45 protein-coding genes (2 of these 45 cut by a window edge) are annotated in these 57,671 nt (G+C 60.9%); 24 read left to right on the top strand and 21 right to left on the bottom strand.

Going from position 1 to position 57,671, the window contains the following annotated elements:
• The 6 genes from mdtD to betI form a co-directional block, all read right to left on the bottom strand.
• Positions 1-688 carry the start of a multidrug transporter subunit MdtD gene (gene mdtD, locus AC3WMV_RS19025; protein WP_409077700.1) on the bottom strand. It extends 782 nt beyond the left edge of the window, so only the first 688 of its 1,470 coding nucleotides appear in the window; its start codon is at positions 686-688; its stop codon lies off the left edge, out of view.
• Positions 689-817: 129 nt separating this feature from the next.
• Entirely contained in the window at positions 818-2,155 is a 1,338-nt protein-coding gene (locus AC3WMV_RS19020) for a TldD/PmbA family protein (RefSeq protein ID WP_103369175.1), read from the bottom strand.
• Positions 2,155-3,597: a TldD/PmbA family protein gene (locus AC3WMV_RS19015; RefSeq protein WP_103369174.1), complete on the bottom strand. Its 1,443-nt coding sequence runs from the start codon at positions 3,595-3,597 to the stop codon at positions 2,155-2,157. The genes AC3WMV_RS19020 and AC3WMV_RS19015 overlap by 1 nt, the downstream gene beginning before the upstream one ends.
• A gap of 285 nt (positions 3,598-3,882) precedes the next feature.
• Positions 3,883-5,586, bottom strand: a complete 1,704-nt coding sequence (gene betA, locus AC3WMV_RS19010; RefSeq protein ID WP_103369173.1) for a choline dehydrogenase — start codon at positions 5,584-5,586, stop codon at positions 3,883-3,885.
• Between the two features lie 180 nt (positions 5,587-5,766).
• Positions 5,767-7,239: a betaine-aldehyde dehydrogenase gene (betB, locus tag AC3WMV_RS19005; RefSeq protein WP_103370578.1), complete on the bottom strand. Its 1,473-nt coding sequence runs from the start codon at positions 7,237-7,239 to the stop codon at positions 5,767-5,769.
• 89 nt (positions 7,240-7,328) lie between these two features.
• Positions 7,329-7,922 (bottom strand): transcriptional regulator BetI, encoded by a 594-nt coding sequence (betI, locus tag AC3WMV_RS19000; RefSeq protein ID WP_025108530.1) that lies wholly within the window; start codon positions 7,920-7,922, stop codon positions 7,329-7,331.
• A 428-nt stretch (positions 7,923-8,350) separates the two neighbouring features.
• Between betI and betT the strand changes: the two genes are divergently transcribed.
• Positions 8,351-10,348: a choline BCCT transporter BetT gene (gene betT / locus AC3WMV_RS18995; RefSeq protein WP_103368832.1), complete on the top strand. Its 1,998-nt coding sequence runs from the start codon at positions 8,351-8,353 to the stop codon at positions 10,346-10,348.
• A gap of 249 nt (positions 10,349-10,597) precedes the next feature.
• On the opposite strand, the gene choV is transcribed toward betT, so the two are convergent.
• From choV to AC3WMV_RS18980, 3 genes are all read right to left on the bottom strand, one after another.
• Positions 10,598-11,776, bottom strand: coding sequence for a choline ABC transporter ATP-binding protein (gene choV, locus AC3WMV_RS18990; protein WP_007962646.1), 1,179 nt, complete (start codon positions 11,774-11,776; stop codon positions 10,598-10,600).
• Positions 11,773-12,618, bottom strand: coding sequence for a choline ABC transporter permease subunit (choW, locus tag AC3WMV_RS18985; protein ID WP_007962645.1), 846 nt, complete (start codon positions 12,616-12,618; stop codon positions 11,773-11,775). The genes choV and choW overlap by 4 nt, the downstream gene beginning before the upstream one ends.
• Before the next feature lie 66 nt (positions 12,619-12,684).
• On the bottom strand, positions 12,685-13,632 hold the full coding sequence (locus AC3WMV_RS18980) for a choline ABC transporter substrate-binding protein (RefSeq protein ID WP_027610641.1): 948 nt from the start codon (positions 13,630-13,632) through the stop codon (positions 12,685-12,687).
• 436 nt (positions 13,633-14,068) lie between these two features.
• Between AC3WMV_RS18980 and AC3WMV_RS18975 the strand changes: the two genes are divergently transcribed.
• Together AC3WMV_RS18975 and gbdR are read left to right on the top strand one after the other, a co-directional pair.
• Complete coding sequence (locus tag AC3WMV_RS18975) at positions 14,069-15,445, top strand: L-serine ammonia-lyase (protein ID WP_103368833.1); 1,377 nt, start codon at positions 14,069-14,071, stop codon at positions 15,443-15,445.
• A 523-nt stretch (positions 15,446-15,968) separates the two neighbouring features.
• Entirely contained in the window at positions 15,969-17,072 is a 1,104-nt protein-coding gene (gene gbdR / locus AC3WMV_RS18970) for a choline metabolism transcriptional regulator GbdR (RefSeq protein ID WP_007949927.1), read from the top strand.
• 87 nt (positions 17,073-17,159) lie between these two features.
• Here the strand turns inward: gbdR and AC3WMV_RS18965 are convergent, their stop codons facing one another.
• The 6 genes from AC3WMV_RS18965 to AC3WMV_RS18940 form a co-directional block, all read right to left on the bottom strand.
• On the bottom strand, positions 17,160-17,423 hold the full coding sequence (locus tag AC3WMV_RS18965; protein WP_007962640.1) for a hypothetical protein: 264 nt from the start codon (positions 17,421-17,423) through the stop codon (positions 17,160-17,162).
• Positions 17,424-17,747: 324 nt separating this feature from the next.
• Positions 17,748-18,908, bottom strand: coding sequence for a gamma-butyrobetaine dioxygenase (locus AC3WMV_RS18960; RefSeq protein ID WP_103368834.1), 1,161 nt, complete (start codon positions 18,906-18,908; stop codon positions 17,748-17,750).
• 23 nt (positions 18,909-18,931) lie between these two features.
• Positions 18,932-19,408, bottom strand: coding sequence for a thioesterase family protein (locus AC3WMV_RS18955; RefSeq protein ID WP_103368835.1), 477 nt, complete (start codon positions 19,406-19,408; stop codon positions 18,932-18,934).
• 224 nt (positions 19,409-19,632) lie between these two features.
• Complete coding sequence (locus tag AC3WMV_RS18950; RefSeq protein ID WP_096795714.1) at positions 19,633-20,598, bottom strand: L-carnitine dehydrogenase; 966 nt, start codon at positions 20,596-20,598, stop codon at positions 19,633-19,635.
• Between the two features lie 140 nt (positions 20,599-20,738).
• Positions 20,739-21,626 (bottom strand): 3-dehydrocarnitine:acetyl-CoA trimethylamine transferase CdhC, encoded by an 888-nt coding sequence (gene cdhC, locus AC3WMV_RS18945; RefSeq protein ID WP_027610645.1) that lies wholly within the window; start codon positions 21,624-21,626, stop codon positions 20,739-20,741.
• Between the two features lie 118 nt (positions 21,627-21,744).
• On the bottom strand, positions 21,745-22,689 hold the full coding sequence (locus tag AC3WMV_RS18940) for a choline ABC transporter substrate-binding protein (RefSeq protein WP_096795713.1): 945 nt from the start codon (positions 22,687-22,689) through the stop codon (positions 21,745-21,747).
• 191 nt (positions 22,690-22,880) lie between these two features.
• On the opposite strand from AC3WMV_RS18940, the gene AC3WMV_RS18935 reads away from it, so the two are divergent.
• Positions 22,881-23,825: a GlxA family transcriptional regulator gene (locus AC3WMV_RS18935; protein WP_095121415.1), complete on the top strand. Its 945-nt coding sequence runs from the start codon at positions 22,881-22,883 to the stop codon at positions 23,823-23,825.
• Positions 23,826-23,964: 139 nt separating this feature from the next.
• Here AC3WMV_RS18935 and AC3WMV_RS18930 read toward each other — a convergent pair whose 3' ends face one another.
• The 3 genes from AC3WMV_RS18930 to AC3WMV_RS18920 form a co-directional block, all read right to left on the bottom strand.
• Complete coding sequence (locus tag AC3WMV_RS18930; RefSeq protein WP_027610648.1) at positions 23,965-24,381, bottom strand: DUF3010 family protein; 417 nt, start codon at positions 24,379-24,381, stop codon at positions 23,965-23,967.
• Positions 24,382-24,409: 28 nt separating this feature from the next.
• On the bottom strand, positions 24,410-24,733 hold the full coding sequence (locus AC3WMV_RS18925) for a helix-turn-helix domain-containing protein (protein ID WP_103368836.1): 324 nt from the start codon (positions 24,731-24,733) through the stop codon (positions 24,410-24,412).
• Between the two features lie 103 nt (positions 24,734-24,836).
• Positions 24,837-25,238: a lysozyme inhibitor LprI family protein gene (locus tag AC3WMV_RS18920; protein ID WP_086793643.1), complete on the bottom strand. Its 402-nt coding sequence runs from the start codon at positions 25,236-25,238 to the stop codon at positions 24,837-24,839.
• A gap of 234 nt (positions 25,239-25,472) precedes the next feature.
• Here AC3WMV_RS18920 and AC3WMV_RS18915 point away from each other — a divergent pair, with 234 nt between their 5' ends.
• From AC3WMV_RS18915 to AC3WMV_RS18865, 11 genes are all read left to right on the top strand, one after another.
• Positions 25,473-26,450, top strand: coding sequence for a dipeptidase (locus tag AC3WMV_RS18915; RefSeq protein WP_103368837.1), 978 nt, complete (start codon positions 25,473-25,475; stop codon positions 26,448-26,450).
• Positions 26,451-26,528: 78 nt separating this feature from the next.
• Positions 26,529-27,059 (top strand): DUF5943 domain-containing protein, encoded by a 531-nt coding sequence (locus tag AC3WMV_RS18910; protein WP_007926354.1) that lies wholly within the window; start codon positions 26,529-26,531, stop codon positions 27,057-27,059.
• Between the two features lie 15 nt (positions 27,060-27,074).
• Positions 27,075-29,135, top strand: coding sequence for a dimethylglycine demethylation protein DgcA (dgcA, locus tag AC3WMV_RS18905; RefSeq protein ID WP_047596497.1), 2,061 nt, complete (start codon positions 27,075-27,077; stop codon positions 29,133-29,135).
• Positions 29,136-29,288: 153 nt separating this feature from the next.
• On the top strand, positions 29,289-31,238 hold the full coding sequence (dgcB, locus tag AC3WMV_RS18900; RefSeq protein ID WP_103368838.1) for a dimethylglycine demethylation protein DgcB: 1,950 nt from the start codon (positions 29,289-29,291) through the stop codon (positions 31,236-31,238).
• A complete protein-coding gene (gene etfA, locus AC3WMV_RS18895; RefSeq protein WP_103368839.1) occupies positions 31,238-32,458 on the top strand; it encodes an electron transfer flavoprotein subunit alpha in 1,221 nt (406 codons plus the stop codon). The genes dgcB and etfA overlap by 1 nt, the downstream gene beginning before the upstream one ends.
• 10 nt (positions 32,459-32,468) lie before the next feature.
• Positions 32,469-33,239: an electron transfer flavoprotein subunit beta gene (etfB, locus tag AC3WMV_RS18890; protein WP_103368840.1), complete on the top strand. Its 771-nt coding sequence runs from the start codon at positions 32,469-32,471 to the stop codon at positions 33,237-33,239.
• Positions 33,240-34,310: 1,071 nt separating this feature from the next.
• On the top strand, positions 34,311-37,763 hold the full coding sequence (locus AC3WMV_RS18885; protein WP_103368842.1) for a GMC family oxidoreductase N-terminal domain-containing protein: 3,453 nt from the start codon (positions 34,311-34,313) through the stop codon (positions 37,761-37,763).
• Positions 37,764-37,971: 208 nt separating this feature from the next.
• A complete protein-coding gene (locus tag AC3WMV_RS18880) occupies positions 37,972-39,840 on the top strand; it encodes a c-type cytochrome (protein ID WP_103368843.1) in 1,869 nt (622 codons plus the stop codon).
• 25 nt (positions 39,841-39,865) lie between these two features.
• Entirely contained in the window at positions 39,866-41,110 is a 1,245-nt protein-coding gene (locus tag AC3WMV_RS18875; protein WP_103368844.1) for a metallophosphoesterase family protein, read from the top strand.
• Between the two features lie 530 nt (positions 41,111-41,640).
• On the top strand, positions 41,641-42,267 hold the full coding sequence (locus tag AC3WMV_RS18870; protein WP_064589562.1) for a hypothetical protein: 627 nt from the start codon (positions 41,641-41,643) through the stop codon (positions 42,265-42,267).
• 28 nt (positions 42,268-42,295) lie between these two features.
• Positions 42,296-42,583 (top strand): hypothetical protein, encoded by a 288-nt coding sequence (locus tag AC3WMV_RS18865; RefSeq protein ID WP_064589561.1) that lies wholly within the window; start codon positions 42,296-42,298, stop codon positions 42,581-42,583.
• A gap of 69 nt (positions 42,584-42,652) precedes the next feature.
• Here the strand turns inward: AC3WMV_RS18865 and gbca are convergent, their stop codons facing one another.
• Complete coding sequence (gene gbca / locus AC3WMV_RS18860; RefSeq protein WP_027610658.1) at positions 42,653-43,948, bottom strand: glycine betaine monooxygenase oxygenase subunit; 1,296 nt, start codon at positions 43,946-43,948, stop codon at positions 42,653-42,655.
• Between the two features lie 281 nt (positions 43,949-44,229).
• Between gbca and gbcB the strand changes: the two genes are divergently transcribed.
• A complete protein-coding gene (gene gbcB / locus AC3WMV_RS18855; protein WP_027610659.1) occupies positions 44,230-45,330 on the top strand; it encodes a glycine betaine monooxygenase reductase subunit in 1,101 nt (366 codons plus the stop codon).
• A 122-nt stretch (positions 45,331-45,452) separates the two neighbouring features.
• Here the strand turns inward: gbcB and AC3WMV_RS18850 are convergent, their stop codons facing one another.
• Positions 45,453-46,277 carry an SDR family oxidoreductase gene (locus AC3WMV_RS18850; RefSeq protein ID WP_103368845.1) on the bottom strand — a complete coding sequence of 275 codons (825 nt, stop codon included), beginning with the start codon at positions 46,275-46,277 and terminating at the stop codon, positions 45,453-45,455.
• Between the two features lie 244 nt (positions 46,278-46,521).
• Positions 46,522-47,562, bottom strand: a complete 1,041-nt coding sequence (locus tag AC3WMV_RS18845) for a threonine aldolase family protein (protein ID WP_016772826.1) — start codon at positions 47,560-47,562, stop codon at positions 46,522-46,524.
• 126 nt (positions 47,563-47,688) lie between these two features.
• Between AC3WMV_RS18845 and AC3WMV_RS18840 the strand changes: the two genes are divergently transcribed.
• The 8 genes from AC3WMV_RS18840 to fdhA all read left to right on the top strand — a co-directional run.
• Complete coding sequence (locus AC3WMV_RS18840; RefSeq protein WP_097089064.1) at positions 47,689-48,399, top strand: TraX family protein; 711 nt, start codon at positions 47,689-47,691, stop codon at positions 48,397-48,399.
• A 272-nt stretch (positions 48,400-48,671) separates the two neighbouring features.
• Positions 48,672-49,925, top strand: a complete 1,254-nt coding sequence (glyA, locus tag AC3WMV_RS18835) for a serine hydroxymethyltransferase (protein WP_007962601.1) — start codon at positions 48,672-48,674, stop codon at positions 49,923-49,925.
• A gap of 20 nt (positions 49,926-49,945) precedes the next feature.
• The gene (locus AC3WMV_RS18830) at positions 49,946-51,196 is read left to right on the top strand and encodes a sarcosine oxidase subunit beta (RefSeq protein ID WP_003206307.1); all 1,251 of its coding nucleotides are present in this window, start codon (positions 49,946-49,948) and stop codon (positions 51,194-51,196) included.
• Positions 51,197-51,210: 14 nt separating this feature from the next.
• Entirely contained in the window at positions 51,211-51,540 is a 330-nt protein-coding gene (locus tag AC3WMV_RS18825) for a sarcosine oxidase subunit delta (protein ID WP_047596487.1), read from the top strand.
• Positions 51,537-54,554, top strand: a complete 3,018-nt coding sequence (locus tag AC3WMV_RS18820; RefSeq protein WP_027610663.1) for a sarcosine oxidase subunit alpha — start codon at positions 51,537-51,539, stop codon at positions 54,552-54,554. Before AC3WMV_RS18825 ends, AC3WMV_RS18820 begins: the two co-directional genes overlap by 4 nt.
• Positions 54,555-54,713: 159 nt before the next feature.
• Positions 54,714-55,346, top strand: coding sequence for a sarcosine oxidase subunit gamma (locus AC3WMV_RS18815; protein WP_008086919.1), 633 nt, complete (start codon positions 54,714-54,716; stop codon positions 55,344-55,346).
• A 215-nt stretch (positions 55,347-55,561) separates the two neighbouring features.
• The gene (purU, locus tag AC3WMV_RS18810) at positions 55,562-56,419 is read left to right on the top strand and encodes a formyltetrahydrofolate deformylase (protein WP_003228959.1); all 858 of its coding nucleotides are present in this window, start codon (positions 55,562-55,564) and stop codon (positions 56,417-56,419) included.
• Positions 56,420-56,624: 205 nt separating this feature from the next.
• Positions 56,625-57,671, top strand: partial view of a formaldehyde dehydrogenase, glutathione-independent gene (gene fdhA / locus AC3WMV_RS18805; protein ID WP_027610665.1) — the 5' portion only. Its footprint extends 153 nt past the window's final position; only the first 1,047 of its 1,200 coding nucleotides appear in the window; its start codon is at positions 56,625-56,627; the stop codon falls past the right edge of the window.

Raw genomic sequence — 57,671 nt, 5'->3', positions numbered from 1 at the left:
CCATGGCGATGGTGATCAGGATCATCGCCGCGCCAAACAGCAGGAAACCGAGGCTATCGAAGCGCGTGCGTTCAGTACCGCGCAGGTCGGGGATGAATTTCCACACCGCGTAGCAGCCGAGAACACCGACCGGCAGGTTGATCAGGAAGATCCAGTGCCACGTCAGGTATTGCACCATCCAGCCGCCCATGGTCGGGCCGATCAACGGGCCGAGCAGGCCGGGAATGGTGATGAAACCCATGATCCGCACCAGTTCCGAACGCGGATAGGCACGCAGCACCACCAAGCGTCCGACCGGCAACATCAAGGCGCCGCCCAGACCCTGGATCACCCGCGCACCCACCAGCATGGTCAAGGTGCTGGATAACGCACAAAGCAGCGAGCCGAAACTGAACAGCAGGATCGCGCCGAAGAAAATCTTCTTGGTGCCGAAGCGGTCGGCGATCCAGCCCGAGGCCGGAATCAGCAAGGCCACGGTGAGCATGTAGGCGATGACCACACCTTGCATGCGCAACGGGTCTTCGGCCAGATCCCGGGCCATGGCCGGCAGGGCGGTGTTGAGGATGGTCCCGTCGAGGGACTGCATGAAGAACGCAATGGCGACGACCCACGGCAACCAGCGGGCGGTGATGGCGTCGAGAGGCGGGCGTGTGGGCATGGAACCTCTTGTGGTTGGGCGTTGATGCACAGGCTTTTGGTGGGAGCGGGCTTGCTCGCGAATGCGGTGTGTCAGCCACCATAAGTGTTAAATGACACACCGCTTTCGCGAGCAAGCCCGCTCCCACTGTAGATCTCCAGTGTTCTGGAGATCCTGGTGTTACAGGGTCAAGGTCAGTCGGCTCACCAGCGCCCCCGGCAGCAACGCCGACGAGGTATTGCGCTGGCTATACGTGCTCGCCGACAGCAGCAACTCACGCTCGGCGGTCAACGCTTCCAGCTGCGAACCCAGCAGGCTGTAGGCGCTGTCGTCGAAGCGCATGGTGCTGACCGGCGCCTGAATCTCGCCGTTCTCGACCCAGAAAGTTGCGAAGCGGGTCATGCCGGTCAGGCGCGCCGCCGGTTGATCCGAGTAGTTCAGGTACCACAGATTGCTGATGTACAGCCCGGTGCCCAACTGCTTGAGGATCTCTGCCTGTGACAGATTGCCGGCCGCCATGTTCAGTGCACTTGGCATTTCACCGCCGCCGGCGCCGTTGGCGGTCAGGCCGTATTCGGCGGCACTGCGCGAACCGACCAGTTGATCACCGGCTTTGCCTTCGACAATCAGCTGCAGATCGCTGCGCGGATAACCCTCGCCGGAGAATGCCGGGCTCAACGAACCGCTGACTTGCTCATCCAGCGAGACCAGCGGACTGAACGCCTGATCGCCGACATACAGCTTCTGCAGCGGGCTGCTCTTGCTGGCAATCGACTGCGCCGAGAAACCGCCCCAGCTGAGCATGCCCATGATTTCTTCCAGCGCGGCCGGCGCCAGGTACGCGCGGTATTGCCCCGGTGCCAGAGTCCGCAACGGTCGACCGAGGAATGCCAGTTGCTCGCGGGCCTGCTGGAAGCGGTGGGCGAAGCCTTCGCTACTCCACTCGTGCCCGGCGTAGCTGGCTTTCACCGCTTCGCCATTGTCGTGGAACAGGCTGAAGTCGAAGTTGAAGCTGTTGGCCTGATGCCAGCCGAACGCCCCGGAGGAGCTGGCAAAACCGCGGCTGATCGGGCCGGCAGCATAGAAGCCGACCAGATCCAGACCTTCAGCAGCGGTGCAGATTTCCTCGACCACCTGCTCGGTGTCCGGCAGCGGATGGGCCTGCACGTTGTTGCTCTGCCAGCCGTTGTGGTTGAGCAGCAGGTACGGATCCTGTGGCAGCAACGGCAAGGTTTCGCGCAGTTGTTGCAGGCCTTCGGCGAGGCGTTGCAGGTCGGCTTCCTGATCACCGGACAGGGTGATATGCAGATCGGCGTGACGGCCGTCGTTAATCAGCTTCAGCCCGACGTCGGCTTGCTGCACCTGGCCGGCCTGACGCACCTTGGCGTGATTGAAACGCACGAACGCCGAGGACTCGGCGGCGTAGCTGAGGGTGAATTGTTCCGGCTCGCGCACACTGTCGCGCAGCCAATTGACCATGACCTTGAAGGCGTCGGACTGACTCTTCGAAATGCTCATCAGGCGTCTCCCCCAAATACATCAACGTTGCTGAATACGCAGGCCGGTGAAGCGTGGCCGACGCGGATCACCTGGTTCGGCTCGCCCTTGCCGCAGTTTGGCGTGCCCAGCACCATTCGGGTGCCGGCATTGCCGACCGCGCGCAGACTCTTCCAGAAGTGCGCGGAAATGCCCCGGTAGTTCGGATTTTTCACCACACCCTTGAGTTCACCGTTCTCGATCAACTGACCCCACTCGCAACCAAACTGGAATTTGTTGCGCGCATCGTCAATCGACCACGAACGGTTGGTGCTCATCAGAATGCCGTGCTCGATGCCGCTGATCAGTTGCGTCAGCGACTGATCGCCCGGCTCGATGTTGAGGTTGGCCATGCGGTCGATCGGCGGCCGGTTCCAGCCGCAGGCGCGGCTGTTGGCAACCCCGTCGAGACCAGCGCGGAACTGCGACAGCGCGCCGCCCAATGGCCGCAACAGCAAGCCTTCGCGAATCAGGAATTGTTTGCTGGCTTTGCTGCCGTCGTCATCGTGGCCGTAGCTGGCCAGCTCTTCGGGAATGTCCGGATCGAAGGTCACGTTGAGCAGCTTCGAGCCGTATTGCAGGCTGCCGAAGTCGCTGGTTTTGACGAAGCTGGTGCCGGCGTAATTGCGCTCGTCACCGAGGATGCGGTCGAGCTCCAGCGGGTGACCGATCGACTCGTGAATCTGCAGCATCATCTGGTCCGGCATCAACAATAGATCGCGCGGGCCTTGCGGGGTGTTCGGCGCGAGCAGCAGTTGCAGGGCCTGATCGGCCACCTTCGGGCCGGCGCCGACCAGGCCGCAACGGCTGATCACGTCGGCGCCACCCTGCTGGCCGAAGTTCTCGCGGCCGAGGGAGCGGGTCTGGCTGTCGTTACCGTCGTAGGCGGTGACGTCGAGGCCTGGATAGACGAAGCGCTGGGCCTGGCGCAATTCGGCGCCGGCGCTGCTCAGGTAGATCTGCTCGACGTGGGTGATGCCGATGCTCGCTTCCCAGTTCACCAGGCGCTCATCCTTTGGCACCGAGGCGGATTCCGCGCCGAGCAGCTCGAAGCATTCGCTCAGGGACGGGAAGGGTTGCTCAAGATTGGGCGAAAAGTAATCAGCGCGATCGCTCGACACCGGCTGGTTGCGCAGGTCGAGCAAGGCGTGCGGCTTCAGTCGCCGGGCCTGCTGTTCGGCGCGCTCAAGGGCGGCTTGCAGGCCTTGCTGCGACAGGTCGTTGGTCGCCGCGTAAGCCTCGACGCCGTTGACGCGCACAGTGAGCATCGCGCCTTCGTCGCGGCTCAGGCTTGGCGGCTCGGCGACGTTCTTGCGCACTGACAGGTACTGGCCGGACTCGCGTACATACCGCAGGGAAAAAAACTCGGCGCCCGTGCGCAAGGCAGCGAAGCGCTGCTTGAGCTGGGGGTGAAAATCGAACATTCGGGAACCTCCTTGTTATGGAGTTGCGGGGTGAAGCGATTCGGCGGGGAGGGGTGAAACGATTGCGCGAGGTCTAGAGTAGGCCTGCGTGGGGGTAGGATCAAGTGAAGAGGGGGTGTAGGAGGATTTACTGTGCAGCAGGGGAATTTGTGCTGGAGGTGAGGGCCCCTTCGCGAGCAGGCTCGCTCCTACAAGTTAATCTCCAGTGTTCACATAATGCGTGTTCACTGGAGATCCTTGTAGGAGTGAGCCTGCTCGCGATTAGCCGTGACGCGGTATTACGTCTTACTGAGCAGCCGGGGTGATATCACGCATCGGCTTGCCCTTCACCGGCGCACCGCCAGCAACGTAGTAGGCGGCATTGCTGCGCGGCAGCGGCTTGCGGCCACGGATCTTGTCGGCGATTTTCTCGGCGATCATGATCGTCGGCGCGTTCAAGTTACCGGTGGTGATGATCGGCATGATCGAAGCATCGACCACACGCAGGCTCTGCATGCCGTGCACGCGACCTTCGCCATCCACAACCGCCATCTCGTCGGTGCCCATCTTGCACGAGCAGGACGGGTGGAACGCGGTTTCGGCGTGCTCGCGGATGAACTTGTCCAGCTGCTCATCGGTTTGCACGTCGATGCCCGGGCTGATTTCGCGGCCACGGAAGGCGTCCAGCGCAGGCTGTTGCATGATTTCGCGGGTCAGGCGGATGCCGTCACGGAATTCCTGCCAGTCCTGCTCGGTGGCCATGTAGTTGAACAGGATGCTCGGGTGCTGGCGCGGATCCTTGGACTTCAACTGGATGCGGCCACGGCTCGGCGAACGCATGGAACCCATGTGCGCCTGGAAGCCGTGCTCTTTCACACCGTTGCTGCCGTTGTAGTTAATCGCTACCGGCAGGAAGTGGTACTGGATGTTCGGCCACTCGAATTCCGGACGCGAACGGATGAAACCGCCGGCTTCGAACTGGTTGCTGGCGCCGATGCCGGTGCCGTTGAGCAGCCACTCGGCACCGATGGCCGGCTGGTTGTACCAGAGCAGCGACGGGTACAGCGAGACCGGTTGGGTGCAGGCGTATTGCAGGTACAGCTCAAGGTGGTCCTGCAGGTTTTCACCGACGCCCGGCAGGTCATGAACCACCGGGATGTCGAGGCTTTCCAGCAGTTTTGCCGGGCCGACACCGGAGCGCTGCAGAATCTGCGGCGAAGCGATGGCGCCGGAGCACAGCAGGACTTCCTTGCGTGCCTTGGCTTCAACACGTTCTTCCGCCGAACCGACCAGGTACCGCACGCCGACCGCACGCTTGCCTTCGAACAGAATCTTGTCGGTCAGGGCGTGGGTGACGATGGTCAGGGTCGAGCGCTTTTTCGCGACGTCGAGGTAGCCACGGGCGGTGGAAGCACGACGGCCGTTTGGCGTCACGGTGCGATCCATCGGGCCGAAGCCTTCCTGCTGGTAGCCGTTCAAGTCTTCGGTGCGCGGGTAACCGGCCTGCACGCCGGCTTCAACCATGGCGTGGAACAGCGGGTTGTTGCCCGCCTTCGGCGTGGTCACGCTGACCGGACCGTCGCCACCGTGGTAGTCGTTCGGGCCGATGTCGCGGGTTTCCGCTTTACGGAAGTACGGCAGGCAGTCGAGGTACGACCAGTCTTCCAGACCTGGCAGCTTCGCCCAGCCGTCGTAGTCCATCGCGTTGCCACGGATGTAGCACATGCCGTTGATCAGCGAAGAACCGCCGAGACCCTTGCCGCGACCGCATTCCATCCGGCGACCGTCCATGTGTGGCTCCGGATCGGTTTCGTAGGCCCAGTTGTAGCGACGCCCCTGCAGCGGGAACGCCAGTGCAGCCGGCATTTGCGTGCGGAAGTCGAAACGGTAGTCCGGGCCGCCTGCTTCGAGCAGCAGCACGGTGACGCCTTCGTCTTCAGTCAGACGGGTCGCCAGGGTGTTACCGGCCGAGCCGGCACCGATGATGATGTAATCGAATTCTTGGGACATTGAATGCACCCTCTTTAGATGTGGTCAGGCAGGACCTCAGCGAGTGCTGCGCACTCGAATCGCTGGCAAGCCAGCTCCCACAAGGATTGGGAGCTGCCACAGATTTGATGGACGACTCCAAACCTGTGGGAGCGGGCTTGCCCGCGAAGAGGCCTTCGCAGGCAATACAAGACTCGGGTCTTAGAACACCGAGACGTAATCGCCCAGCTCGACCTGTACCGATTTGATGCGTGTGTAGTTGGTCAGCGAGCTGATGCCGTTTTCACGGCCCACGCCCGACTGCTTGTAACCGCCAACCGGCATCTTCGCGTCGGACTCGCCCCAAGCGTTGATCCAGCAAATACCGGCTTCCAGTTGATGAATCACGCGGTGTGCGCGGTTCAGGTCTTTGGTGACGATACCGGCGGCCAGGCCGAAGTCGGTGTCGTTGGCGCGGCGGATCACTTCTTCTTCGGTCTCGTAGGAGAGGATCGCCATCACCGGGCCAAAGATTTCTTCACGGACGATGGTCATCTCGTCGGTGCAGTCGGTGAACACGGTCGGTGCAACGAAGGCGCCTTTGGCGAATTCGCCGTCGGTCAGACGTTCGCCGCCGCACAGCACGCGGGCACCTTCTTCTTTACCCTTGGCGATGTAGCCCAGCACGCTTTCCATGTGGGCGAAGCTGACCAGTGGGCCGAAGTTGGTGTTTTCGTCTTCCGGGTTGCCGATGCGGATGCGCGCTACGCGCTCGACGATCTTGGCTTCGAAAGCGGCTTTCAGGTGGCTCGGTACGAATACGCGAGTGCCGTTGGTGCAGACCTGACCGGAGCTGTAGAAGTTGGCCATCATCGCGGTGTCGGCGGCACGATCGAGGTCGGCGTCGTCGCAGATGATCAGCGGCGACTTGCCGCCCAGTTCCATGGTCACGTCTTTCAGCGACGAAGCCGAAGCGCTGGCCATGACTTTCTTGCCGGTGTCGGTGCCGCCGGTGAAGGAGACTTTCTCGATGCGCGGGTGCTCGGTCAGCCAGGTGCCGACTTCACGGCCGCTGCCGGTCAGTACGTTGAACACGCCGTTCGGCAGACCGGCTTCGGTGTAGATCTCGGCCAGTTTCAGGGTGGTCAGCGAGGTGACTTCGCTTGGCTTGAAGATCATCGCGTTACCGGCGGCCAGGGCTGGTGCGGATTTCCACAAAGCGATCTGGATCGGGTAGTTCCACGCGCCGATACCGGCGACCACGCCCAGTGGCTCGCGACGGGTGTAGACGAAGGAAGTGTCGCGCAACGGAATCTGCTCGCCTTCGATCGCCGGCACCAGGCCTGCGTAGTATTCCAGCACGTCGGCGCCGGTGACGATGTCGACGTACTTGGTTTCGGAGAAGGCTTTGCCGGTGTCCTGGGTTTCCAGAGCAGCCAGTTCATCGTTGCGCTCGCGCAGGATGTCGACGGCGCGACGCAGGATGCGCGAACGCTCCATGGCGGTCATCGCGGCCCAGATTTTCTGGCCCTTTTCAGCGCTGACCACAGCACGCTCGACGTCTTCCTTGGTCGCACGTTGCACTTGGGCGAGGACTTCACCGTTCGCCGGGTTGATGGCTTCGAAAGTGGCATCGCTGCCAGCGTCGGAGTACGCGCCATCGATGTAGAGTTTTTGCAGTTCGAAACGGGCCATAGTGTCCTCGCAAGTGCATTAGTGGTTGGCGTCGACCATCGCGGTGTTGCTGCGATGGCGGTTCAGGGGCCGAGCGTTTTCTGTGTGCTCTAGCTCACCTGCTTGGCCAATTGGAAATCCATGTATTCGTAAGCGATCTGTTGCGCCTGCGCCGTGTCGAAAGCGTCTCCCGACAGTGCGCCGCGCAACCACAAGCCGTCGATCAACGCTGCCAGTCCACGCGCGGCGCTGCGCGCATCTTCGAGCGGCAACACACGGCGGAACTCGCAGCACAGGTTGGAATACAGACGGTGATCGTTGATCCGCTGCAACCTGTGCAAAGACGGCTGGTGCATGCTGGTGGCCCAGAAGGCCAGCCAGGTTTTCATTGCCGGGCCATTGACCTGGCTGGCGTCGAAGTTGCCTTCGATGATCACCTGCAGATGCGCCCGTGGGCTGCTGTCTGCCAGCGCCTGTCGGCGCGCGGTGACGTTCTCGCTGAGGACATTCATCAGATACCGCATCGTGGCGGCAATCAGGCCGTTCTTGTCCTGAAAATAGTGACTGATGATGCCATTCGAGACACCGGCCAAACGGGCGATCAGCGCAATGCTGGCGTCCCCCATACCGACCTGATCGACCGCTTGCAACGTGGCTTCGATCAGTTGTTGGCGGCGGATGGGTTGCATACCGACCTTGGGCATCTTGCACATCTCCTTAGGCCTTCCAACGGGCGATAAACGCCTATCGGATTGAGGGCCAGTCTATTTTGTTTTGATTGAACGTTCAATCAACAAAGAATAAGATCTGCGACAAATCGTCGCTGCCTACAGATTTTTTCTGCTTGTAAATGGCGATAAAACGACATCCGAAAATGCTTGAAACCTGCGTGGGGCATGGCGCGGTTCGCTGTTCGATGGACGTGTTGAATGGGCAAGACGCTCGGGGCCAGGTTTCGGATGAACGTCCGCACAGCTTTGGCCACGAAAGCGATTCGCAACGCCATTTCGGCAGGTTCGGGCTTTTTTCGGGGTGTCTTTATATCACCCGCCGGTCGGCTGCCAACTAACCGATTGGTCGGGTTCCGTGTTGCCTTGTGTTCTTCTCTCGCACTGCCTGGAGCATTTGTGCCATGAGTTCTGCCTCGCTAATAAAGACCCCGCCCGAGAAGGTGACGGTCAACGGTTGGGTGTTTTACACCTCTACCGCGTTGATTCTGTTGTTGACCGCCATTCTGATCATCGCCCCGCAAGAGGCCGGCAGAATGTTGGGTATGGCTCAGGCCTGGTTGTCGCGCAGCTTCGGCTGGTACTACATGGTGGTGATCGCCGCTTACCTGGTGTTTGTGGTGGGCCTGGCGTTTTCCTCGTACGGCAAACTCAAACTGGGCAGCAAGGACGACACCCCGGATTTCAGCTACGGCGCCTGGGCGGGGATGCTGTTCTCGTCGGGTATCGGTATTTCGCTGCTGTACTTCGGCGCGTCCGAGCCGCTGGACCACTACTTCAATCCGCCGGAAGGCGCAGCGGCCACCAACCTGGCCGCGCGTCAGGCGGTGCAACTGACTTTCCTGCACTGGGGCCTGCACGGCTGGGCGATCTACGCACTGGTCGGTCTGGCCGTGGCGTACTTCGCGTACCGTCATAACCAGCCGCTGGCCCTGCGTTCGGCGCTGTATCCACTGGTCGGCGAGCGTTGGGTCAAAGGCGCGGCCGGTCACGCGGTGGACGGCTTCGGCATGTTCGTGACCCTGCTGGGCCTGGTGACCAACCTGGGGATCGGCTCGCTGCAGGTGTCCTCCGGCCTGGAAAACCTGTTCGGCATGGAGCACAGCAACACCAACCTGCTGATCGTGATCATCGTGATGAGCACCGTGGCGACCATCGCTGCCGTGTCCGGTGTGGAAAACGGCATCCGTCGTCTGTCCAACCTGAACATCGTGCTGTTCAGCGGCCTGCTGATTTTCGTCCTGTTGTTCGGCCCGACCTTGCACTTGCTCAACGGCTTCGTGCAGAACATCGGCGACTACCTTAACGGCGTGGTGCTGAAGACCTTCGACCTGTACGTCTACGAAGGCGACAACGCCAAGTCCGACCGCTGGCTGGGCCTGTGGACGCTGTTCTACTGGGCCTGGTGGATTTCCTGGGCGCCATTCGTCGGCATGTTCATCGCGCGTATTTCCCGTGGTCGTACCGTGCGTGAGCTGGTCGCTGGCGTACTGCTGATTCCGCTGGGTTTCACCCTGGCGTGGCTGTCGATCTTCGGTAACTCGGCACTGGATCTGGTGATGAACCAGGGGGCGGTGGAACTCGGCAAGACGGCGCTGGAACAGCCGTCGATGGCGATCTACCAGTTGCTGGAACACTACCCGGCGTCGAAAGTCGTTATCGGTGTGTCGATCTTCGTGGGTTTCGTGCTGTTCCTGACTCCGGCCGACTCCGGCGCGGTGATGATGGCGAATCTGTCCTGCAAGGGCGGCAACGTTGATGAAGATGCGCCGCACTGGCTGCGGATCTTCTGGTCGGTGGTGATCACGCTGGTGACCATCGGTCTGCTGTTCGCCGGTAACTTCGAAGCCATGCAAACCATGGTGGTGCTGGCCGGTCTGCCGTTCTCGGTGGTGCTGGTGTTCTTCATGTTCGGACTGCACAAGGCCATGCGCCAGGATGTGCAGATCGAACAGGAGCAGGCGCAACTGGCTGAGCGCGGTCGTCGTGGTTTCAGCGAGCGTCTGACGCAACTGGACCTGCAACCGAGCCAATCGGTGGTGCAGCGCTTCATGGACAAGCAGGTCAGCCCGGCGCTGGAAGACGCTGCTGCACAAATGCGGGCACAGGGCCTGGAAGTGCAGACGCTGCTGGGCAAATCCAAACGCTGCATGGGCGTGCGCGTCGAGATGGAAGAGGGCAACCCTTTCGTCTATGAAGTGAGCCTGGACGGCTACCTGGCGACCCCGACCGAATCGGCCCAGTCCGATGAAGCGCGCCAGCGTTACTACCGCGCCGAGGTGTATTTGCACAACGGCAGCCAGGACTACGACCTGATGGGCTTCACGCAGGATCAGATCACACGCGATGTGCTCGATCAGTTTGAAAGCCATCGGCAGCTCCTTGGCCGTGTCTATAGCTAGGATCAAAAGCTCCCCTCACCCTAACCCTCTCCCGGAGGGAGAGGGGACTGATTGGGAGATATTGCAGAAATCCGCCGACCTGAAAGAACGTTGTTGAATCCATAATCGACTCGATCTTTCAGGTCGATGTATAGCGAAAGACAACTTGGTAGGTTCCCTCTCCCTCTGGGAGAGGGCTAGGGTGAGGGGGCTTTCCCTGACTCAATAAAAAAGGGATCGCTCACCGCGATCCCTTTTTTTCATCCCGCCTTACCCCAGGTTCTTGCCCAGCAACGCGTGATACAGCTCGCTGTCGCCAAGAATCCCCACCACATGGTTGTTGTCGTGCAGCACCAGTTTGTTGCCGGTCTGGTAGCGAATCTGCAGCGCGTCGCGCATGCCGATGTTCGAGTCCACCAGGGTCGGCTTGCGCTCCAGGGCTTCCACTGCTTGCCCCGGTGCCCAGTTCTGCAGGTTCAGCACCGAACCGTTCTGCCGCGCACCCTTGATTGTGTTGCCTTCGGCCAGGTCCAGCCACGAATCGCCGCCCGGGTCGAGGCACACCGAACCGTTGATGCGTTTGCAGTTGTCCAGCGTGCGCATCAGGCTGCGCCCGCACAGAACGTTGAGCGGGTTGGTGTGGGCTACGAAGGTGCGCACATAGTCGTCCGCCGGGTTGAGCACGATCTCTTCCGGCACGCTGTACTGGATGATCCGGCCGTCCTTCATGATCGCGATGCGGCTACCCAGTTTCAGTGCTTCGTCGAGATCGTGACTCACAAACACGATGGTCTTGCTCAGCTTGCGTTGCAGTTCCAGCAGTTCGTCCTGCAGGCCCTGACGGATCAGCGGGTCGAGTGCCGAGAACGGTTCGTCCATCAGCAGAATGTCGGCGTCCATCGCCAGTGCCCGGGCCAGGCCGACCCGCTGCTGCATGCCGCCGGAGAGTTCATCGGGCTTCTTGTTGCGCCATTGGGTCAGGCCCACCAGTTCGAGCTTGTCGTCCACCAGCTTGCGCCGTTCCTTTTCCGGTCGGCCCTGCATTTCCAGACCGAAACTGATGTTCTCGCGCACCGTCAGCCACGGCATCAGGGCGAACTTCTGGAACACCATGGCGATGCGTTTGGTGCGCATCATTTTCAGTTCGGCCGGCGTGCAGGACGCGATATCGATCTGCTTGCCTTCGTGCTCGACGAACAGCTTGCCGCGACTCACGGTGTTGAGGCCGTTGATGCAGCGCAGCAGGCTCGACTTGCCAGAGCCGGACAGGCCCATCAGTACGCAGATCTCGCCTTTGTTGATGTCCAGACTGGCCTTTTCCACGCCGACGATCTGCCCGGTCTTTTTCAGGATCTCGCTGCGGGTCAAACCTTGATCGAGAAGTTTCAGTGCTTCGCGCGGATCCTTGGTGAAGATCACGTCAACGTTATCGAAGCGAATTATGCTCATGCGTCACCCCCTACTTTGGCGTCGGGTTGTTTGCAGATACGGTCGAGCATGATCGCCAGCAGTACGATCGCCAGGCCCGCTTCGAAGCCCAGGGCGATATCAGCAGTGTTCAGTGCGTTGACCACCGGTTTGCCGAGTCCGTCGGCGCCTACCAGTGCCGCGATCACCACCATCGACAGCGACAGCATGATGCACTGGGTGATGCCGGCAGCGATGCTCGGCATGGCGTGAGGCAGTTCGATCCGTGAGAGCAATTGGCGACGCGAGCAGCCGAAGGCCTTGCCGGCGTCCATCAGTTCTTGCGGGACATCGCGGATGCCCAGGTAGGTCAGGCGGATCGGTGCAGCGATGGCGAACACCACCGTGGAGATCAGGCCCGGCACCACACCCAGCCCGAAGAGGGTCAGGGTAGGAATGAGGTAAACGAAGGTCGGTACGGTCTGCATCAGATCGAGTACCGGACGCATTAAAGTGTAGAACATCGGCTTGTGCGCAGCGACGATGCCCAGCGGTACGCCGATGACCACGCAGACCAGGGTCGCGAACATGACCTGGGCGAGGGTTTCCATGGTTTCCTGCCAGTACCCCAGGTTGAGGATCAGCAGGAACGAGGCAATCACAAAAACAGTCAGCCCCCATTTGCGCTGGATGAAATGCGCGAGCAGGGCGATGAGGCCGATCAAGACGAAGGGATTGAACCAGGTCAGCGCAAACGTCACGCCGTGGATCATCGTTTCCAGTGTCACGGCGATTGCGTCGAAGGTGCTGGCGCCGTGTTGCGTCAACCATTCAACGAAGCCCGCGATGTACTGGCCTAAAGGGATTTTCTGATCAATCAGCATGGTAGTGAACGTCCGCATGCAAGGAATAAACAGCCCGGGCGAGCGAACTCGCCCGGCGTAAGGCAATTACTGTGCGAGCTTGGCTTTCACGGCCTCCAGGCCTGGTTTACCGTCAATGGTGGTCACGCCAGCGAGCCAGGTATCGAGCACCTGAGGGTTCTTTTTCAGCCAGGCCTTGGCGGCCGCTTCAGGCTTCATCTTGTCGTCGAGGATGTTGCCCATCAGGGTACTTTCCATGTCGACGGTGAACTCCAGGTTCTTCAGCAACTGACCGACGTTGCTGCATTCGGTGGTGTAGCCCTTGCGGGTGTTGGTCGCCACGGTGGCAGCACCGAAATCGGGGCCGAAGAAGTCATCGCCGCCGGTCAGGTATTGAATCTTGAAGCGCTTGTTCATCGGGTGCGGCGCCCAGCCGAGGAAGACCACGGCGGTGTCGCGTTTCTGCGCGCGGTCGACCTGCGAGAGCATGCCCGCTTCGGACGATTCGACGACCTTGAAGCCGGCGGTTTTCAAACCGAAAGCGTCCTTGTCGATCATGCTCTGGATCAAGCGGTTGCCGTCGTTGCCAGGCTCGATGCCGTAAATCTTGCCATCGAGCTCTTTCTTGAATTTGGCGATGTCGGCGAAGTCATGCAAGCCCTTGTCGTACAGGGCTTGCGGTACAGCGAGGGTGTACTTGGCACCCTTGAGGTTGGTGCGCACCACTTCGACGGTGCCGGCATCGCGGTAGGCCTTGATGTCGTTTTCCATGGTCGGCATCCAGTTACCGAGGAACACGTCCATGTTCTTGCCGTCGGCCAGCGACTTGTAGGTCACGGGCACTGAGATCATGGTGGTCTTGGTCTTGTAGCCGAGGGCGTCGAGCACCACCGACGTGGTGGCGGTGGTGGCGGTGATGTCGGTCCAGCCGACATCGGAGAAGTTAACGGTACTGCACTGCGCCGGTTCTGCGGCTTGAGCCAGTAACGGCAGACTCAGCATGGCGGCCAACAACAACGACGGGGAACCTTTCATGGATGGACTCCTTGGTGTTTTTTTTGGCAGTGTTCCGACTGTGGACCACCGCACTTATAGGTTGCGGTTGGATGGCGTTCTGGAGACAGCTCTACCACGGCGCCTTGCAATCGAGTCATAACGATCATGTACCAGTGAAAATCTGACGCCTACAGGGTGGGTCGTATCCAGTACAGGGATGGTCGCATCCAGTGTCAGTGACGTCGTTTACAGCTTTTTTCCGCCCCGTTTGGCCATCTGAACCGCATAAAAACGGCGAAAACACGGGAGGAAACCGGCACGGCGTTGGTGGGCATGAGTGCGTCGGTGTCAGACGCCGAGCGACCTGACAAAAGCCTGATGATGCGGGCATTCCGGCGGATCGCAGCTTGAGCGTAGCAGCTCCGCCAGCGGGCGCTTAACGCCCGGGAACGGCATCCTCAGGAGCTCTGCAGCAATGGCTATCAGCGTTTTCGACCTGTTCAAAATCGGCATCGGCCCGTCCAGTTCCCACACCGTCGGCCCGATGCGCGCCGCCGCCCTGTTTGTCGAAGCGCTGCGCGACCGGCATCTGCTCGAACAGGTACGGCGTATAGAAGTGCAACTGTTCGGCTCACTGTCGGCTACCGGTATCGGCCACGGCAGCGACAACGCAGTGATCATGGGCCTGATGGGCGAATGGCCGGACGCAATCGACCCGTCGCAGATCGGCCCGCGCATTCAGGCGCTGCGCGAAACTCACACGCTGTTATTGGATGGTCGTCTGTCGGTGCCGTTTGTCTGGGCCCGCGACATGCGCCTGATCGACGAAAACCTGCCGTTCCATCCCAACGCCATGACTCTGGTTGCCGAAGGCGATCACGGCGAGATTCATCGCGACACCTACTATTCGGTCGGTGGCGGTTTTGTCGTGGATCAGGCGCAGGCATCCAGCGGTGTGGTCGATCTGGATCGCACCGAATTGCCTTACGACTTTTCCAGCGCGGTGGAACTGCTGCAGCTGTGCCAAAAGAACAACCTGCGTGTCGCCGAACTGATGATGGCCAACGAAAAGGTCTGGCGCAGCGAAGAGGAAATCCGTGCCGGGCTGATGAAGCTGTGGCGGGCGATGCAGGATTGCGTCGAGCAGGGCCTCAAGCACGAAGGCATCCTTCCCGGCGGTCTCAATGTGCGCCGGCGCGCGGCCAAGTTGCATCGCAGCCTGCAGGAGTTGAACAAGCCCAACGTGATCGGCTCGACCCTCAGTGCCATGGAGTGGGTCAACCTGTATGCCCTCGCGGTCAATGAAGAAAACGCTGCCGGCGGGCGCATGGTCACGGCGCCGACCAATGGCGCGGCGGGGATCATCCCGGCGGTGTTGCACTACTTTATGAAGTTCAGCGAAGCGGTCACCGACGCCAATGTGGTCGATTACTTCCTGGGCGCGGCGGCGGTGGGGATTCTGTGCAAGAAGAACGCCTCGATCTCCGGTGCCGAAGTCGGCTGCCAGGGCGAGGTTGGTTCGGCCTGCGCGATGGCGGCGGCGGGACTGGCGGAGATCCTCGGTGCCACTCCGGAGCAATTGTGCAACGCGGCGGAAATCGGCCTGGAACATAACCTCGGCCTGACCTGCGATCCGGTCGGCGGCCTGGTGCAGGTGCCGTGTATCGAGCGCAACGCAATTGCCGCTGTGAAGGCGATCAACGCGGCGCAGATGGCCCTGCGTGGTGATGGTCAGCACTTCATCTCGCTGGACCGGGTGATCCGCACCATGCGTGATACCGGCGCCGATATGCATGACAAATATAAAGAGACCTCGCGGGGTGGTTTGGCCGTTAGCGCGGTTGAGTGCTGAGTCAGTGACACCAAGGTGAGTTCTTCGCGAGCAGGCTCGCTCCCACAGGAGCATGCATTCCAAATGTGGGAGCGAGCCTGCTCGCGAAGGGGCCAGACCAGTCAAAACTGCTCGCTAACGGAACACACATAACCGCAGGCGCCACCTTTTAGCGCGTCGTAATCAGATAAGAGCTTTTCCCACTCGCAGTGCGCCATTCGCACTCCCTGCCGTCCGTCACCCGTGCTTGCGGTGACACTCTGAAACAACTGCGCGCAAGCCCGTTCCCACAAGTGCTACCGATCTGCTCACGGGCAGCGGGGCAGGGCTCTCGGCGCCGCTGATGGCACTTCGAAACACCGTGTGTCCGACGTCTTGAATAGACACGTCGCGACGTCGTTTTCAGGAGTTATTGAACAGCCATTCAATTTTAGGCATGGCAATTGCTCTGTCATAACAAAGCCCGTCTCCCACGCGAGAACGCCGGCAATAACAAGAGCCTCCGCCTGAGGCCATCACCCGCTTTGTGTGAGGAGATACCGCGATGACGTCGTTCAACTCCGGGGCCCAACCCCAGAACCGTGCGCCTCAATCCATCGGCTTTCTGCTGCTGGACAATTTCACGCTGATTTCTCTGGCCTCCGCAGTCGAGCCCCTGCGCATGGCCAACCAATTGTCCGGTCGTGAGCTGTATCGCTGGAGCACACTGACCGTCGATGGCGGTCAGGTGTGGGCCAGTGACGGTCTGCAAATCACCCCCGATGCCTCCATGCACAAAGCTCCGCCCCTGGACACCGTGATCGTCTGCGGCGGGATCGGCATTCAACGCACCGTGACCCGTGAACACGTGTCATGGCTGCAGAGCCAGGCGCGTCAGTCCAAGCGTCTGGGCGCAGTGTGCACCGGCAGTTGGGCTTTGGCTTGCGCCGGTCTGCTCGACGGTTTCGATTGCAGTGTGCACTGGGAATGTCTGGCGGCGATGCAGGAAGCATTCCCGCGCGTGGCGATGAGCACCCGTCTGTTCACCCTCGACCGTAACCGTTTCACCAGTTCCGGCGGCACCGCGCCACTGGACATGATGTTGCACCTGATCAGCCGCGATCACGGTCGCGAACTGTCCGCCGCGATCTCGGAAATGTTCGTCTACGAACGCATCCGCAACGAGCAGGATCATCAGCGTGTGCCGCTCAAGCATATGCTCGGCACCAACCAGCCGAAGCTGCAGGAAATCGTCGCGCTGATGGAAGCCAATCTGGAAGAGCCGATCGACCTCGACGAACTGGCGGTGTACGTCGCCGTGTCGCGTCGACAGCTGGAGCGGCTGTTCCAGAAATACCTGCACTGCTCGCCGTCGCGCTACTACTTGAAGCTGCGCCTGATCCGCGCGCGGCAATTGCTCAAGCAAACGCCGATGTCGATCATCGAAGTCGCGTCGGTGTGTGGTTTCGTCTCGACGCCGCACTTCTCCAAGTGCTACCGCGAATACTTCGGCATTCCGCCGCGTGACGAACGCGTAGGCTCCAACACCACCCAGCAAGTGGCGATGCTGCCGCTGCCGCAGGCGATCGTGATGTCGCCGCTATCGGGACCGATGTCGGCGTTGAGTCAGGCGCGTAATGAGTCGACGTTTGCCAGCGTAAGGCTGTAGACCGAGTCATCGTTCTTCGCGAGCAGGCTCGCTCCCACCTGGAATGCATTTCAAATGTGGGAGCGAGCCTGCTCGCGAATGGATTTATCAGGCGCTATGGCTTTGCTGGTAATCCGCCAACGCCGGCAACAACTGTTTGTCGATCGCCTGGCGCACCGCAGGCTGGATACTGGCGCCGCTGGTGTACATGTCCTTGACCATCTTGCGCAATTCAAACGCGCGAACATTGTCCAGACCACGCACAGCACACTCACAGGCCTGCTCGGCGGTCGAACCGCTCGGCACTTGAAAACCCAATGCCTTGAGCTGGCCCAACAAGTCTTCCTGATCGATCAAATCGGCATACATCATGGCGCGCTTCCTTCTTCGGCAACGGAGGTCGTGACTCGATTCTGGTGGGCATGTGGAGGCACGGCAAGGGCGATTTGTCGCAGTGGCCGCGACGGCTATGAACAGGTCGTTTTCGGCTAACTCAGTGCCAAGGGGAGTCGGCACACTGACCTCAGCTCGCTACAGACGGTTTGGTCACCCTCGACTGGCAGCTCCTCAACAGTACCCTCTGCCCCGATCCTGTCACGGCTTGTATCGGGGCTTTTTTTGCCTGTGAATCCGGGAGAGGGGTGTGGTTGGCGCTGACGCCTTCGCGAGCAGGCTCGCGAAGAACGATGACGCGGTTTACCGTTGCAACACCAGAATCCGCGACAACAACTCATCCCGATCGATGTAGCAACCCTGGAAATGCCGCGCCCCGGTGGCCGGGTCAAACGCATTGCGCGCATGCAGCGTGCGGCGATTATCGAAGCACCACAGTTCACCCGGATTGAGTCGCTGCATCAGGCGAAAACGTGGCTCACGGGTCATGGCGATCAAGCGCCGATAGGCCCGGTACAGCAGCGGCATTTGCTCCACCGATGTATCGAACGCTCCGCGCAGAAAGTTCGCCATGCGAACCTCCGCGACCCGGCCCAACGCGTCCAGCGCAATGATCGGCGCCAGGCAGCGATAGTCGCTGTGGCGATCCTTGTTGCGGAATTCCACGGGGATCTCGCACAGCGCCTGAAACAGCTCCGGTGCTTCCTGACGCAACGCGTCGGCAATCGCAAAACCGTCGACAAAAATACTCTCGCCACCCTCGGCATCATTCACCAGGCAATGCAGAAATTGCAGACCCGGTTGCAGTTCGCGAGTCGGCAAGTCGGTGTGCAACGGCAGGTTGAAAGCGGTGTAGGCGTTGCTGTCGGCATCGGTCTTGGACTGCACGTTGAACAGCACGCCGAAGTTGCTCTCGCGGATGAACGAAATGCGCTGCGCGATCAGCTTCAGCGAACCGGGTTCGGTGGGCACGCCGCGTACTTGCGTCAGGCCGATGTCGCGCACCGCGATCAGCCATTGCAGCAGCGCGCCGTTGTCGTTCATCAGCGCTGAATAGTCGAATACCGGTAGCTGCAAATCGCTGCGCCACAGGTAAGCCTTGGGTTTGGCGGCCAGACGTTCGGCGCGGGACTCGTCGTCATAGGCGTGCGCGCGCAGCCAGCCCGGATCGAAGCGACTGCGATGGCCGTCCTGCCAGTCGATCTGCAGACAGCCGTCGCTGTCGATGTGCGCGTTGGCGGGGACGAGATCCGGCGCAGCATCGACGATCTCGAATACCTGTTCGCGGGTGACGTTGTAGACGCACTGCTCGCACGGGCAGTTATCTCGCAACCAGACGTGATGGAACGGGCTGACGCGGCCGTCGGCCCAGGCAAGCGAAACGCGATCCGCCAGGTTCTGCACGCCGCTCAGCGCGCTGATCAACGGATAAGTACGAAAATCGGCAACAGCAGCAGTGTGCATGGCGGCTCCTTGCGTGGGAGGGATTAACGGGCGGGTGGCAGGGCGATGACCCGACCGATGTAAGCCGGGGCGGGCAGATCGACTTGCTCGGCGGCGATGGCTTGCAGGCGGCTCAAGGTGTCCGGGGTGAACGGCGCGGAACGTGGGCCGGCGAGATCGACGTGCAACAGCATCTGCTCGTTACCGGCCAGTTCCTTGTCGTCGCCGGCCAGGTGCAGGCTGTGATAGAGGTGCAGGCGTTTGCTGTCGTGACCGATGATCTGCGTGCGCACCTCGACCTCGGCGTCGAGCTTCACTTCGTGCAGATAATTCAGGTGCAGTTCGAGGGTGAACAACGAGTGGCCGCTGGCTTCGCGGTTGTTGCTGTCCATGCCGAGACGGTCCATCAGCGCGTCGGTGGCGTAGCTGAAAATCAGCAGGTAGAAGGCGTCGCGCAGATGGCCGTTGTAGTCGACCCAGTCGGGGATTATGGTAGTTTGGTAGGTGGTGAGAGTGGGCATGGTGTTGGTTCCGGCAGTTGAAGGGTCATCAAGATCAAAAGCCACCCCTCACCCCAGCCCTCTCCCCATAGGGGAGAGGGGGAAAGGGAGCAGATCGGGGGCTTTTCAAAGCCTGTGTTCGGCTCGGTATTTCAAGTCGGTGTAACTCGCCCATTCACCTCGGTCAGTCCCCTCTCCCCCCGGGAGAGGGTTAGGGTGAGGGCAGCAGTTTCAAGCCAGACACATCACTCGCTGAAACTCATTCCATGCTTTTCTTTGGTGGTCTTCACCGCCTCCAGCACCGCCAGCAGGCAGTCATCACGATAGCGCTCCAGTGCTGAAATGCTGTGGCGGCCAAGCTGATCGCTGGTGCCATCGACCACATCGTCGATCAGCTTGTCGGTCAGTTCCGGTGCCGGCAGATAGGTCCACGGCAACTGCAACGCCGGGCCGAACTGCGACATGAAGTGGCGCATCCCCGCGTCACCGCCGGCCAGCGTATAGGTCAGGAACGTGCCCATGAACGACCAGCGCAGACCGGCGCCAAAACGGATCGCGTCGTCGATCTCGCCAGTGGTCGCCACGCCGTCGTTGACCAGGTGCAGCGCCTCGCGCCACAGCGCTTCGAGCAGACGGTCAGCGATGAATCCCGGCACTTCCTTGCGCACATGCAGCGGGCGCATGCCGAGGGATTCGTAGACTTTCATCGCCGCTTGCACGGCCTCGGGCGCGGTGTTCTTGCCGCCGACCACTTCCACCAGCGGCAGCAGGTAAACCGGGTTAAACGGGTGCCCGACCACGCAGCGTTCAGGGTGGGTCGAGCTCTCGTAGAATTCGCTCGGCAACAGGCCGGAAGTGCTCGATCCGATCAAGGCATCAGGCTTGGCCGCTGCGCTGATTTTGCTGTGCAGATCGAGTTTCAGCTCGAGGCGTTCCGGGGCACTTTCCTGAATGAAATCGGCATCGCGCACGCATTCTTCGATGGTCGCGACAAAGCGCAAACGATCCTGCGAGGCGCCGGGTGCCAGACCGTTTTTCTCCAGCGCACCCCAGGCATTCGCCACGCGTTTGCGCAGCGCAGCTTCAGCGCCGGGCGCCGGGTCCCAGGCCACCACGTCGAGGCCATGGGCGAGGGCACGCGCGACCCAGCCGCTGCCGATGACACCGCTGCCGAGGGCGGCGAAGGTTTTGATGTCGGTGATAAAGCTCATGGTGATTTCCTGAATTTGGCACAAAAAACTGTGGGAGCGGGCTTGCTCGCGAAGAGGCCGGTACATCCGACGCATCTTTATGGGCAGAGCCAACGCCTTCGCGAGCAATCCCGCTCCCACAGGGGGAAATGAGTGCTGGGTCAGCCGCGCTGGGTCAGCCCCATCTTTTTGCGACCCTCAGCCGGGGTCAGCACGCGGGCGCCGAGGCGGCTGAGGATCTCGTTGGCGCGTTCGACCAGTTGACCGTTGGTCGCCAGCACGCCCTTGTCCAGCCACAGGTTGTCTTCCAGACCAACCCGCACGTTGCCGCCGAGCAGCACCGCTTGCGCGGCCATCGGCATCTGCATGCGGCCGATGCCGAACCCTGCCCACACCGCATCGGCAGGCAGGTTGTCGACCATGGCTTTCATGGTGGTGGTGTCGGCCGGCGCGCCCCACGGGATGCCCAGGCACAGCTGGAACAGCGGGTTGTCGAGCAAACCTTCCTTGATCATCTGCTTGGCAAACCACAGGTGGCCGGTGTCGAAAATCTCCAGTTCGGCCTTCACCCCCAGCTCGGTGATGCGCTTGGCGCCGGCGCGCAGTTGCGCCGGGGTCGAGACATAAATGGTGTCGCCGTCGCCGAAGTTCAGCGTGCCGCAATCGAGGGTGCAGATTTCCGGCAGCAACTCTTCAACGTGGGCCAGACGGGTCAGCGGGCCGACCAGGTCGGTGTTCGGGCCGAACTCCATCGGGTGCTCGCCAGCGCCGATTTCGAGGTCGCCGCCCATGCCGGCGGTGAGGTTGACGATGATGTCGACGTCGGCCTCACGGATGCGCTCCATCACTTCGCGATACAGCGCCACGTCACGGCTGAACTTGCCGGTCTGCGGGTCGCGCACATGGCAATGGACGACGGTGGCGCCGGCCTTGGCCGCTTCCACCGCAGCCGCGGCGATCTGTTTCGGGGTGACCGGCACGTGGGGGCTCTTGGCGGTCGTGTCGCCAGCACCGGTAAGTGCGCAGGTGATGATGACGTCGTGGTTCATGGTGCGGTTTCCTTCAGGCGTGTTGAGTCTGTTCGCAGCCCTTTCTCGGGCTGCGAAGCGTCGGTCAGTCCCCTCTCCCTGGGGAGAGGGTTAGGGTGAGGGGCTTTTCAAACGGGGGTTATTTACTGGTCAGTTGCAGATTTTCAGCGGCCGGTTTGCCGTCGAAGGTGGTCACACCTTCCAGCCAGCGCTGCTTGTCTTCGGGGTGATCCTTGAGCCATTGCTTGGCCGACTCGAAGGCGTCCTTGTGATCGAGCAGTGGCTGCATCATCCGGCTCTCGTCTTCGGCGGTGAACGTCAGGTTGCTCAGCAGCCGACCGATGTTCGGGCACTGTTCAGCGTATTTCGGCGCGGTGACCGTCCATACCGTGGCCATGCCTTCGTTCGGGCCGAGGGCGTCCTCGCTGCCGGTGAGATAAGTCATCTGCACGTTGACGTTCATCGGGTGCGGCGCCCAGCCGAAGAACACCACGGCTTCCTTGCGGCGCACGGCGCGGTCGACGGCGGCGAGCATCCCGGCTTCGCTGGACTCGACCAGCTGGAATTTGCCGAGGCCGAACTGGTTCTTGGCGATCATCGCCTTGATCTGCGTGTTGGCGCCCGAACCCGGCTCGATGCCGTAGATCTTGCCGCCCAGCTCCTTCTCGAATTTGGCGATGTCGGCGAAGGTTTTCAGGCCCTTGTCCGCCAGATAGGTCGGCACCGCGAGGGTGGCGCGGGCGTCCTTCAGGCTTGGTGCCGGCAGGACTTTGACCTGGTTGGCATCGACGAACGGGGTGATGGTCTGGGTCATCAGCGGGTTCCAGTAACCGAGGAACAGGTCCAGCCGCTGATCGCGGATCCCGGCGAAGATGATTTGCTGGGACGCGCTGGTCTGTTTGGTGTTGTAGCCGAGGCCATCGAGCAGCACTTGGGTCATGGCACTGGTGGCGATCACGTCGGTCCAGTTGACGACGCCCATGCGCACGTTCTGGCACGACGCAGGTTCGGCTGCCATGACGCTGGCGCTCAAGAAAGCGGTACCGCTGAGTGCAAGAACACAGCTGCTGATCAGTCGTTTCATGTCGGGTTCCTCGGCAGGTCGTTATTGTGAGTTCCGGCATCTGGCGTGCCGGTGATGCAAAGTTACGCAGCTGTAGGCCTTTGAAAGCGCACTGCGGCGACTGGCTCTTGCACTGTAGCGACCTGTGCGCTTGAACGCTGACGACAATCGGCGTATCAACGATCCACGCTACCCGCTAACCGAGTGCGCCCATGTCCCAGGATTTCTACTTTCTGCTGATGCCGGGGTTTTCCGCCATCGGCTTTATCTCCGCGATCGAACCGCTGCGGGTAGCCAACCGTTTTCGTGGCGAGCTGTACCGCTGGCACGTGCTCAGCGCCGATGGCGGGGCGGTGCTGGCGAGCAATGGCATGTCGGTCAACGCCGACGCGGCGCTGGAGCCGCTGAAGAAAGGCGCGACGCTGTTAGTGGTGGCCGGATTCGAACCGTTGAAGTTCGCCACGCCGACCCTTGAGCACTGGCTGCGACGCCTGGACAACGAAGGCGTGACCCTTGGCGCTATCGACACCGGCAGCTTCGTCCTCGCGGAGGCCGGCCTGCTCGACGGTCATCGCCTGACCCTGCACTGGGAAGCCATCGATGCGTTCAAAGAGTCTTATCCACAGCTCAGCGTGACGCAGGAACTGTTCGAGATCGATCGGCGGCGCATTACCTCGGCGGGTGGCACCGCCTCCATCGATTTGATGCTCGACCTGATCGCCCAGGCCCATGGCCCGCAACTGGCCATCCAGGTCAGCGAGCAGTTCGTGCTGGGGCGGATTCGTCCGCGCAAGGACCACCAGCGCATGGAAGTCGCCACGCGTTACGGCATCAGCAACAAGAAGTTGGTGCAAGTGATTGGCGAGATGGAGCAACACAGCGAACCACCGCTGACCACGCTGCAACTGGCGGAATCGATCAAGGTGACACGGCGGCAACTGGAGCGCCTGTTTCGGCTGCATCTGAACGACACACCGAGCAATTTTTATCTGCGCCTGCGATTGGAGAAAGCCCGGCAGCTGTTGCGTCAGACCGATATGAGCGTGCTCGAAGTCAGCATCGCCTGCGGCTTTGAATCACCGTCGTATTTCACCCGCAGCTATCGAGCGAGGTTCGCTCGCTGCCCCCGCGAAGACCGGCGTACCGCCCAAGCCTGAATGAATGTACACAAAACCAATGTGGGAGCGGGCTTGCTCGCGAATGCGGTGGATCAGTCAACTCATGTGTCGACTGACACTCCGCATTCGCGAGCAAGCCCGCTCCCACATTTTTGATCTTCAGTGTCTGAAGAAAAGGTTACTTCTTCACCAACGCCGAACACGCCGCCTTGTAAGCCTCATGCTGATACTTGTTCAGCGTCCCCGGCAGCTCAAAGTTGTGCTTCTTGGCCTGCGCATTGATCGTCTGCGGCGACAATAGCGTTACCTCGCACCCCTCCAGCAACTGAAACACACCTTCGATCTTGAACGTGGTCGGCCCACCGGCAAACTCACCCTTCTTGCTGCGCTTCTTGATCGCAATCCGATCAATCGAATGCTCGCGCACAAACGAAGCGACCTGCGCCGCGAAGCGTTTGACGTTGGCTGCCTCGTCATCATCGTCGAGGGCGATTTTCTTGGTGTTGAGCGCCACATGGCTCAGCGTTGCCCCGTCAAGGGAGGCCACGGCGATGATCGCTTCGCTGCCTTTGATTTCGATGCCGCAGATGTTCATGGGAATTCCTTTGAATGAAGAGGGCAGCCTACAACTCAAGCTGATTGGCGGTGATGCCGAACGCTGCGGCAATTCTCTCGCGGGTTGCCTTGCGTGGCTTAGCTACCGTTTCCTGTTGAGCGAACGCCGGCTGGGAAATTCCCAGACGTTTTGCCACTTCTTCCTGAGTCAGGTTCAGGTGTTCGCGCCAGGCACGGATCGGTGTCGCCCCGTCGACCATGCGACTAACCACCTCATGCGGGATCAGATCGGGTTGCATTTTCTGCGCGACGTATTGAGCGTAGGGAATGACTACGAAGGCCGGGTTGCCTTCGGCATCGTTGATGATTTGGATGTCGACAGATTGAGTCATGGCACTGGAAATATAAGTCTTTTATAAGATTTTCGAATCTTTACTTATATTTTCCAGTCGGCCAATCAACAACGTTTGTCGGCATGTTGCCGAAATTCCAGGATCACTCCTGCCCAATCGACTCCAAAAACTCCGACCGTTCGTCACTCATCCGTGCCACGCAGTCATTCTGCGCAATCTTGAACGCCTTGCTGCCTTCGGTGGCGGGGAAGGCTTCCACGGCGCAATCGGCGTCGCGGGTTTTCAGCCATTGTTGCTGGGCGGTTTTCAGTTTGGCGGTGATGTCGGCCAGTTGCGCGGCGTTTTTGCCGTAGGTGGTCTGCATGCGCTCGTTGAGGCTGGCGTAGTTGTCCTTGAGCAGGTCTTCGGCGGTGGTGCGGCTGTAGGTCGAGCATTCCAGGGTCTGGACGTCGTTTTCCACCGCGTCGCACGGGTTGTTGTCGGTGTCTTCGGCGGCGTGTACGCCGGTCGCCATCAGTGCCAAAGCCAGGAAGATCGATTTCATGGTTGTCGCCGCTCTAATCCAGTGGTGTATCCAAGATGCACCAGATTCTGGCTCAAGCTGGCGGGCTTGAACAGGTAGCTGATCGGGGCGCCTGGCGACCCTTTGTCGCGGATTGACGCTTTCGGCAATTCCCCTGTCGTTTTTGCACCCGGTCGCCCCGGCACCGAGGCATATGCTGGCCCCAAAGCGCCGGCAGACGATTCGGCGCATGAATCGCCAATAAGGGGACGCCTGATGAGCCCAGCCGAATTACACGCCGACAGCATCGTTATCGACGGTCTGATCATTGCCAAATGGAACCGCGAGCTGTTCGAAGACATGCGCAAGGGCGGTCTGACGGCGGCCAACTGCACTGTGTCGGTGTGGGAAGGCTTTCAGGCGACCGTGAACAATATTGCCGCCAGCCAGAAGCTGATCCGCGAAAACAGTGACCTGGTGATGCCGGTGCGCACCACCGCCGACATCCGCCGCGCCAAGGAGCAGGGCAAGACCGGCATCCTTTTCGGCTTCCAGAACGCCCACGCGTTCGAAGACCAGATCGGCTATGTCGAGGTGTTCAAGCAGCTCGGCGTCGGCATCGTGCAGATGTGCTACAACACCCAGAACCTGGTCGGCACCGGTTGCTACGAGCGTGACGGCGGCCTGTCGGGCTTCGGTCGCGAAATCGTCGCCGAGATGAACCGCGTCGGCGTCATGTGCGACCTGTCCCACGTCGGCTCCAAGACTTCCGAAGAAGTCATCCTCGAATCGAAAAAACCGGTCTGCTATTCCCACTGCCTGCCGTCGGGTCTGAAAGAGCACCCACGCAACAAGTCCGATGCTGAACTGAAGTTCATTGCTGACCACGGCGGTTTTGTCGGCGTGACCATGTTTGCACCATTCCTCGCCAAGGGCATCGATTCGACCATCGACGATTACGCCGAAGCCATCGAATACACCATGAACATCGTCGGCGAAGACGCCATCGGCATCGGCACCGACTTCACCCAGGGTCACGGCCAGGATTTCTTCGAATACCTGACCCACGACAAGGGCTACGCCCGCCGTCTGACCAGCTTCGGCAAGATCATCAACCCGCTGGGCATCCGCACCGTCGGCGAGTTCCCGAACCTGACCGAAACCCTGCTCAAGCGCGGCCACCCCGAGCGAGTGGTGCGCAAGATCATGGGCGAGAACTGGGTCAACGTCTTGAAAGATGTTTGGGGCGAATAAGCCACCGCACTTCTGAATCCTTTCCCCCGGCCGTTCGTGCCGGGGGCAACAAACCGAATTTTCTGGAGTTAAGTTTCCATGGCCAAGATCGCCCCGCAATTGCCAATCGAAGTCGACAGCGAGACCGGTGTCTGGACCTCCGACGCCCTGCCGATGCTCTACGTGCCACGTCACTTCTTCGTCAACAACCACATGGGTATCGAGGAAGTGCTGGGCGCCGACGCCTATGCCGAGATCCTCTACAAGGCCGGCTACAAGTCCGCCTGGCACTGGTGCGAAAAAGAAGCCGAATGCCACGGCCTGGAAGGCGTCGCGGTGTTCGAACATTACATGAAGCGCCTGTCGCAACGCGGTTGGGGCCTGTTCAAGATCCAGGACATCGACCTCGACAAAGGTACCGCCAGCGTCAAGCTCGAACACTCCGCGTTCGTCTACGTCTACGGCAAGGTCGGGCGCAAGGTTGACTACATGTTCACCGGCTGGTTTGCCGGCGCCATGGACCAGATCCTCGCCGCTCGCGGCAGCAAGATTCGTACGGTTGCCGAGCAAGTCTACGGTGGCTCCGAAGAAGGCCACGACGACGGCCTGTTCACCGTCAAGCCGTTGTAAGTCGAGGAACCCGCCATGGCTTTCGAAGCAATGTTCCAGCCGATCCAGATCGGCAAATTGACCATCCGCAACCGCGTGCTCAGCACCGCGCACGCTGAGGTCTACGCGACTGACGGTGGCATGACCACCGAGCGCTACGTCAAATACTACGAAGAGAAAGCCAAGGGCGGCATTGGCCTGGCGATCTGCGGCGGTTCGTCGGTGGTCGCCATCGACAGTCCGCAGCAATGGTGGAGTTCGGTCAACCTGTCCACCGACCGGATCATCCCGCACTTCCAGAATCTGGCCGACGCCATGCACAAGCATGGCGCCAAGATCATGATCCAGATTACCCACATGGGCCGACGCTCGCGTTGGGATGGTTTCCACTGGCCGACCCTGATGTCGCCGTCGGGTATCCGTGAACCCGTGCACCGTGCGACCTGCAAGACCATCGAGCCGGAAGAGATCTGGCGGGTGATCGGCAACTACGCCCAGGCGGCGCGCCGCGCCAAGGCCGGTGGCCTGGACGGTGTCGAGCTGTCGGCCGTGCACCAGCACATGATCGACCAGTTCTGGAGCCCGCGCGTCAACAAGCGTACCGACGAATGGGGTGGCAGCTTCGAAGGCCGGATGAAGTTTGGCCTGGAAGTACTGAAAGCCGTGCGTGCCGAGGTCGGTGACGACTTCTGCGTGGGCATGCGTATCTGCGGTGACGAGTTCCACCCGGACGGTCTGTCCCACGAGGACATGAAGCAGATCGCCAAGTATTACGACGACACCGGGATGCTCGATTTCATCGGCGTCGTCGGCTCGGGTTGCGACACCCACAACACCCTGGCCAACGTGATTCCGAACATGAGTTATCCGCCGGAGCCGTTCCTGCATCTGGCGGCCGGGATCAAGGAAGTGGTCAAGGTTCCGGTGCTGCACGCGCAGAACATCAAGGACCCGAACCAGGCCACGCGCATCCTTGAAGGCGGTTACGTCGACATGGTCGGCATGACCCGCGCGCACATCGCCGACCCGCACCTGATCGCCAAGATCAAGATGGGCCAGATCGACCAGATCAAACAGTGCGTCGGCGCCAACTACTGCATCGACCGTCAGTATCAAGGTCTGGACGTGCTGTGCATCCAGAACGCCGCGACCTCTCGTGAATACATGGGCGTGCCGCACATCATCGAGAAGTCCACAGGCGTCAAACGCAAAGTGGTGATCGTTGGTGCCGGCCCGGCCGGGATGGAAGCAGCACGCGTCTCTGCCGAGCGTGGCCACGACGTGACCCTGTTCGAGAAGAAAGAATTTATCGGCGGGCAGATCACTACCGCGTCGAAAGCGCCGCAACGGGACCAGATCGCCGGCATCACCCGCTGGTTCCAGCTGGAACTGGCGCGGCTGAAAGTCGACCTGCGTCTGGGCACTGCGGCCGATGCGGCAACCATTATGGATCTGCGTCCGGACGTGGTGGTGCTGGCGGTCGGTGGGCATCCATTCCTTGAGCAGAACGAACACTGGGGCGCCGCCGAAGGGTTGGTGGTCAGCAGCTGGGACGTGCTCGACGGCAAGGTCGCGCCGGGCAAGAACGTGCTGGTCTACGACACCATCTGCGAGTTCACCGGGATGTCGGTGGCCGACTTCCTCGCCGACAAGGGCAGCCAGGTCGAGATCGTCACCGACGACATCAAGCCGGGCGTGGCCATCGGCGGTACATCGTTCCCGACTTACTACCGCAGCATGTACCCGAAAGAAGTGATCATGACCGGCGACATGATGCTGGAAAAGGTCTACCGCGAAGGCGACAAGCTGGTGGCGGTGCTGGAGAACGAATACACCGGCGCCAAAGAGGAGCGGGTGGTCGATCAGGTGGTGGTGGAAAACGGCGTGCGTCCGGATGAGGAGATCTACTACGCGCTCAAAGAGGGTTCGCGCAACAAGGGCCAGATCGACGTCGAAGCGCTGTTCGCTATCCAGCCGCAGCCATCGTTGAGCAGCACCGGTGACGGCTACTTGCTGTTCCGCATCGGTGACTGCGTGGCGCAGCGTAATACCCATGCTGCGATCTATGACGCGTTGCGCCTTTGCAAAGACTTCTAAGACTTGCACCAAACCCTGTGGGAGCGAGCCTGCTCGCGAATGCAATCTGTCAGTTGACGATGATGTCGACTGACCCAGCGCTTTCGCGAGCAGGCTCGCTCCCACAGTAAAGCGGACCGTGTTTCTCCAGGCTGTACTGGTGGGAGCTTCACCATGTTGAACACCCTTCTTCCAATCCTGTTGTTCGCAGCCCTGGCCCTTGCGGTGCTGGGTGCGTTGCGGCGGGTGGCCATGTGGCGTCGGGGCCGGGCCTCGAAGGTCGATCTGCTCGGCGGCCTGTTGGCCATGCCCAAGCGTTACATGGTCGACTTGCACCACGTGGTGGCGCGGGACAAATACATTGCCAACACCCACGTCGCCACGGCCGGTGGTGCGGTGGCGTCGATCGTGCTGGCGATTCTGGTGCACGGTTTCGGCCTGCATAACCGCATCCTCGGCTATGCGCTGCTGTTGATGACGGCGGTGATGTTCGTCGGTGCGCTCTTCGTTTACCGGCGCCGGCTCAACCCGCCGGCACGGTTGTCGAAAGGCCCGTGGATGCGCCTGCCGAAAAGCCTGCTGGCTTTCTCCGCCTCGTTCTTCCTGGTGACCCTGCCGGTGGCCGGAATTCTCCCGGAGAACTTCGGCGGCTGGCTGCTGGCGGCGATTCTCGGGCTCGGCGTTTTGTGGGGCGTGTCGGAGCTGTTCTTCGGCATGACCTGGGGCGGGCCGATGAAGCACGCCTTCGCCGGCGCCCTGCACCTGGCCTGGCACCGCCGCGCCGAGCGCTTTGGCGGCGGTCGTTCCACCGGTTTGAAACCGCTGGATCTGAATGATCCAAGCGCGCCGCTCGGCGTGGAAAAACCCAAGGACTTCACCTGGAACCAGTTGCTCGGTTTTGACGCCTGCGTGCAGTGCGGCAAGTGCGAAGCGGCGTGCCCGGCCTTCGCTGCCGGCCAGCCGCTGAACCCGAAAAAGCTGATTCAGGACATGGTCGTCGGCCTGGCTGGCGGCACTGACGCGAAGTTTGCCGGTAGCCCTTATCCGGGCAAGCCAATCGGTGAGCACAGCGGCAATCCGCATCAACCTATCGTCAATGGTCTGGTAGATGCCGAAACCCTGTGGTCGTGCACCACCTGCCGCGCCTGCGTCGAGGAATGCCCGATGATGATCGAGCACGTCGACGCCATCGTCGACATGCGCCGCCATCTGACGCTGGAAAAAGGCGCGACCCCGAACAAGGGTGCCGAGGTCCTGGAAAACCTCATCGCCACTGACAACCCCGGCGGTTTCGCTCCGGGCGGGCGGATGAACTGGGCGGCGGATCTGAACCTCACTCTGCTTAGCGAAAAGAAATCCACCGACGTGCTGTTCTGGGTCGGCGACGGTGCCTTCGACATGCGTAACCAGCGCACCTTGCGTGCGTTCGTCAAAGTGCTGAAAGCCGCGAAGGTCGACTTCGCCGTACTCGGCCTCGAAGAACGTGACAGCGGTGACGTGGCCCGGCGTTTAGGCGACGAAGCGACCTTCCAGCTGCTCGCCAAACGCAATATCCAGACCCTGGCCAAATACAACTTCAACCGCATCGTCACCTGCGACCCGCACAGCTTCCATGTGCTGAAAAACGAGTACGGTGCCTTCGACGGCAACTACCTGGTGCAGCACCACAGCACCTACATGGCGGAAATCATTCAGGCCGGTGCGCTGAACCTCGGTCAGCACAAAGGCAACAGCGTGACCTACCACGACCCGTGCTACCTCGGTCGCTACAACGGCGAGTACGAGGCACCGCGCGAAGTGCTGCGCGCCCTCGGCATCGAGGTCAAAGAGATGCAACGTTCCGGCTTCCGCTCACGCTGCTGCGGCGGCGGTGGCGGCGCGCCGATCACCGATATTCCGGGCAAGCAGCGGATTCCCGACATGCGCATGGATGACATCCGCGAGACCGGCGCCGAGCTGGTGGCAGTAGGTTGTCCACAGTGCACGGCGATGCTCGAGGGTGTGGTCGAACCGCGTCCGCTGATCAAGGACATCGCCGAACTGGTGGCCGACGCGCTGCTCGAAGACGCCGCGCCGAACAAGCCGACTGCACCGGCCAAACGTGAACCTGCGGAGGCCCACTGATGAGCGACATTATCCGCCGCGACCCGCGCGCCGAATGGATTGCGCGTAACCGTCTGCATCCGCTGCACGCGGCGATGCAACCGGCGCAACACAGCTGGATGGGCCCCAATGGTGTCATCCGCAAGAACCTGCACGGCATCGGTTTCATCGGCCCCAACGGCATCAAGCGTATCGATCGCAGCGGCGCGCAACAGGGCGGGGCGGTCAAACGCTCGGCCACGGTTGAAGTGCAGTTGCCGCTGCATCAGGTACCGGCCCCTGCGTTTTACATCAGCGTGGTGCCGGACATGGTTGGCGGTCGCCTGAGCAGCCACGACCGCGACTTGCTGGGCCTGGCTCATCAATTGGCCGGCAACGACGGCGCGGTGCTGGCGGTGGTGTTTGGCGAACACAAAGAGAACGCCTTCGCCACGGCCGGCGTCGATCGCTTGCTGGTACTGGAGGGCGAGCAATTCAGCGGTTATGCACCGGAACAACGGGTGCAGGGCCTGCGGGCTGTGGATAACCAGTTCAATCCACGCCACTGGCTGCTGCCGGACAGCCGCAGCGGTGGTGGTGAACTCGGTCGGCGTTTTGCCGCGGCACTGGGCGAACGCCCGGCAACGCGGGTCTGGCAAGTCAAGGATCAGGAATGCATCGGTCGCGCTGGCGCGGGCCTGCAAGACCTGGCGCGTCCGGTCGCACGTTTGATTCTGGCCGCAGCCGAATGCGCCGAACCGGTCAGCGAAACCCGTCATGAGGCACTGCCGGTGGAGTTATCCACAACGATTGCGCGCAGCCTGTCGCGGATCGAGGATCTTGGCGCGGTCGCGGTGGACCCGGCGGCGATTCCGATGGCCGAAGCCGAGTTCATTTTCTCCGGCGGCAACGGGGTCAAGGACTGGGCGCTGTTCCACCAGACCGCTGCGGCACTCGGCGCCACCGAAGGCGCCTCGCGGGTCGCGGTAGACGATGGCTTCATGGCCCGTGATCGGCAGGTCGGTGCGTCCGGCACTTGGGTCACCGCGCGGGTTTACGTGGCTGTGGGTATCTCCGGGGCGATCCAGCACCTGCAGGGCATCGGTGCCTGTGACAAGGTGGTGGCGATCAACCTCGACCCCGGTTGCGACATGATCAAACGCGCCGACCTGTCGGTGATTGGCGAGAGCGCGGAAATTCTTCAGGCGTTGATCGCGGCGGTAGCGGCTTACCGCAACGAAGCCAAGCGCGATGCGGCTTAAGGAACGGGTTATGAGCACAAAAATCATCAGTCTGGTTTCCATCGGTGCCCACCCGACGTCGGGCCGGCCACGCCGCGCCGAACAGGACGCCCGCGCCGTAGAACTGGGCCTGCAACTGGCTGGGGATAACCTGCAAGTGCTGCATGCCGGAGATGTCGCGGAACCGGCGCTGCGCGCCTATCTGGGCATGGGCCTGGAACAGCTGCATGTGCTGGAACAACCTGCTGGCGCCGACGCCTTGCCGGCGCTGACCGCGTATCTGCGCGAGGCTGGCGCTCAGGTGGTGCTGACCGGCAGTCAGGCGGAAACCGGCGAAGGCTCGGGCATGTTGCCGTTCTTGCTCGCCGAAGGGCTGGGCTGGCCGCTGGTGGTGGGGCTGGCGCAGGTCGAGTCGATCAATGATGGTTCGGCGCTGGTGCTGCAAGCCTTGCCCCGTGGGCAGCGGCGGCGGTTGAAGGTGAAGCTGCCATTTCTGGCGACTGTGGATAACGCCGCGCCCAAACCTCGACAGAGTGCCTACGGTCCGGCGCGACGCGGGGTGTTGAATGCCGAAGACGTTGAGGTGCTGGACGATGAACTGCTGGCCGTCTCCACACTGCAACCGGCCAAGCCACGGCCGAAACGTTTGAAGGTGATCAAGGCCAAGAGCGGTGCGGACCGTATGAAAGCTGCCACCGCCAAAGCCAGTGGCGGCGGTGGACAAGTGCTTAAAGGCGTCACCGCGCAGGCCGGCGCTGAAGCGATCCTCAAACTCCTGATTGAAGAAGGCGTCGTTCGCTAACCACGATCCTCCAGACACTGAACACCCCCTGTGGGAGCGGGCTTGCTCGCGAAAGCGTCGTTTCAGCTGCATCAAAGTTGAATGGCCCACCGCTTTCGCGAGCAAGCCCGCTCCCACATTGGTTAAGGGGGCAGGAGATCTCAGTGTGTTTACCCACAATCCCTGTTGGCGGATCTGTGGATAACGTGTTTGCCTTTGCCCGCACCCCACGCCAATCAAGCCTTAGAGCGCTGCGATCAAAAAACAACCAGCCTAAGTCACGGATTTCCTGGACTTTTTCTCTTGGATAACTGAGCAAGTTGCCCCCATTCTCTGTTGGCGCTTCTGTGGACAAGATGTTCGCTGTCCGCTGCAAGCCATATAAAACGTGGCCTGTATAGGATTGATCAATAATTGATCAATTAAGCTTTTAAAGCTGATAATCCCCGTGTAAACCGCGATTTCACACAGCCCTCTGCGCTTTTCCACAGCCGCCGCGAAGTTACCCCCGAAGTCTGTTGGCGCTTCTGTGGATAACGTGTTCGCCATCCTCTACAAGCCATGAAAACCGTGGCTTACAAAGATCTGATCAAAAAATAGCCAATGCGTCTGGCAAATCATCATTCTGGATAAGTCACGATTTTTCTTCACAAATCAGCGAGTTATTTTCGCAGTCATCCACAGTTACCCCCAATTACTGTGGGCGGTTATGTGGATAACTTGTTTACCAAACCCTGCAAGGCCCGCCCGGTATAGTCCAAACAGCAATTGATCAGATTTCATACAGTTCTAATGCGGTGCCTTGACTTCGATTCCTGCGCTGTCTTCACTGCAATGGCACAAGGACAGCCGTCACTTATCCACATCAGGTTCTGGGAGAACGCATGATGGATAGCCGCCCACACCGCCATCCCCCCTCGCCACGCAAGCGCACGTTACGTCGTGCGGCCAATCAACGCGCTCGTCTGTAGCGACCTCCTGCTTTAACCGCTGTGCTGTCGCCGGGCTCGACCCGGAGGCCAGGTGCCCGTTCGCCCATTGATTGCAGGCAACCGCAGAGTTGCCCCATCTGCCTGAGAGAGGAACACCCTCATGACACGCATCGCAACGCCCATCAGCGAGATCAAGGAACACTACGACGTGATCGTCATCGGCTCCGGCTATGGTGGCGGCATTGCTGCGTCGCGCCTGTCCCGGGCCGGCAAGCAGGTGTGCCTGCTCGAACGCGGGCGGGAAATCCAGCCCGGTGAATACCCCAACACCATGATCGCCGCGACCGAAGAGCTGCAGGTGCATGACCCGGACGGCCACATTGGCTCGCGCACCGGACTGTTCGACCTGCATGTGAATGCCCAGCAGAACGTGGTGGTCGGCTGCGGCCTCGGCGGTACATCGCTGATCAACGCCAACGTTGCCCTGGAGCCGGAACCCGGGGTGTTCGAGGATCCACGCTGGCCGCAGGCGGTACGCGATCATCGCGATACGCTGCTCAAGGACGGTTACGCACGTGCCCGGGAAATGCTCAAGCCCAATCCGTACCCGAACAACGCGCCGAACCTGCCCAAGCTCGACGCCAACAAAAAGTCTGCGGACTACCTCAAGCAAGGCGCGCATTTCTACAAGCCACCGATCAACGTGACCTTCGACAAGCTGCCGAACAACCTCAACCACGTCGGCGTCGAACAACTGCCGTGCAACCAGTGCGGCGACTGCGTCTCGGGCTGTAACAACAAGGCCAAGAACACCACGCTGATGAACTATCTGCCGGATGCCTGGAACCATGGCGCGGAGATTTTCTGCCAGGCTGAGGTGCGGCATCTGGAGCGCGACGGCGATGGCTGGATCGTGCACTTCCAGTACCTCGACAGCGGGCGCGAGAAATTCGACGCGCCGACGCTATTCGTGAAGGCCGACATCGTCGTGGTCTCCGCCGGCACTCTCGGCTCTACCGAGATCCTGCTGCGTTCGCGGGACAAGGGCCTGGTGATGTCCGGCCAGCTCGGCGAGAACATGAGCGGTAACGGTGACATCCTCGGTTTCGGCCACAACTGCGAGCAGACCATCAACGGCATCGGCTTCGGCGCACACTCGGCCAAGGAACTGCACCCGGTCGGCCCGTGCATCACCTCGGTCATCGACCTGCGCACCGAAGGTGACTGGCGCAGCCGCATGGTCATCGAGGAGGGCTCGATCCCCGGCGCCCTCGGCCGGCCGATGGTGCCGGCGATGGCCGGGTTTGCCGAGATGATCGGCGTGGCCACCGACGACAGTTTCAGCGGCAAGCTCGGCTACAAGGAGCGCGAGGCCGAAAGCTTCCTGCGCGGGCCGTATTATGGCGCGCTGCACAACATGCAGACCTACCTGATCATGAGCCACGACAGCGGCCAGGGCCGGATGATTCTCGACAACAAGGACCAGTTGCGCATCGACTGGCCGGGTGTCGGCGAGCAGGAAAACTTCAAACTCGGCAATGAGCGTCTGTACCAGAGCACCAAGGCGTTGGGCGGGGTGTGGGTGGAGAATCCGATCTGGACCAGGCTGCTCAAGCACAGCATCGTCTCGGTGCATCCGCTGGGCGGTTGCGTGATGGGCGAAGACGCGACGCAAGGCGTGGTCAATCACAAGGGCCAGGTGTTCAGCGGCGCGGCCGGCACCGATGTTTACGCCAGTCTGTACGTGACCGACGGCGCGGTGATCCCGACCTCGCTGGCGGTCAATCCGCTGCTGACCATCTCCGCCGTGAGCGAGCGCAACATGGGCCTGCTCGCCGCCGACCGTGGTTGGCAGATCGACTACACGCTGCCGTCGGCACCGCGCAAACAGGTGGCACCACCGACTCTCGGCGTGCAGTTCACCGAAACCATGAAAGGCTATTTCTCCCGCGCCTTCACCGCCGCGCAAAGCACCGATCTGAAAGTCTACGAAGCGGCGGCCAAACGCGGTGAGGCAGATAATTCGCCGATCGACTTTACCCTGACCATCACCGCTAACGACCTCAACCGGATGATCAAGGAACCGGAGCACGCCGCGACCATTGTCGGTACGGTCAATGCCCCGGCGCTGTCGCCGCAACCGCTGACCGCCAGCAACGGCGTGTTCAATCTGTTCGAACAATTCGAGCAGCAGGTCGACACACGGCACATGAAATACGACATGAAACTGACCGCCGAGGACGGCAACGACTATTTCTTCAGCGCCTTCAAAACCGTGCCGGAAGACAACGGCGTGCTGAACATCTGGCACGACACCAGCACCCTGTACGTGACGCTGTACCGCGGGCCGGACAAGTCGGGCGAGGTGATCGGCTCCGGGGTGATGCACATTCATCCGACCGATTTCGCCAAGCAGATGACCACCATGAAAGTGCTCAACGCGCGTAACGAGCGCGAGCGCATCGAAGGCCTGGCGCGTTTCGGCAAGTTCTTCGCCGGGATTCTCTGGGAGAGTTACGGCGGGGTCTTCGCTGGCGATATCTACTTCAACCCCGACGCGCCGCCACGCCTGAAACGGCCACTGGATGCACCGATCCCGGCGGTGCATTTCTTCCCCACCGAGGACGGCGTCGAGCTGCGCCTGACCCGTTATCAGGCCGGTAGCAAAGGCCCGGTGATGCTGGTGCATGGCCTGGGCGTCGGCTCGAATATCTTTTCCACCGACACCATCCAGACCAACCTGCTGGAGTACCTGTGCAAGCACGACTATGACGTGTGGCTGCTGGATTTCCGGGTGAGCATTCTGCTGCCGGCGAGCAAGAAAGAGTGGAATGGCGACCAGATCGCCCAGTACGACTTCAAGGCTGCCATTGCGCAAATTCAGCAGGAGACGCAGGCCAAAGACGTGCAGTGCGTGGTGCATTGCTACGGCGCGACGACATTCTTCATGTCGTTGCTGGCAGGGCTGCAGGGTGTGCGCTCGGTGGTCTGCTCGCAGATTGCCGCTGACACTGTGGTTGCCACGGCTACCGGGTTGAAGGCTGGTCTGCACTTGCCGGGCATGCTCGATGCCATCGGTATCAAATCGATGACGGCTTACGCCGACAGCAAGGAGAACTGGTTCAACCGCCTCTACGACAAGGCCCTCAACGGCTACGCGCGGATCGAGGCGCAGGGTTATTGCACCAACCCGGTGTGCCACCGCATCACCTTTATGTACGCCTCGCTGTATCGCCACGACACGCTCAACGAAACCCTGCACGACAACCTGCACGAGCTGTTCGGCGAGTCGAACATCGAGACCTTCGAGCACCTGGCGCTGATCGTGCGCAAAGGGCATCTGGTGGATTTCAAAGGCAACGATGTGTACATGCCGCACTTCGAGCGGCTGACGATGCCGATCTGCTTTATCAGCGGCGCGGAGAACCAGTGTTACCTGCCGGAAAGCACGCTCAAGACCTACCAGCGAGTCTGCGAAGTCCACGGGCCGGAGCGCTACAGCCGGCACGTAGTGCCGGGTTACGGCCACATCGACTGCATGTTCGGCAAGAACGCGGTGGTGGATGTGTATCCGATCATCCTTGAACACCTGGAGAAGACGGCCCTCGGCTGAGATCGATTACTGATTTCTGTGTTGAGGAGATTCTCTGTGGCGAGGGGATTTATCCCCGATCGGCTGCGCAGCAGTCGTAAAACCTGAGTGCGCGATCATCCTGACAGACCGCGCCGGCAGGGTTTGGGGCCGCTTCGCGACCCATCGGGGATAAATCCCCTCACCACAGGGGACATCGCTGGTTGGTGGTCAGAAGGAAATGGATGATATGGACAGCTACATCCGCTGGTTTCAACGCTTCATCTGGATCGGCATTGCGATGAACATGGTGTTCGCGATCCCGGCGCTGTTCGCGCCGGGATTGCTGACATCGGTGGTCGGTCTGCCGCCGCAACTCTCCGACCCGTGGCTGGAAAACGCCGGGATGCTGCTGGTGGGCATCAGCGTGTTTTACATGCCGTCGGGCTTCAATGCGCCGCGCTATGTGGTGCATTCCTGGCTGTGCGTACTGACGCGGCTGATCGCCGTGGTGTTCTGGATTTACCTGATCAATACGAGCATTCAAGGCTCGGTGTTCGTGCCGATGCTGATGGGCGATCTGAGCTTCTTCCTGATCCTCGGCATTCTGCTGTACCTCGGTACCACGCCCGCGAACCGGCCATGGGCGCTGCTGTGCGATGGCTGGCGCGAGTGGCGCGCGGCCTGGGCGCGGCAATGGCAGAGCCATACCTTCAAGGTCGGTACCTTGGTCGTACTGGCGCTGCTCGGTTTCATCGGTTACCAGACCTGGTACCAGATGCTGCGGGTGGTGCCGGAGCACGAGTACGCCTCCGACGAAGATCACTACAAATACGCGGCCATCGGTCTGGGCATCGAAGCGCGGATCCCGTATTACCTGTTCGCCGTGCTGCCGCAGATGTGCCCGGAAAAACTGCCCAAACCCGGCGGCTGGGAAGTGTTCGGCTTTCTTTATGAGAACGGCAAGGACCTGCCGATCGGCATGGCCAAGCGGCAGATCGGTTACCCGACCGTGGAACCGAACTGCGCGCTGTGTCACACCGGCTCCTACCGGGCCAATGCCAGCGACATTGCGGTCAACGTGCCGAGCGCGCCGGCCAACACCCTGCAACTGCAGGCCTTCCAGTGGTTCGCCTACGATTGCGCCAGCGACCCGAAATTCACCACCGACGCGGTGATGGCGGCGATCAACGGCAAATTCCAGCTGGGCTTTTTCGAGAAGCTCTACAACCGCTATCTGATCATCCCGATGGCGAAAAGCGCCTTGCTCAAGCAGAAGCAGGCCTACGCCTGGCAGAAGCTGCGTCCGCAACAGGGCCCGGGCCGCACCGACACCTTCAACCCGACGAAAATGGTGGTGTTCGGCTTCCCGGATGACTCGACCATCGGCACCGTCGATCTGCCGCAAGTGTGGAACCAGAAGCCGCGGGAATCGATGTACCTGCACTGGGACGGCAATAACAACAAGATCCACGAACGCAACTACGCCGCCGCGATGGCCGTGGGCGCGACCCCGGAATCGGTGCTGCCGCCGAGCTTCAACCGGGTGACCAACTGGCTGCTCGGGCACAAGGCGCCGGCATGGCCGTGGGCGCTGGATCAGGCCAAGGCCGCCCAGGGCAAACCGATCTGGGATGCCAATTGCGCCGCGTGCCACGACTTTGGCCGCGCCGATACCGGGCAGGTCACCACCAACATCGATCAACTGGGCACCGATCCACATCGGCTCGACTCGTTCACCACCGGTCTGGTGACGGCGTTCCACACCTTCAAGAAACCGCCGTTCGACTTCGGCGCGTATCGCAAGACCCAGAGCTACAGCAACACGCCGACTGACGGCATCTGGCTGCGCGCGCCGTACCTGCACAACGGTTCGGTGCCGACCCTGTGGGATCTGCTGCAACCGCCGGAAAAACGTCCGGTGGTGTTCATCACCGGCTCCGACGTCTACGACCCGGTCAACGTTGGTTTCGTCACCACGGGCGCTCAGGCCAAAGCCTCGGCGGATTTCAAATACGACACCCGACTGGAGGGCAACCACAACAGCGGTCACCTGTACGGCACCACGCTGTCGGACGACGACAAACGTGCGTTGATCGAATTCATGAAAACCCTGTGAGCCCTTACGGATAGAGGATTACGCCATGTCACTGGTCAGTCATTGGGAACACGAGTACGACAAGGTCAAACTGCGCATTCACGGCTTGTTCACGCGCATGGAAATGGCCTGGATGAAGCTCATCAGCGAGCTGGAGCCGCAGGAGTTTCAGGCGATCATCAAGCTGCTGCAGCGCGGTCACGATCAGGCGCAATACGTGCTGAAAAACGGTGAGTTGCCGGGCGACGAGCCGGCGGTGCCGTGGGAGTTGTCCCACGGGTTGTCGATCCTGCGCATCGGCAATGCGACGCCATTGCCGCAGTCCCCCGATCAACTGCAAACCAAAGTGCTCAAGGACGGCACGCTGCTCGGCTGCCGCAAGTGGGAACTGCTGGATCTGCTGTGGAGCGAGGCGCTGCTCAAATGGATCGAAAACCTGCGTCACCACGCGACCTTCGGCACCGACCCGGCGCTGGTGACCATGGATCGCGAAGTGACGTTGGCGATTGCCGGCGACTGGGGCACCGGGCCGTTCAACAGCCATGCGCCGGCGGTGTCGGTGGCCAACCAGATGCAACTGGCCAATGCCGACTTCACCATTCACCTGGGGGATGTCTATTACGCGGGCACCCACTCCCAGGAGGACACCGACATGTCGGGCTGGCCGATGGGCACCCACGGCTCGTTCACCCTCAATTCCAACCACGAGATGTACAGCGGCGCCCACGGTTACTTCAAGGAACTGGCCGCGCGTTTTCCGGGGCAGCAGGGCACCAGCTACTTTGCCTTGATCAATGACGACTGGCTGATTGTCGGGCTGGACACGGCCTATGCCTCGGACGTGATGAACCTGTACATGGACGGCACGCTGAACGAACCGCAAATCGCCTGGATGAAGGGCTTGCCCAAACGCAAGAAGCTCATGGTGCTCAGTCATCATCAGGGTTTTGATATCACCGGACACAACAAGACCGCGCTGTATCAACCGGTGTGCGATGCACTGGGGCGCGAGCCGGATTACTGGTATTGGGGGCATCTGCACAATGGCATCGTCTACGCCACCCAGGGCGGACTGCATGCGCGCTGTGCCGGGCACGGAGCGATTCCCTATGGCACCACCAGCGAGCTGAACGGGCATCCACGGATACTGTTTTCCGAGACCCAGGATGCGAAGGATCCGGACTATCCGCTGCGGGTGTTGAACGGGTACGCGAAAATCAGGTTGGTGGGGGAGGAGATTTTCGAGGAGTTTATTGGCGAGGATGGCAGTGTGAGGTGGTCATCCACATGACCGGGCGCCTGCGGTATCTGTACCGCAGGCCTTTTCATGCATTGAAAATATAAAAACCTTAACTCCTCTTGTGCTGGCTAGTTAAAGGGTTTGGTTGTCGGTATATGCCGAATCAAAATAGAAACAGTTTCCGATAGTTCTATTGGCAAGTTTGACAGGTATGGTGGCTGCGACTTTACTTGGCTGCACGTGAGGAATTGAACAAAATTGTTCAGCAATAAATTCCGCCGGGTTCAATGCAGGAGTTTTTTTTGTAATGGAGTACTTTTAGTCAATTTATTGGCTTTTTATCAAGAAACCCTACTTTGTGATTAATCCATTTCGGGATGGCGCTGCGAAAGCTGTTTAATTCGCGCGTATTTCATGTGGGATGCTGTTTGATAATTGCCGGAATTAAAAAGACAACGAGCAGTTGCATGGGCGGAGTATGAGTTTTTTGACGAGTGCTGTCTGCCGGTTTTATCAGCAGCATTTGTCTGCCGGGGCACAACACCAAGTGCGATAAATACAACACTACAAGGAGTTCCAAAATGTCTGAAGCAGCCAAGTCAAAAGTCAAGTCGGTCGCCGAAGCGGCCGTTCCTCCGTCGAAAGAGGCTTATGTCGAACTGCTGAACGAAATGCGCGTTCATGCCAAGAAACGCTCGTCGGGTGCGGCACGAGGCGTACTGATGGCTTCGCCACGCCTGCAACAGATTCACCTGCGCAGCCTTTATCTGAGTAATGGCGCCAATGATCCAGGTGTGAAAAGGCTGGAAAAAGAAGCCAGGGAAGCAGGAGAAGGACAGTCGAATCAATCGGAAAAAGGGCTGGTGAAAGCCACCGAAGCGTTCCAGAATTCCGGGTCGACCGATACCAAGTCCTACAAGGAAAAACTTGAGGAGCTGCGTAAACGTGACCAGAAGGCTGCCGAAGAGCGAATCGACAAAATCTACGACGCGGCCATCAATGAAGTTGACAAATTTCCGGCCAGTGCCGATGCGGTTATTGGTTTTATGGAAAACTTTGGCAATCTCTTTAATGGCGTACTCAACAAGATCGGTGACTTCTTTATCGAGATTGGCCAGAAGATCCTCAGTTGGCTGAAGAATGTCTGGGAGAAAATTACCAATACTTTCAATTCGGTCGTCAGTTGGATTGGAGGCTGGTTCTCCTGAAGCCATTTTATGGTCTGTGAGGTGTTTAATGATCAAACCATTTAAACCCATCGGGCCACCGCCGTTTATCGATCCTATTGAAGGCGAGTGGTGTCGCGCAATCAATCTTGAAGAAAATCGGGCGCTTGATGCAAATAAAGCAAAGCTCGATGCTCTTCGACTTCGCGACAAGAAACGAACCGAAGAAAAGATCGATGGTTTGTACGATGCGCTGCAAAGAAAAATCGACCCGGACTATAAACGTCCGCCGAGTGCCGCTGATGTGAACAATATCTTCGAGGCGGCGCAGAGCATCATCAGATCCTGGAACTGGTAGCGGTGCCACAGCTGCAATAAAAAAACCGCGAGCGTGCTCGCGGTTTTTTATTGTCGGCACTGGCGATTTTCAACCCTGAACAGGTACGCCTTTGAGGTACGGCGCCGGCTCGGCCCCAAGGTTGTTGAGCATCCGCTCGCTGTACCAGTCCACGAAGTTGACCACACCAAACTCATAGGTCTTCGAGTACGGCCCCGGCTGATAAGCCGTGGAGTTGATCCCGCGCTGGTTTTCTTCGGCCAGACGCCGGTCTTGATCGTTGGTCGCGTCCCACACCTGGCGCATGCGCTCGACGTCGTAATCCACGCCTTCGACCGCGTCCTTGTGCACCAGCCATTTGGTGGTGACCATGGTTTCCTGGGCGCTGATCGGCCACACGGTGAAGACGATGATGTGGTCGCCCATGCAGTGGTTCCACGAATGCGGCAGGTGCAGGATGCGCATCGAGCCGAGGTCGGGGTTCTTGATCCGGCCCATCAGTTTGGCGCAGCCCTGTTTGCCGTCCAGAGTCATCGACACGGTGCCCTTGAGCAGCGGCATGCGCACGATACGGTTGCGCAGGCCGAAACTGGCGTGGGCGTAAGGGATCTTCTCGGCTTCCCACGCAGCAGCAGACGCGGCGACGTGATCCTTGAACGCCTGATCGGCACGCGGGTCGGTGACGTCGTCCCATTCCAGCAGGGTTTTCAGCAGTTCCGGGTGCGACGCGTTGCAGTGGTAGCACTCGCGGTTGTTTTCCAGCACCAGTTTCCAGTTGGCCTTTTCCATCAAGGTGGTGGTGATCGCCACCTTGGTGTTCTCCATGTCGTACGGTTCCATGTAGTGGTTCAGTGTCGACAGGAAGTCATCAATGGCCGGCGGATTCTCCGCCAGGCTGATGAAGATGTAGCCGCCGGCAGTCTTCACGTTCACCGGTTTGAGGCCGTACTGCTTCATGTCGAAGTCGGCGCCCATCTCGGTGCCGGCGAACAGCAGGCGCCCGTCCAGTTCGTAGGTCCACTGGTGGTAGTGGCAGACCAGTTTGGCAACCTTGCCCTTTTCACTGGTGCACAGGCGCGAGCCACGATGGCGGCAGACGTTGTGGAACGCATGCACCACGCCGTCGGCGCCACGAATGACGATGATCGGGTTCTTGCCGACCTGCAGGGTCAGGTAGTTGCCCTTGGCCGGGATCTCGCAGGTCATGCCGGCGATCAACCACTCTTTCTGGAAGATCTCCTGCATGTCGATATCGAACAGGCGCTCGTCGCTGTAAAACGGCTGCGGCAGCGAGAAAGTGCGCTCGCGCTCCTGCAGCATCTGTGCGGTGGCCTTGCGTGCGGGTTCCAGCGGATCGCCCAGGCTGATTTTTGCGGTGACGTCCATCGATGTATTCCTCAAGGCCATCTGCGTGGCCGCGAAAGTGGCTGATCAGGGTTGCTACGCAAGGTGTAAAGAATTCGTCTTGGTGTGGGGCGAGTGTGGGGCCGGCGCTGGCCGGAACCTTATCCATGGGCGACATGGTGCAATCTGTTCCCGACGCGCAACCCCCGGCGGTTGGGGGCTGGTCGCGATAAGTATGCCGATGTCGCGGATAGGTAAACGGACGGTTCACGCTATACGCAGAATCGCCACATGAAGGCCGACAGTCGGCCGTGGAGAACAGCATGTCCAACAGCTTCCTGAATCCGGTCACCACCCAGACCTGGGCCAATGGCCGACACATCGTCCGTTGCGTCAAAGTCATCCAGGAAACCTGGGACGTGCGCACCTTCTGTTTCATGGCCGACCAGCCGATCCTGTTCTTCTTCAAGCCCGGGCAGTTCGTGACCCTGGAGCTGGAAATCGACGGCCAGCCGATCATGCGCTCGTACACCATTTCCAGTTCGCCGTCGGTGCCGTACAGCTTCTCGGTGACCATCAAGCGTGTGCCGGGGGGCAAGGTCTCCAACTGGCTGCACGACACCCTGCATGAAGGCCAGGAGCTGGCAGTGCACGGCCCGGTCGGGCTGTTCAACGCCATCGACTTCCCGAGCCCGAAAGTGCTGTATCTCAGCGGCGGGGTGGGGATCACCCCGTGCATGTCGATGGCGCGCTGGTTCTACGACACCAACGCCAACGTCGACATGACCTTTATCCACAGCGCGCGCTCGCCGAAAGACATCATTTACCACCGCGAGCTGGAACACATGGCGTCGCGGATCGACAACTTCAGCCTGCACCTGATCTGCGAGAAACACGGGCTGGGCGAGCCGTGGGCCGGTTATCGCGGCTACCTCAATCACAAGATGCTCGAACTGATGGTGCCGGACTTCCTTGAGCGCGAAGTGTTCTGCTGCGGCCCGACGCCGTACATGAACGCGGTCAAACGCCTGCTGGAAGTGGCCGGTTACGACATGTCGCGCTATCACGAGGAATCCTTCGGCGCCACGCCACCGGAAGCTCGTGCCGATGCGGTGGAGCAAGCCGAGCAGGCCGCCGATGCGCCGGAAATCGATGCGGCGGATCTGCATCAGGTCGAGTTCACCGCCTCCGGCAAGAGCATTCGCGTGGCACCGGGCGAAACCGTGCACGCGGCGGCGGCCAAGCTTGGCCTGATGATCCCGAAAGCTTGCGGTATGGGGATTTGCGGGACGTGCAAGGTGATGAAACTGGGGGGCGAGGTGGAGATGGAGCACAACGGCGGGATTACCGAGGACGACGAGGCCGAGGGTTACATTCTGTCGTGCTGCAGCGTGCCGAAGGGCGACGTGCGTATCGAGTTCTAAGGCTTTGCACAGGCCCAAATGTGGGAGCGGGCTTGCTCGCGAAAGCGTCGGATCAGTCGGCATACGTGTTGAATGACACACCGCTTTCGCGAGCAAGCCCGCTCCCACAGGGGGAATGTATTTCAGTCGACAAACAGATCGGGCATCAGTGCGGCGTCGCTGTCCGGCTCGAACCGGTAATGCTTGAGCTCAGTCACGCCGTGCTCACGCAAAATTTCTTCGTCGATAAGCAGTCGTCCAGTGATCTGCCGTGCGCTGCTTCCCAGGATCACATGCGCCGCATCTGCCATGATCGCTGGCGTGCGCGCATGTTTGAACGACTCGCGATTTCCCAGCTGAAACTCGATCGCCGCGGTGGCAATCATCGTCTGCGGCCACAGTGAATTGACGCTGATGCCGTAACTGGCGAACTCCTCGCTCATCCCGATCGTCAGCATGCTCATGCCGTATTTGGTCACGGTGTAGGGGCTGAACTGGGCAAACCACTTGTTCGCCATGTTCAGCGGTGGCGACAAGTTGAGGATGTGTCCGGCGGATTTCTTCAGATAGGGCAGGGCGGCCTGGCTGCACAGCAGCACCGCGCGGGTGTTGATCTGGTGCATCAGGTCGAAACGCTTGAGTTCGATGTGCTGCACGCCAGTCAACTTGATCGCCCCGGCGTTATTGACCAGCGCATCGATGCCGCCGAAATGCTCGTTGGCCTGGGCCAGCGCATTGCGCACCGCGTCTTCATCACGCACATCGACTTGCAGGGCCAATGCCTTGCCGCCAGCGGCTTCGACTTCCTTGGCTACGCTGTGGATGGTGCCAGGCAGTTTGGGGTGGGCTTCGGCGCTTTTGGCCGCAATCACGATATTGGCCCCGTCTTTCGCGGCACGCAGCGCAATCTCACGCCCGATGCCACGGCTGGCGCCGGTGATGAACAGGGTTTTGCCTTGTAGCGACATGCCGATGCTCCTGCTTATTGTTATGTGAGCGGAGGGCTCGACAGACAATGTAGACCAAGAGGCAAACACGTAAGGTGGGGTGTAACTTTGTGGCGAGGGGATTTATCCCCGATGGCCTGCGCAGCAGGCCCAAAGTCTGAATCAGTCTCTGTCAGACAGAAACTCAATGGCAGGTTTTGGGGCTGCTGCGCAGCCTATCGGGGATAAATCCCCTCACCACAGGGGATCTTATCGGCTCAAGGAATCAGGCGGACATCACTTCGCGGATGTCACGGGCCAATTCGCGTACGCGTTCTTCTTCGGTGTCCCACGAGCACATGAAACGTGCGCCGCCCTTGCCGATGAAGGTGTAGAAGCGCCAGTTTTTCGCGGTCAGCGCGGCGATGGCCGGTTCCGAGAGTTGCAGGAATACGCCGTTGGCCTGCACCGGGAACATCAGTTCCACGCCCGGAATGTCGCTGACCAGCTCGGCCAGCAGTTGCGCGCAGTGGTTGGCGTGGCGAGCGTATTTGAGCCAGGCGTCGTTTTCGAGGATGCCGACCCACGGTGCCGAGAGGAAGCGCATTTTCGACGCCAGTTGCCCGGCCTGCTTGCAGCGGTAATCGAAGTCTTCGGCCAGTTTGTGGTTGAAGAACAGGATCGCTTCACCCACCGCCATGCCATTCTTGGTGCCGCCGAAGCACAGCACATCGACGCCGGCCTTCCAGGTCAGGTCGGCCGGCGAGCAGCCGAGGAACGCACAGGCGTTGGAGAAACGCGCGCCGTCCATGTGCAGGTGCAGGCCCAGCTCTTTGCAGGTGGCGCTGATGGCGCGGACTTCTTCCGGGGTGTACACGCTGCCGACCTCAGTGGCCTGGGTCAGGGTCACAACGCGCGGTTTCGGGTAGTGGATGTCCTGGCGCTTGAGCGCAACTTCGCGGATCGACTGCGGGGTGATCTTGCCGTTTTCGGTGCCGGCGATCAGCAGTTTCGAGCCGTTGGAGAAGAATTCCGGCGCGCCGCATTCGTCGGTTTCGACGTGGGCGGTTTCCGAGCAGATCACGCTGTGGTAACTCTGGCACAGCGACGACAGCGCCAGCGAGTTGGCGGCGGTGCCGTTGAAGGCGAAAAACACTTCGCAGTCGGTTTCGAACAGCTTGCGGAAATGGTCGGCCGCACGTGCGGTCCATTCATCGTCGCCATAAGCGCGCTGGTGGCCGTGGTTGGCCTGTTCCATGGCGGCCCAGGCTTCAGGGCAGATACCGGAGTAGTTGTCGCTGGCGAATTGTTGGCTCTTGTCGGTCATGGCCGGCTTCCGTGGTCGAGACTCTTGTGAAGGCTCGTGGTCAATGAGGGTGCGCACTTTACCGAAGATCTTCCGGGGAGCACACGGGATGTCGCTGTCAGAAAATTACCAGTTTGTTACCCGATTATGCACGTGACTAAACGCGACGGCGCGCTGGATCTGCTCAAGTGGCTGGCGTTGCTGAGCATGCTGCTCGATCACCTGCGATATGTCGGGATCAGCGCCGATTGGCTGTATGTGCCGGGGCGTCTGGCGTTCCCGTGGTTCTGCCTGGCGATGGCGGCGAACCTGTCCCGGGCCGGTGCGCAGAAGACCGAGTGGCGCTATCTGGGCTGGCTGCTGCTGTTCAGTGCGGTCAGCGAAATTCCCTACCGCTTGTACATTCCTGATCCCGACACCTTGAACGTGATGCCTACGCTGGCGCTGGGGTTGCTGGTGGCGCGGGGCTGGCAGGATCGCACGTTGTTGTCGCGGCTTTTGGGCGTGAGCGCCTTGCTGCTGGCGGCGCTGTTTTCGCAATGGCTGATGTTTGGTCTATTTGGCGTGTTGTTGCCGCTGACGCTGCTGTGGGTGATCCGTCGTCCCTGGTATTTCGGCCTCCTGCCGGGGCTAGTGTGTCTGGCGGGCAATCAGTGGCGGGTGCTGTATGAGGCGGCGGAGTTCGGTAACTACGTGGCGGTGTTTGGCATCGCGGCGTGTCTGATTGCGCCACTGCTCGGGATAGTCTTGTTGCGACATGCCGGATCCCTTCATCCATTGCCCATGCGCCGCTGGGCGTATGCGCTCTATCCCCTGCATTTCCTCCTGCTGCTCGCCATCCGTGCGGCATACACCTGACCCCTGTGGGAGCGAGCCTGCTCGCGAAGGCGGTCTGTCAGCCAACTTCCATGTCGGATGTGCCGGCCTCTTCGCGAGCAGGCTCGCTCCCACAGGGGATCTCCACGAATTCAATCGGTCATTTCCGGCCATGTCGTAAACGCACCTTTGCGTGGCGTCCGCAGGCATTTGAGCTGTCTGCGCCGGTCATACCATCGCATCAAAGGGCACTGCCTTGATTGCCAGTGCCTTACCGAGACGAATGGCGCACAGATGCCGCTGGGAGAGACGCGATGTTCAGCAAGCAAGACCAGATCCAGGGTTACGACGATGCACTGCTGGCGGCGATGAATGCCGAGGAGCAACGTCAGGAAGATCACATCGAGCTGATCGCGTCGGAGAACTACACCAGCAAGCGCGTCATGCAAGCGCAGGGCAGCGGCCTGACCAACAAATACGCCGAAGGTTATCCGGGCAAGCGCTACTACGGTGGCTGCGAGCATGTGGATAAAGTCGAAGCGCTGGCGATCGAACGCGCGAAGCAATTGTTCGGCGCCGATTACGCCAACGTCCAGCCGCACTCCGGTTCCTCGGCCAACAGCGCCGTGTACCTGGCGCTGATCCAGCCGGGCGACACCATTCTCGGCATGAGCCTGGCCCACGGCGGTCACCTGACCCACGGCGCGAAAGTGTCGTCCTCGGGCAAGCTCTACAACGCGGTGCAGTACGGGATCAACACCGACACCGGGCTGATCGATTACGACGAAGTCGAGCGTCTGGCCGTCGAGTGCAAGCCGAAGATGATCGTCGCCGGGTTCTCTGCTTATTCGAAGACACTGGACTTCCCGCGTTTCCGCCAGATCGCCGACAAGGTTGGCGCGCTGCTGTTCGTCGACATGGCTCACGTGGCCGGTCTGGTCGCTGCTGGCCTGTACCCGAATCCGCTGCCGTACGCCGACGTGGTCACCACCACCACGCACAAGACCCTGCGCGGTCCGCGTGGCGGGCTGATCCTGGCCAAGTCCAACGAAGAGATCGAGAAGAAGCTCAACGCCGCGGTATTCCCCGGTGCCCAGGGCGGCCCGTTGATGCACGTCATCGCCGGTAAAGCGGTGTGCTTCAAGGAAGCGCTGGAGCCAGGCTTCAAGGCCTATCAGCAGCAAGTGATCGACAACGCCCAGGCGATGGCCAGCGTGTTTATCAAACGTGGCTACGATGTAGTGTCCGGCGGTACCGACAACCACCTGTTCCTGGTCAGCCTGATCCGTCAGGGCCTGACCGGCAAAGATGCTGACGCTGCGCTTGGCCGCGCGCACATCACCGTCAACAAGAACGCCGTGCCGAACGACCCGCAGTCGCCGTTCGTGACCTCGGGCCTGCGCATTGGCACCCCGGCCGTCACCACGCGTGGCTTCAAGGTCGCCCAGTGCGAAGTGCTGGCCGGCTGGATCTGCGACATCCTCGACAACCTCGGTGACGCCGACGTTGAAGCGAATGTGGCCAAGAACGTCGCGGCACTGTGCGCCGACTACCCGGTTTATCGCTGAGCGGTTTGGAGTAAATGACTATGCAACGCTATTCGGGCTTCGGCCTCTTCAAACACTCCCTCAGCCACCACGAGAACTGGCAGCGCATGTGGCGCACGCCGACGCCGAAGAAAGTCTACGACGTGGTCATCGTCGGCGGCGGCGGGCACGGTCTGGCGACTGCCTACTATCTGGCCAAAGAGCACGGCATCACCAATGTGGCCGTGGTCGAGAAAGGCTGGCTGGGCGGCGGCAACACCGCGCGCAACACCACCATCGTGCGCTCCAACTACCTGTGGGACGAGTCGGCGCACCTGTACGAACACGCGATGAAACTGTGGGAAGGCCTGTCGCAGGATCTCAACTACAACGTGATGTTCTCCCAGCGCGGTGTCTACAACCTGTGCCACACCCTGCAGGACATCCGTGATTCCGAGCGTCGGGTCAGCGCCAACCGCCTCAACGGCGTCGATGGCGAACTGCTCAACGCCAAGCAAGTGGCCGACGAGATTCCGTACCTCGACTGCTCGAAAAACACTCGCTACCCGGTGATGGGCGCGACTGTTCAGCGTCGCGGCGGCGTCGCCCGTCACGATGCCGTGGCCTGGGGCTTTGCCCGTGCCGCCGACGCCTTGGGCGTGGACTTGATCCAGCAGACCGAAGTGATCGGTTTCCGCAAGGAAAACGGCGTGTGCATCGGCGTTGAGACCAACAAGGGCTTCATCGGCGCCAAGCGTGTCGGCGTGGTCACCGCCGGTAACTCCGGGCACATGGCCAAGCTCGCCGGTTTCCGTCTGCCGATCGAATCCCACCCGCTGCAAGCGCTGGTGTCCGAGCCGATCAAACCGATTATCGACAGCGTGATCATGTCCAACGCCGTGCACGGTTACATCAGCCAGTCGGACAAGGGCGACCTGGTGATCGGCGCCGGTATCGACGGTTACAACGGTTACGGCCAGCGCGGTTCGTACCCGGTGATCGAGCACACCATCCAGGCCATCGTCGAGATGTTCCCGGTGCTGTCGCGGGTGCGCATGAACCGCCAGTGGGGCGGCATCGTCGACACCACCCCGGACGCTTGCCCGATCATTTCGAAAACCCCGGTACCGAACATGTTCTTCAACTGCGGTTGGGGCACCGGTGGCTTCAAGGCGACTCCTGGCTCGGGCAACGTGTTTGCCGCGAGTCTGGCCAAGGGTGAAATGCACCCATTGGCTGCACCTTTCTCCATCGACCGTTTCCACAACGGTGCGTTGATCGATGAACACGGCGCTGCTGCGGTTGCCCACTAACAGGAGAAATCCCCATGTTGCATATCTTCTGTCCTCACTGCGGCGAACTGCGCTCCGAAGAGGAATTCCATGCATCCGGTCAGGCGCACATCCCGCGTCCGCTGGATCCGAACGCCTGCACCGATGAAGAGTGGGGCGACTACATGTTCTTCCGCGACAACCCGCGTGGTCTGCACCACGAACTGTGGGATCACGTCGCCGGTTGCCGCCAGTACTTCAACGTCACCCGCGACACCGTGACCTACGAGATTCTCGAAACCTACAAGATCGGCACCAAGCCGCAATTCACCGACAAGGCTGATTCGGCGAAAACAGCCACGACGGCGCTGGGAGAGAAGGTATGAGCCAGACCAATCGCCTGTCCAACGGTGGACGGATCGACCGCAACAAAGTGCTGAGCTTCACCTTCAACGGTCAGAGCTACAAAGGCTTCGAGGGCGACTCGCTGGCCTCGGCACTGATCGCCAACGGCGTCGACATCATCGGCCGCAGCTTCAAGTATTCGCGTCCTCGCGGGATCTTCGCCGCCGGTGCCGAAGAGCCGAACGCCGTGCTGCAGATCGGTGCCACCGAAGCCACGCAGATTCCCAACGTGCGCGCCACGCAACAGGCGCTGTACCAAGGCCTGGTCGCCACCAGCACCAACGGCTGGCCGAGCGTCAACAACGACATGATGGGGATTCTCGGCAAGGTCGGCGGCAAGCTGATGCCGCCGGGTTTCTACTACAAAACCTTCATGTACCCGCAATCGTTCTGGATGACCTACGAGAAGTACATTCGCAAGGCTGCCGGTTTGGGCCGTTCGCCGACCGAAGTCGATCCGGACACCTACGACTACATGAACCAGCACTGCGACGTGCTGATCGTCGGCGCCGGCCCTGCCGGGCTCGCCGCGGCCCTGGCGGCTGCACGCAGCGGTGCGCGGGTGATCCTCGCCGATGAGCAGGAGGAGTTCGGCGGCAGTCTGCTTGATTCGCGCGAAAGCCTCGACGGCAAACCAGCGATCGAGTGGGTGGCCAGCGTCATTGCTGAACTGAAGAACACCCCGGACGTGCTGCTGTTGCCGCGCGCCACCGTTAATGGCTACCACGACCACAACTTCCTGACCATTCACGAACGCCTCACCGATCACCTCGGTGACCGTGCGCCTATCGGCCAGGTGCGTCAGCGCATTCACCGCGTCCGCGCCAAGCGTGTAGTGCTGGCGACCGGTGCCCACGAGCGTCCGCTGGTCTACGGCAACAACGACGTGCCGGGCAACATGCTCGCCGGTGCGGTCTCGACTTACGTGCGCCGTTACGGTGTGGCACCGGGCAAGAAGCTGGTGCTGACCACCAACAACGATCACGCCTATCGCGTTGCGCTGGACTGGCTCGACGCCAGCCTGCAAGTGGTGGCCATCGCCGATGCACGGAGCAATCCGCGTGGTGCGCTGGTGGAAGAAGCCCGCGCCAAAGGCATTCGCATCCTCACCGGCAGCGCCGTGATCGAGGCCCGTGGCAGCAAGCGCGTCACCGCTGCCCGCATCGCCGCGATTGACGTCAAAGCGCACACCGTGACCAGCCCGGGCGAATGGCTCGACTGCGACGTGATCGCCAGTTCCGGCGGTTACAGCCCTGTCGTGCACCTGGCTTCGCACCTCGGTGGCAAGCCGATCTGGCGTGAAGACATCCTCGGTTTCGTACCGGGCGAAGCACCGCAGAAGCGTGTGTGCGTCGGCGGCATCAACGGCGTTTACGGCCTCGGAGATTCGCTGGCCGATGGTTTCGAAGGTGGCGCACGCGCTGCCAGTGAAGCCGGTTTTGCGGTGGTCGAAGGCACGCTGCCAAAAGCGCTGAGCCGTCTTGAAGAAGCGACCCTGGCGCTGTTCCAGGTGCCGCACGAGAAGGGCACTTCGCGTGCGCCGAAGCAATTCGTCGACCTGCAGAACGACGTCACCGCCGCCGCCATCGAACTGGCGACCCGCGAAGGTTTCGAGTCGGTCGAACACGTCAAACGCTACACCGCGCTGGGCTTCGGCACCGATCAGGGCAAGCTCGGCAACGTCAACGGCCTGGCCATCGCCGCGCGTTCGCTGAACGTGACCATCCCGCAGATGGGCACCACGATGTTCCGCCCCAACTACACGCCGGTAACGTTCGGCGCCGTGGCCGGTCGTCACTGTGGGCACATCTTTGAGCCGGTACGCTACACCGCGTTGCATCAATGGCACCTGAAAAACGGCGCCGAGTTCGAAGACGTCGGCCAGTGGAAACGTCCGTGGTACTTCCCGAAAAACGGTGAAGACATGCACGCCGCGGTGAAGCGCGAATGCAAAGCCGTGCGCGACAGCGTCGGCCTGCTCGACGCCTCGACCCTGGGCAAGATCGACATTCAAGGCCCGGATGCCCGCGAGTTCCTCAACCGCGTGTACACCAACGCCTGGACCAAGCTCGACGTGGGCAAGGCGCGTTATGGCTTGATGTGCAAAGAAGACGGCATGGTCTTCGACGACGGTGTGACGGCCTGCCTGGCCGACAACCATTTCGTCATGACCACCACCACGGGCGGCGCGGCTCGCGTGCTGCAATGGCTGGAGCTGTACCACCAGACCGAATGGCCAGAGATGAAGGTCTACTTCACCTCGGTCACCGACCACTGGGCGACGATGACCCTGTCCGGGCCGAACAGCCGCAAGCTGCTCAGTGCCGTGACCGACATCGACCTGAGCAACGAAGCCTTCCCGTTCATGACCTGGAAAGAAGGTCTGGTCGGCGGTGTGCCGGCGCGGGTGTTCCGCATCTCGTTCACCGGTGAGCTGTCGTACGAAGTCAACGTGCAGGCCGACTACGCGATGGGCGTGCTGGAGAAAATCGTCGAGGCTGGCAAGCAGTACAACCTGACGCCGTACGGCACTGAAACCATGCACGTGCTGCGCGCCGAGAAGGGTTTCATCATTGTCGGTCAGGACACTGACGGCTCGATGACCCCGGACGACCTGAACATGGGCTGGTGCGTCGGTCGCACCAAACCGTTCTCGTGGATCGGCCAGCGCGGCATGAACCGAGAAGACTGCGTGAAGGATCAGCGTAAACAACTGGTGGGCCTGAAGCCGATCGACCCGAACGTCTGGCTGCCGGAAGGTGCGCAACTGGTGTTCAACACCAAGCAGGCGATCCCGATGACCATGGTCGGCCACGTGACCTCCAGCTACGCGCACAACTCCCTCGGCTATTCGTTTGCCATGGGCGTGGTCAAGGGCGGTCTGAAGCGCATGGGTGAGCGGGTGTTCGCGCCGCTGGCCGATGGCAGCGTGATCGAGGCGGAGATTGTGTCTTCGGTGTTCTTCGATCCTAAGGGGGATCGGCAGAACATTTGATGGTTCGGCTCCTGTGGAGTGCAGTCGCACCGCGTTGACTTCATCGCGAGCAGGCTCACTCCTACAGGTGATCGCGTACCCCTTGTAGGAGTGAGCCTGCTCGCGATAGCGGTAGACCTGCTTGCAAAGGGTTCAAGTCAGAATTCAGGAAGGTGCTTTATGACCACAGCCAACGTGTACCAACAACGCCCGACCACCGGGGCCAAGGCCGAGTCGTCGCTGCACCATGCCGACCTCGCCAGCCTGGTCGGCAAGGGTCGCAAGAACGCCGGCGTCATCGTACGTGAAAAGAAACTCCTCGGTCACCTGACCATTCGTGGCGATGGCCACGATGCAGCCTTCGCCGCTGGCGTGCACAAGGCCCTCGGCATTGAGTTGCCGGGCGCCCTGAGCGTCATCGTCAAAGGCGAAACCAGCCTGCAATGGATGGGCCCGGACGAGTGGCTGCTGATCGTGCCAAGCGGTGAAGAATTCGCCGCCGAGCAGAAACTGCGCGAAGCGCTGGGCGACCTGCACATCGCGATCGTCAACGTCAGCGGCGGCCAGCAAGTGCTCGAACTGAGCGGGCCGAACGTGCGTCAGGTGCTGATGAAATCCACCAGCTACGACGTGCACCCGAACAATTTTCCGGTCGGCAAAGCGGTGGGCACGGTGTTCGCCAAGTCGCAGCTGATGATTCGCCATACCGCCGAAGACACCTGGGAACTGCTGATCCGCCGCAGCTTCTCGGACTACTGGTGGTTGTGGCTGCAGGATGCTTCGGCTGAATACGGGTTGAGCGTACAAGCCTAAAAGCTTACCCCCTCACCCCAGCCCTCTCCCCCAGGGGGGAGAGGGGAAAGGGAACAGATTTGTGTAGTTTTCGAGCCTGAGTTCGCCGCGATATTTCAGGTCGGCGTAGCTCGAAAGAACACCTCGGTCAGTCCCCTCTACCTCCGGGAGAGGGCTAGGGTGAGGGGCAAAAATCCCCCAGACACCGCGCACAAAAGAACAGGAGTCACCGCACCATGAGCCGCGCCCCAGACACATGGATTCTGACCGCCGACTGCCCCAGCGTGCTCGGCACGGTGGACGCGGTGACGCGTTTTCTGTTCGAGCAGGGTTGCTACGTCACCGAGCACCACTCGTTCGATGACCGGCTCTCAGGTCGTTTCTTCATTCGTGTGGAATTCCGTCAACCTGACGGTTTCGACGAGCAGTCCTTCCGCGCCGGCCTCGCCGAGCGTGGTCAGGCGTTCGGCATGGTCTTCGAGCTGACCGCGCCTAACTACCGGCCAAAAGTGGTGATCATGGTCTCCAAGGCCGATCACTGCCTCAACGATTTGCTCTACCGCCAGCGCATCGGCCAGTTGTCGATGGACGTGGCGGCGGTGGTGTCCAACCATCCGGACCTCAAGCCGCTGGCCGACTGGCACCAGATTCCCTACTACCATTTCCCCCTCGACCCCAACGACAAACCGGCGCAGGAGCGTCAGGTGTGGCAGGTGATCGAAGAGTCCGGCGCCGAACTGGTGATCCTCGCCCGCTACATGCAGGTGCTGTCGCCGGAGTTGTGCCGCAAACTCGATGGCAAGGCGATCAACATTCACCACTCGCTGCTGCCGGGGTTCAAGGGCGCCAAGCCGTATCACCAGGCCTACAACAAGGGCGTGAAGCTGGTCGGCGCCACGGCGCATTACATCAACAACGACCTCGATGAAGGGCCGATCATTGCCCAGGGTGTCGAGGCGGTGGATCACAGTCATTACCCGGAGGATCTGATTGCCAAGGGGCGGGATATCGAGGGCCTGACCCTGGCCCGGGCCGTGGGTTATCACATCGAAAGAAGGGTGTTTTTGAACGCCAATCGCACGGTCGTTCTTTAGATCGCTTTCGCGAGCAAGCCCGCTCCCACAAGGGATTTGTGTTGAGGCACAGGTCTCTGTCACACCCAAGATCAACTGTGGGAGCGGGCTTGCTCGCGAAGAGGCCATGACTGACAACGCAAAACCAACAAGCAATAACCCGAGCACTTAACGCGCTGCCTGCCTGGGCAACGCAGTTCCATAAAAACAACAGCGAGGTGAAAGCATGTCTGGCAATCGTGGTGTGGTGTATCTCGGCGCTGGCAAGGTCGAAGTACAGAAAATCGACTATCCGAAAATGCAGGACCCGCGCGGCAGGAAGATTGAGCACGGGGTGATTCTGCGTGTGGTGTCCACCAACATTTGTGGCTCCGACCAGCACATGGTGCGCGGCCGGACCACGGCGCAGACCGGTCTGGTGCTGGGCCACGAAATCACCGGCGAAGTGATCGAAAAGGGTTCCGACGTCGAGAACCTGAAGATCGGCGACCTGGTTTCCGTACCGTTCAACGTGGCTTGCGGGCGCTGCCGTTCCTGCAAGGAGCAACACACCGGCGTCTGTCTGACCGTCAACCCGGCCCGTGCCGGCGGTGCCTACGGTTACGTCGACATGGGCGACTGGACTGGCGGCCAGGCCGAGTACGTGCTGGTGCCGTATGCCGACTTCAACCTGCTGAAACTGCCGGATCGCGACAAGGCCATGGAGAAAATCCGCGACCTGACCTGCCTCTCCGATATCCTCCCGACCGGTTATCACGGCGCAGTGACGGCGGGCGTTGGCCCGGGCAGCACCGTTTACATCGCCGGCGCCGGCCCGGTCGGTCTGGCCGCTGCAGCCTCGGCGCGTCTGCTGGGGGCGGCGGTGGTGATCATCGGCGACGTCAACACCATCCGCCTGGCGCACGCCAAGGCTCAGGGTTTTGAAGTGGTCGACCTGTCCAAGGACACGCCGCTGCACGAACAGATCGCCGCACTGCTGGGCGAGCCGGAAGTCGATTGCGCGGTGGACTGCGTGGGCTTCGAAGCACGCGGCCACGGGCATGACGGGGTGAAAGCCGAAGCACCGGCCACTGTGCTCAACTCGCTGATGGGCGTGGTGCGTGTGGCCGGCAAGATCGGTATCCCGGGCCTGTACGTGACCGAAGATCCGGGCGCGGTCGATGCCGCCGCGAAAATGGGCAGCCTGAGCATCCGCTTTGGTCTGGGCTGGGCCAAATCCCACAGCTTCCACACCGGCCAGACCCCGGTGATGAAGTACAACCGCCAACTGATG

This window comes from Pseudomonas sp. FW305-3-2-15-E-TSA4 (assembly GCF_058787295.1).
The sequence above is the reverse complement of the archived record's forward strand: the minus strand, read 5'-3'. Positions and strand labels throughout refer to the sequence as shown.

Bases quoted from the DNA above. Each gene is read 5' to 3' on its own strand.
- AC3WMV_RS19020 (WP_103369175.1), bottom strand. From the start codon at position 2,155: ATGAGCATTTCGAAGAGTCAGTCCGACGCCTTCAAGGTCATGGTCAAT.
- AC3WMV_RS19015 (WP_103369174.1), bottom strand. From the start codon at position 3,597: ATGTTCGATTTTCACCCCCAGCTCAAGCAGCGCTTCGCTGCCTTGCGC.
- betA (WP_103369173.1), bottom strand. From the start codon at position 5,586: ATGTCCCAAGAATTCGATTACATCATCATCGGTGCCGGCTCGGCCGGT.
- betB (WP_103370578.1), bottom strand. From the start codon at position 7,239: ATGGCCCGTTTCGAACTGCAAAAACTCTACATCGATGGCGCGTACTCC.
- betI (WP_025108530.1), bottom strand. From the start codon at position 7,922: ATGCCCAAGGTCGGTATGCAACCCATCCGCCGCCAACAACTGATCGAA.
- betT (WP_103368832.1), top strand. From the start codon at position 8,351: ATGAGTTCTGCCTCGCTAATAAAGACCCCGCCCGAGAAGGTGACGGTC.
- choV (WP_007962646.1), bottom strand. From the start codon at position 11,776: ATGAGCATAATTCGCTTCGATAACGTTGACGTGATCTTCACCAAGGAT.
- choW (WP_007962645.1), bottom strand. From the start codon at position 12,618: ATGCTGATTGATCAGAAAATCCCTTTAGGCCAGTACATCGCGGGCTTC.
- AC3WMV_RS18980 (WP_027610641.1), bottom strand. From the start codon at position 13,632: ATGAAAGGTTCCCCGTCGTTGTTGTTGGCCGCCATGCTGAGTCTGCCG.
- AC3WMV_RS18975 (WP_103368833.1), top strand. From the start codon at position 14,069: ATGGCTATCAGCGTTTTCGACCTGTTCAAAATCGGCATCGGCCCGTCC.
- gbdR (WP_007949927.1), top strand. From the start codon at position 15,969: ATGACGTCGTTCAACTCCGGGGCCCAACCCCAGAACCGTGCGCCTCAA.
- AC3WMV_RS18965 (WP_007962640.1), bottom strand. From the start codon at position 17,423: ATGATGTATGCCGATTTGATCGATCAGGAAGACTTGTTGGGCCAGCTC.
- AC3WMV_RS18960 (WP_103368834.1), bottom strand. From the start codon at position 18,908: ATGCACACTGCTGCTGTTGCCGATTTTCGTACTTATCCGTTGATCAGC.
- AC3WMV_RS18955 (WP_103368835.1), bottom strand. From the start codon at position 19,408: ATGCCCACTCTCACCACCTACCAAACTACCATAATCCCCGACTGGGTC.
- AC3WMV_RS18950 (WP_096795714.1), bottom strand. From the start codon at position 20,598: ATGAGCTTTATCACCGACATCAAAACCTTCGCCGCCCTCGGCAGCGGT.
- cdhC (WP_027610645.1), bottom strand. From the start codon at position 21,626: ATGAACCACGACGTCATCATCACCTGCGCACTTACCGGTGCTGGCGAC.
- AC3WMV_RS18940 (WP_096795713.1), bottom strand. From the start codon at position 22,689: ATGAAACGACTGATCAGCAGCTGTGTTCTTGCACTCAGCGGTACCGCT.
- AC3WMV_RS18935 (WP_095121415.1), top strand. From the start codon at position 22,881: ATGTCCCAGGATTTCTACTTTCTGCTGATGCCGGGGTTTTCCGCCATC.
- AC3WMV_RS18930 (WP_027610648.1), bottom strand. From the start codon at position 24,381: ATGAACATCTGCGGCATCGAAATCAAAGGCAGCGAAGCGATCATCGCC.
- AC3WMV_RS18925 (WP_103368836.1), bottom strand. From the start codon at position 24,733: ATGACTCAATCTGTCGACATCCAAATCATCAACGATGCCGAAGGCAAC.
- AC3WMV_RS18920 (WP_086793643.1), bottom strand. From the start codon at position 25,238: ATGAAATCGATCTTCCTGGCTTTGGCACTGATGGCGACCGGCGTACAC.
- AC3WMV_RS18915 (WP_103368837.1), top strand. From the start codon at position 25,473: ATGAGCCCAGCCGAATTACACGCCGACAGCATCGTTATCGACGGTCTG.
- AC3WMV_RS18910 (WP_007926354.1), top strand. From the start codon at position 26,529: ATGGCCAAGATCGCCCCGCAATTGCCAATCGAAGTCGACAGCGAGACC.
- dgcA (WP_047596497.1), top strand. From the start codon at position 27,075: ATGGCTTTCGAAGCAATGTTCCAGCCGATCCAGATCGGCAAATTGACC.
- dgcB (WP_103368838.1), top strand. From the start codon at position 29,289: ATGTTGAACACCCTTCTTCCAATCCTGTTGTTCGCAGCCCTGGCCCTT.
- etfA (WP_103368839.1), top strand. From the start codon at position 31,238: ATGAGCGACATTATCCGCCGCGACCCGCGCGCCGAATGGATTGCGCGT.
- etfB (WP_103368840.1), top strand. From the start codon at position 32,469: ATGAGCACAAAAATCATCAGTCTGGTTTCCATCGGTGCCCACCCGACG.
- AC3WMV_RS18885 (WP_103368842.1), top strand. From the start codon at position 34,311: ATGACACGCATCGCAACGCCCATCAGCGAGATCAAGGAACACTACGAC.
- AC3WMV_RS18880 (WP_103368843.1), top strand. From the start codon at position 37,972: ATGGACAGCTACATCCGCTGGTTTCAACGCTTCATCTGGATCGGCATT.
- AC3WMV_RS18875 (WP_103368844.1), top strand. From the start codon at position 39,866: ATGTCACTGGTCAGTCATTGGGAACACGAGTACGACAAGGTCAAACTG.
- AC3WMV_RS18870 (WP_064589562.1), top strand. From the start codon at position 41,641: ATGTCTGAAGCAGCCAAGTCAAAAGTCAAGTCGGTCGCCGAAGCGGCC.
- AC3WMV_RS18865 (WP_064589561.1), top strand. From the start codon at position 42,296: ATGATCAAACCATTTAAACCCATCGGGCCACCGCCGTTTATCGATCCT.
- gbca (WP_027610658.1), bottom strand. From the start codon at position 43,948: ATGGACGTCACCGCAAAAATCAGCCTGGGCGATCCGCTGGAACCCGCA.
- gbcB (WP_027610659.1), top strand. From the start codon at position 44,230: ATGTCCAACAGCTTCCTGAATCCGGTCACCACCCAGACCTGGGCCAAT.
- AC3WMV_RS18850 (WP_103368845.1), bottom strand. From the start codon at position 46,277: ATGTCGCTACAAGGCAAAACCCTGTTCATCACCGGCGCCAGCCGTGGC.
- AC3WMV_RS18845 (WP_016772826.1), bottom strand. From the start codon at position 47,562: ATGACCGACAAGAGCCAACAATTCGCCAGCGACAACTACTCCGGTATC.
- AC3WMV_RS18840 (WP_097089064.1), top strand. From the start codon at position 47,689: ATGCACGTGACTAAACGCGACGGCGCGCTGGATCTGCTCAAGTGGCTG.
- glyA (WP_007962601.1), top strand. From the start codon at position 48,672: ATGTTCAGCAAGCAAGACCAGATCCAGGGTTACGACGATGCACTGCTG.
- AC3WMV_RS18830 (WP_003206307.1), top strand. From the start codon at position 49,946: ATGCAACGCTATTCGGGCTTCGGCCTCTTCAAACACTCCCTCAGCCAC.
- AC3WMV_RS18825 (WP_047596487.1), top strand. From the start codon at position 51,211: ATGTTGCATATCTTCTGTCCTCACTGCGGCGAACTGCGCTCCGAAGAG.
- AC3WMV_RS18820 (WP_027610663.1), top strand. From the start codon at position 51,537: ATGAGCCAGACCAATCGCCTGTCCAACGGTGGACGGATCGACCGCAAC.
- AC3WMV_RS18815 (WP_008086919.1), top strand. From the start codon at position 54,714: ATGACCACAGCCAACGTGTACCAACAACGCCCGACCACCGGGGCCAAG.
- purU (WP_003228959.1), top strand. From the start codon at position 55,562: ATGAGCCGCGCCCCAGACACATGGATTCTGACCGCCGACTGCCCCAGC.